45 protein-coding genes and 3 pseudogenes (2 of these 48 running past the window's edge) are annotated in these 57,671 nt (G+C 70.6%); 21 read left to right on the top strand and 27 right to left on the bottom strand.

What is annotated here, in order from left to right:
* Positions 1 to 1,451, bottom strand: the 5' portion of a protein-coding gene (locus OG252_RS12545) for a transposase (RefSeq protein WP_329345131.1). Its footprint begins 181 nt before the window's first position; only the first 1,451 of its 1,632 coding nucleotides appear in the window; its start codon is at positions 1,449 to 1,451; its stop codon lies beyond the left edge, outside the window.
* Positions 1,452 to 1,777: 326 nt separating this feature from the next.
* Between OG252_RS12545 and OG252_RS12540 the strand changes: the two genes are divergently transcribed.
* Positions 1,778 to 1,906 (top strand): hypothetical protein, encoded by a 129-nt coding sequence (locus OG252_RS12540; RefSeq protein ID WP_329335936.1) that lies wholly within the window; start codon positions 1,778 to 1,780, stop codon positions 1,904 to 1,906.
* Between the two features lie 20 nt (positions 1,907 to 1,926).
* Here the strand turns inward: OG252_RS12540 and OG252_RS12535 are convergent, their stop codons facing one another.
* The 10 genes from OG252_RS12535 to OG252_RS12490 form a co-directional block, all read right to left on the bottom strand.
* The gene (locus OG252_RS12535; protein WP_329335934.1) at positions 1,927 to 2,733 is read right to left on the bottom strand and encodes an ABC transporter permease; all 807 of its coding nucleotides are present in this window, start codon (positions 2,731 to 2,733) and stop codon (positions 1,927 to 1,929) included.
* A complete protein-coding gene (locus tag OG252_RS12530; RefSeq protein ID WP_329335933.1) occupies positions 2,733 to 3,536 on the bottom strand; it encodes an ABC-2 family transporter protein in 804 nt (267 codons plus the stop codon). The genes OG252_RS12535 and OG252_RS12530 overlap by 1 nt, the downstream gene beginning before the upstream one ends.
* Complete coding sequence (locus OG252_RS12525) at positions 3,536 to 4,531, bottom strand: ABC transporter ATP-binding protein (RefSeq protein WP_329335931.1); 996 nt, start codon at positions 4,529 to 4,531, stop codon at positions 3,536 to 3,538. Before OG252_RS12525 ends, OG252_RS12530 begins: the two co-directional genes overlap by 1 nt.
* A gap of 143 nt (positions 4,532 to 4,674) precedes the next feature.
* The gene (locus OG252_RS12520) at positions 4,675 to 7,545 is read right to left on the bottom strand and encodes a glycoside hydrolase family 2 TIM barrel-domain containing protein (protein WP_329335929.1); all 2,871 of its coding nucleotides are present in this window, start codon (positions 7,543 to 7,545) and stop codon (positions 4,675 to 4,677) included.
* Positions 7,546 to 7,570: 25 nt separating this feature from the next.
* Positions 7,571 to 8,464: a carbohydrate ABC transporter permease gene (locus OG252_RS12515; RefSeq protein ID WP_329335927.1), complete on the bottom strand. Its 894-nt coding sequence runs from the start codon at positions 8,462 to 8,464 to the stop codon at positions 7,571 to 7,573.
* The gene (locus OG252_RS12510) at positions 8,461 to 9,426 is read right to left on the bottom strand and encodes a carbohydrate ABC transporter permease (protein ID WP_329335925.1); all 966 of its coding nucleotides are present in this window, start codon (positions 9,424 to 9,426) and stop codon (positions 8,461 to 8,463) included. The genes OG252_RS12515 and OG252_RS12510 overlap by 4 nt, the downstream gene beginning before the upstream one ends.
* A 20-nt stretch (positions 9,427 to 9,446) precedes the next feature.
* Positions 9,447 to 10,709 carry an ABC transporter substrate-binding protein gene (locus OG252_RS12505; protein WP_266449657.1) on the bottom strand — a complete coding sequence of 421 codons (1,263 nt, stop codon included), beginning with the start codon at positions 10,707 to 10,709 and terminating at the stop codon, positions 9,447 to 9,449.
* Positions 10,710 to 10,939: 230 nt separating this feature from the next.
* Complete coding sequence (locus OG252_RS12500) at positions 10,940 to 12,787, bottom strand: glycoside hydrolase (protein ID WP_329335923.1); 1,848 nt, start codon at positions 12,785 to 12,787, stop codon at positions 10,940 to 10,942.
* Positions 12,788 to 12,798: 11 nt separating this feature from the next.
* Complete coding sequence (locus OG252_RS12495) at positions 12,799 to 14,046, bottom strand: ROK family transcriptional regulator (RefSeq protein ID WP_266449662.1); 1,248 nt, start codon at positions 14,044 to 14,046, stop codon at positions 12,799 to 12,801.
* 114 nt (positions 14,047 to 14,160) lie between these two features.
* Positions 14,161 to 15,414 carry a D-arabinono-1,4-lactone oxidase gene (locus OG252_RS12490; RefSeq protein WP_266449665.1) on the bottom strand — a complete coding sequence of 418 codons (1,254 nt, stop codon included), beginning with the start codon at positions 15,412 to 15,414 and terminating at the stop codon, positions 14,161 to 14,163.
* Positions 15,415 to 15,558: 144 nt separating this feature from the next.
* Here OG252_RS12490 and OG252_RS12485 point away from each other — a divergent pair, with 144 nt between their 5' ends.
* The 3 genes from OG252_RS12485 to OG252_RS12475 all read left to right on the top strand — a co-directional run bounded on the left by OG252_RS12485 (position 15,559) and on the right by OG252_RS12475 (position 22,078).
* Positions 15,559 to 16,890: a radical SAM protein gene (locus tag OG252_RS12485; RefSeq protein ID WP_266449668.1), complete on the top strand. Its 1,332-nt coding sequence runs from the start codon at positions 15,559 to 15,561 to the stop codon at positions 16,888 to 16,890.
* A 208-nt stretch (positions 16,891 to 17,098) separates the two neighbouring features.
* Positions 17,099 to 18,589 (top strand): cellulose binding domain-containing protein, encoded by a 1,491-nt coding sequence (locus tag OG252_RS12480; RefSeq protein WP_266449671.1) that lies wholly within the window; start codon positions 17,099 to 17,101, stop codon positions 18,587 to 18,589.
* Between the two features lie 84 nt (positions 18,590 to 18,673).
* Entirely contained in the window at positions 18,674 to 22,078 is a 3,405-nt protein-coding gene (locus OG252_RS12475) for a hypothetical protein (protein WP_329335918.1), read from the top strand.
* A gap of 71 nt (positions 22,079 to 22,149) precedes the next feature.
* Here OG252_RS12475 and OG252_RS12470 read toward each other — a convergent pair whose 3' ends face one another.
* A complete protein-coding gene (locus tag OG252_RS12470; protein WP_266449676.1) occupies positions 22,150 to 22,806 on the bottom strand; it encodes a response regulator transcription factor in 657 nt (218 codons plus the stop codon).
* On the bottom strand, positions 22,803 to 25,139 hold the full coding sequence (locus OG252_RS12465) for a sensor histidine kinase (protein WP_266449679.1): 2,337 nt from the start codon (positions 25,137 to 25,139) through the stop codon (positions 22,803 to 22,805). Before OG252_RS12465 ends, OG252_RS12470 begins: the two co-directional genes overlap by 4 nt.
* A gap of 284 nt (positions 25,140 to 25,423) precedes the next feature.
* Between OG252_RS12465 and OG252_RS12460 the strand changes: the two genes are divergently transcribed.
* The 7 genes from OG252_RS12460 to OG252_RS12430 all read left to right on the top strand — a co-directional run bounded on the left by OG252_RS12460 (position 25,424) and on the right by OG252_RS12430 (position 33,509).
* Positions 25,424 to 25,975: a peptidoglycan-binding domain-containing protein gene (locus OG252_RS12460; RefSeq protein WP_266449681.1), complete on the top strand. Its 552-nt coding sequence runs from the start codon at positions 25,424 to 25,426 to the stop codon at positions 25,973 to 25,975.
* Positions 25,976 to 26,108: 133 nt separating this feature from the next.
* Complete coding sequence (locus OG252_RS12455) at positions 26,109 to 28,412, top strand: glycoside hydrolase domain-containing protein (protein ID WP_329335915.1); 2,304 nt, start codon at positions 26,109 to 26,111, stop codon at positions 28,410 to 28,412.
* Between the two features lie 36 nt (positions 28,413 to 28,448).
* Complete coding sequence (locus OG252_RS12450) at positions 28,449 to 29,132, top strand: M15 family metallopeptidase (protein ID WP_329335913.1); 684 nt, start codon at positions 28,449 to 28,451, stop codon at positions 29,130 to 29,132.
* Positions 29,133 to 29,244: 112 nt separating this feature from the next.
* Positions 29,245 to 29,736, top strand: coding sequence for a peptidoglycan-binding domain-containing protein (locus OG252_RS12445; protein ID WP_266449687.1), 492 nt, complete (start codon positions 29,245 to 29,247; stop codon positions 29,734 to 29,736).
* A gap of 621 nt (positions 29,737 to 30,357) precedes the next feature.
* The gene (rsgA, locus tag OG252_RS12440; protein WP_266449689.1) at positions 30,358 to 31,470 is read left to right on the top strand and encodes a ribosome small subunit-dependent GTPase A; all 1,113 of its coding nucleotides are present in this window, start codon (positions 30,358 to 30,360) and stop codon (positions 31,468 to 31,470) included.
* 99 nt (positions 31,471 to 31,569) lie between these two features.
* The gene (locus OG252_RS12435; RefSeq protein ID WP_266453003.1) at positions 31,570 to 32,970 is read left to right on the top strand and encodes a DNA-3-methyladenine glycosylase 2 family protein; all 1,401 of its coding nucleotides are present in this window, start codon (positions 31,570 to 31,572) and stop codon (positions 32,968 to 32,970) included.
* Entirely contained in the window at positions 32,970 to 33,509 is a 540-nt protein-coding gene (locus OG252_RS12430; protein ID WP_266449692.1) for a methylated-DNA--[protein]-cysteine S-methyltransferase, read from the top strand. Before OG252_RS12435 ends, OG252_RS12430 begins: the two co-directional genes overlap by 1 nt.
* Here the strand turns inward: OG252_RS12430 and OG252_RS12425 are convergent.
* Both OG252_RS12425 and OG252_RS12420 read right to left on the bottom strand, forming a co-directional pair.
* Positions 33,506 to 33,880, bottom strand: coding sequence for a PPOX class F420-dependent oxidoreductase (locus OG252_RS12425; protein WP_329335910.1), 375 nt, complete (start codon positions 33,878 to 33,880; stop codon positions 33,506 to 33,508). The genes OG252_RS12430 and OG252_RS12425 overlap by 4 nt on opposite strands.
* Before the next feature lie 156 nt (positions 33,881 to 34,036).
* Positions 34,037 to 34,519 carry a DUF456 domain-containing protein gene (locus OG252_RS12420; protein ID WP_266449697.1) on the bottom strand — a complete coding sequence of 161 codons (483 nt, stop codon included), beginning with the start codon at positions 34,517 to 34,519 and terminating at the stop codon, positions 34,037 to 34,039.
* 799 nt (positions 34,520 to 35,318) lie between these two features.
* Between OG252_RS12420 and OG252_RS12415 the strand changes: the two genes are divergently transcribed.
* Entirely contained in the window at positions 35,319 to 37,007 is a 1,689-nt protein-coding gene (locus OG252_RS12415) for a protein phosphatase 2C domain-containing protein (RefSeq protein ID WP_443068489.1), read from the top strand.
* Positions 37,008 to 37,032: 25 nt separating this feature from the next.
* Here the strand turns inward: OG252_RS12415 and OG252_RS12410 are convergent, their stop codons facing one another.
* Positions 37,033 to 38,382 (bottom strand): helix-turn-helix domain-containing protein, encoded by a 1,350-nt coding sequence (locus OG252_RS12410; RefSeq protein WP_329335905.1) that lies wholly within the window; start codon positions 38,380 to 38,382, stop codon positions 37,033 to 37,035.
* A gap of 219 nt (positions 38,383 to 38,601) precedes the next feature.
* Between OG252_RS12410 and OG252_RS12405 the strand changes: the two genes are divergently transcribed.
* Complete coding sequence (locus OG252_RS12405) at positions 38,602 to 39,270, top strand: hypothetical protein (protein ID WP_329335903.1); 669 nt, start codon at positions 38,602 to 38,604, stop codon at positions 39,268 to 39,270.
* Here the strand turns inward: OG252_RS12405 and OG252_RS12400 are convergent.
* The 3 genes and pseudogenes from OG252_RS12400 to OG252_RS12390 all read right to left on the bottom strand — a co-directional run.
* Complete coding sequence (locus tag OG252_RS12400) at positions 39,245 to 39,466, bottom strand: hypothetical protein (protein WP_329335901.1); 222 nt, start codon at positions 39,464 to 39,466, stop codon at positions 39,245 to 39,247. The genes OG252_RS12405 and OG252_RS12400 overlap by 26 nt on opposite strands.
* Before the next feature lie 14 nt (positions 39,467 to 39,480).
* Positions 39,481 to 39,636: a hypothetical protein gene (locus tag OG252_RS12395; RefSeq protein WP_329335899.1), complete on the bottom strand. Its 156-nt coding sequence runs from the start codon at positions 39,634 to 39,636 to the stop codon at positions 39,481 to 39,483.
* Between the two features lie 17 nt (positions 39,637 to 39,653).
* Positions 39,654 to 40,217 (bottom strand): annotated as a pseudogene (locus OG252_RS12390) (hypothetical protein); the annotation flags it as partial.
* 173 nt (positions 40,218 to 40,390) lie between these two features.
* Between OG252_RS12390 and OG252_RS12385 the strand changes: the two are divergent.
* On the top strand, positions 40,391 to 40,873 hold the full coding sequence (locus OG252_RS12385) for an ATP-binding protein (protein ID WP_266449708.1): 483 nt from the start codon (positions 40,391 to 40,393) through the stop codon (positions 40,871 to 40,873).
* 56 nt (positions 40,874 to 40,929) lie between these two features.
* On the opposite strand, the gene OG252_RS12380 is transcribed toward OG252_RS12385, so the two are convergent.
* Together OG252_RS12380 and OG252_RS12375 are read right to left on the bottom strand one after the other, a co-directional pair.
* Positions 40,930 to 41,970 carry a DUF2637 domain-containing protein gene (locus OG252_RS12380; protein WP_266449711.1) on the bottom strand — a complete coding sequence of 347 codons (1,041 nt, stop codon included), beginning with the start codon at positions 41,968 to 41,970 and terminating at the stop codon, positions 40,930 to 40,932.
* A gap of 303 nt (positions 41,971 to 42,273) precedes the next feature.
* A complete protein-coding gene (locus OG252_RS12375; protein WP_329335895.1) occupies positions 42,274 to 43,131 on the bottom strand; it encodes a (2Fe-2S)-binding protein in 858 nt (285 codons plus the stop codon).
* 155 nt (positions 43,132 to 43,286) lie between these two features.
* Here OG252_RS12375 and OG252_RS12370 point away from each other — a divergent pair, with 155 nt between their 5' ends.
* Complete coding sequence (locus OG252_RS12370; protein WP_443068403.1) at positions 43,287 to 44,123, top strand: GntR family transcriptional regulator; 837 nt, start codon at positions 43,287 to 43,289, stop codon at positions 44,121 to 44,123.
* Between the two features lie 553 nt (positions 44,124 to 44,676).
* Here OG252_RS12370 and OG252_RS12365 read toward each other — a convergent pair.
* Together OG252_RS12365 and OG252_RS12360 are read right to left on the bottom strand one after the other, a co-directional pair.
* Positions 44,677 to 45,456, bottom strand: coding sequence for a hypothetical protein (locus OG252_RS12365; RefSeq protein ID WP_266449715.1), 780 nt, complete (start codon positions 45,454 to 45,456; stop codon positions 44,677 to 44,679).
* 126 nt (positions 45,457 to 45,582) lie between these two features.
* A complete protein-coding gene (locus OG252_RS12360; RefSeq protein WP_329335892.1) occupies positions 45,583 to 47,259 on the bottom strand; it encodes a PucR family transcriptional regulator in 1,677 nt (558 codons plus the stop codon).
* Positions 47,260 to 47,634: 375 nt separating this feature from the next.
* Here OG252_RS12360 and OG252_RS12355 point away from each other — a divergent pair, with 375 nt between their 5' ends.
* From OG252_RS12355 to OG252_RS12335, 5 genes are all read left to right on the top strand, one after another.
* On the top strand, positions 47,635 to 48,534 hold the full coding sequence (locus tag OG252_RS12355; RefSeq protein WP_329335890.1) for an FAD binding domain-containing protein: 900 nt from the start codon (positions 47,635 to 47,637) through the stop codon (positions 48,532 to 48,534).
* Positions 48,534 to 49,118, top strand: coding sequence for a (2Fe-2S)-binding protein (locus OG252_RS12350; protein ID WP_266449720.1), 585 nt, complete (start codon positions 48,534 to 48,536; stop codon positions 49,116 to 49,118). Before OG252_RS12355 ends, OG252_RS12350 begins: the two co-directional genes overlap by 1 nt.
* A gap of 2 nt (positions 49,119 to 49,120) precedes the next feature.
* On the top strand, positions 49,121 to 51,517 hold the full coding sequence (locus OG252_RS12345) for a xanthine dehydrogenase family protein molybdopterin-binding subunit (RefSeq protein ID WP_329335888.1): 2,397 nt from the start codon (positions 49,121 to 49,123) through the stop codon (positions 51,515 to 51,517).
* A 162-nt stretch (positions 51,518 to 51,679) separates the two neighbouring features.
* Positions 51,680 to 53,137, top strand: coding sequence for an NCS2 family permease (locus OG252_RS12340; protein ID WP_329335885.1), 1,458 nt, complete (start codon positions 51,680 to 51,682; stop codon positions 53,135 to 53,137).
* Between the two features lie 52 nt (positions 53,138 to 53,189).
* Positions 53,190 to 54,341 (top strand): XdhC/CoxI family protein, encoded by a 1,152-nt coding sequence (locus OG252_RS12335; RefSeq protein WP_329335883.1) that lies wholly within the window; start codon positions 53,190 to 53,192, stop codon positions 54,339 to 54,341.
* Here OG252_RS12335 and OG252_RS12330 read toward each other — a convergent pair.
* On the bottom strand, positions 54,293 to 55,612 hold the full coding sequence (locus OG252_RS12330) for a lanthionine synthetase LanC family protein (RefSeq protein WP_329335881.1): 1,320 nt from the start codon (positions 55,610 to 55,612) through the stop codon (positions 54,293 to 54,295). The genes OG252_RS12335 and OG252_RS12330 overlap by 49 nt on opposite strands.
* A 77-nt stretch (positions 55,613 to 55,689) precedes the next feature.
* Positions 55,690 to 56,130, bottom strand: coding sequence for an SRPBCC family protein (locus OG252_RS12325; RefSeq protein WP_329345129.1), 441 nt, complete (start codon positions 56,128 to 56,130; stop codon positions 55,690 to 55,692).
* Positions 56,131 to 56,461: 331 nt separating this feature from the next.
* On the opposite strand from OG252_RS12325, the pseudogene OG252_RS12320 reads away from it, so the two are divergent.
* A pseudogene (locus tag OG252_RS12320) lies at positions 56,462 to 56,668 on the top strand (glycosyltransferase family 9 protein); the annotation flags it as partial.
* On the opposite strand, the pseudogene OG252_RS12315 reads toward OG252_RS12320, so the two are convergent.
* A pseudogene (locus OG252_RS12315) lies at positions 56,656 to 57,051 on the bottom strand (polysaccharide pyruvyl transferase family protein); the annotation flags it as partial. The pseudogenes OG252_RS12320 and OG252_RS12315 sit on opposite strands and share 13 nt — an antisense overlap.
* A 123-nt stretch (positions 57,052 to 57,174) precedes the next feature.
* Positions 57,175 to 57,671: the end of a family 43 glycosylhydrolase gene (locus OG252_RS12310; protein WP_266449730.1), read on the bottom strand. Its footprint extends 955 nt past the window's final position; 497 of the gene's 1,452 nt are visible here — the last part of the coding sequence; its start codon lies beyond the right edge, outside the window; the stop codon is at positions 57,175 to 57,177.

The raw sequence follows: 57,671 nt of genomic DNA, 5'->3' as shown, positions 1-57,671 counted from the left end.
ACGGTCCGATGCCCCACCGCATCACTCCGGTGCGGTGGGGGCGGTGCCGTCCGTCGCCGGATCGGGTGTCCCTGGGCGCGCCTTCCGATCGCCACAGCGGCAGCATCGTGGCGAGTGGTCTTACGGGTCGTGCTGGTGAGAGGCCTCTGCCAGTGCTGGGCGCCCCACCGGCTGGTGTAGGCCGGATCCACCGCGATGACCGCGATCCCCGTCCGGTCGGCCATCGAGGCCAGCCGGGCGCGGAGCTTTCCGGTGGGCATGCCGGAGACCAGTTGCCGAAAGCGTTTGCGGCGGCCGTACTTCTCCCGGGTCTTCTCGGCAGCGAAGTCCAGGTCCTCGACAGCGATCGCCTTGACGCCGCAGGTGCTGGCCCAGTGCAGGAGGCGGGTGAGGGCGTGGCGGACCTGGGCGTCACGATGGGGCGCGGTGCCGGACAGGTCGTAGAAGAAACGCCGCGGGGCGCCGGTCGGGTTGCCGTTCACGTCCAGGCGCCAGGCGGCGAGGTGGTCGGCGTTCATGTCGACACCGATCACACCGTGGGCGAGCACCGCCTCGATCGGGAGGGTGGGGGTGGGCGGGATCTGCCAGGACGCGGTCAGATACCAGCGGTCCCGGCCCATGTCGTAGTGGAGGCGGTAGGCGATCGCCCGGTTGGCCGCGACACGATCCGCCCACTCCTCACCCCGGTGCGCGAACGTGACCCGGCACGCCAGGATGTACCGTCCGTGCGGGGCGTTGGCCAGATGCGTCAGCGGTGCGGGCAGCTTGATGCTCACCTCGCCGTCCGGGCTGACCCGGATCGTCTCGTTGCCGTACCGCTTCCCGGACTCCCCGTCCGCCTGGCAGAACCAGCGCTCCGCCTCCCAGCCCCGGCGCCACGCGGACTCCGTGAGCTGTGCCGCCTCCAGGTGGTGCCGGGTGCGGGCCAGGCATTTGCCGCCGCGTACGACGTGCACGAGTCCGGCCTCGCGGTCGGCCCGCGCGGCGGCCAGCCGGTCCTGAAGTACCCGCAGCCGCCTCGACTTCGCATGCCACTCCCGCCGCGACCGGTAACCCCCGGGCGCCTTCTTGGTGCTCTTCTGCCCGACCGGCTGGGCCAGCCGGTGCTCGATGGTGCGGATGCCGGCTTCCAGGTTGTGGATGTGCGCCAGCTGGCAGCGGCGGGCCAGTGCCCACTGGTCGTGCGTGGCCTTGGTGATACTGCCCGCCCACCGCGACGACGAGAGCGGCGTCAGCCCCCGCTTGCGCACCGCCCACGTGTCGGCGGAGTGCTCCAGTCCGTCCCGGCAGCGCGCCTTGAGGTCCTTCGAGGCCAGCGAGCCCAGATGCGCACCCACCAGACGCAGCACCTTCTCATCGTCGGCTGTCAGGTGCTTGAGGCGGGTCCGCACAGCCACACCACTCGGACCGGACGCGACGAACGGCGCCGCCACAGCCCTCAACCCACCCACCTTGCCACCCCCGCCCGCATCCACCCCGAAGACCCCGTCGCCATGGAAAACGAGCGTCACCCGTGAAGGTCACGCATTCGATGAGAGAACGCCAGTTCCCGCGGAAACCGACCCCACCCCCGAGACACGCCACGACACAGACCACCCACACTCACTCCCGCTCACCACAACGCTCTTGAACGCACTCCATCGGCACCGGCGGTAAGGTCTCCATCGACCAGAACTACTTCCAGTACTTTGGGGAGGACGAGGAGGCCGTCCTCCCCGATGGCCGGATCGTCACGGCCGGAACCGAATGGGGCGCCACCTCCCTCACCGACTTCTCGGTGAAGCGCCACAACGCCGACGGCACCGGCGGCGAGGTGCTCACCGACTTCGAGGGCGGCGACGACCAGGCGCACGCGGTGGCGATGCAGGACGACGAACACCAGGCTCACCGCGAGGCGCCGACGTAAGCCGGAGGCAGCGCCGGTGGTCATCCGTTGACGCCCGTGTAGTGCCTCAGGCTCCACCGCCACAGCAGTCGCGCCGCCAGGTACGCCAGCACGCCGAGGAGCGGGGAGGCCGCCGCCAGCCAGTACGGGACGCCGGTGTCGTGGCCGTGCCCGGTGAGGACGGCGGCCGGGAAGTAGGCGACGAACGCGAGCGGAAGACCGTACGTCAGAAGGCCGCCCACCGCCTTGGGCAGCACGTTCAGCGGGTAGCTGCCGAAGGTGCCGAGCAGTTCCTCCAGCCAGCGGCCCCAGTAGTCGGCGGCCGGGAAGCGGAGCGAGGCGGAGGCCACCGCCGTGAACAGGGCGGCCTCCAGGAGCATGCCGCCGAGGATCGCCGCGATCAGGTACGAGACCCGGCCCGCGGTCCAGTCGAGGTCGCTGCGGCTGAGCGCGCCCACCATGAGGCCCGCGGCGACGGTCAGGTCGCCGATCGCGTTGGTGGGGAAGAAGGAGAGCTGGACCTGGCGGTGCACCGGCATCGGACGGGTCAGATAGATGTCGATCCTGCCTTCCTGGATCTGCCGGCCGATGAAGTGCATACGCCCCAGCACCAGCACGAACAGCCCGTGCGCCAGCATCCGCGTCGCTGGGATCAGCAGGACCTCCGAGCTGTCCCAGCCGCCCATCCCGGTGAACCGGGTGAGCAGGACCGTCGCGAACACGATCACCGACACCTGCCAGATCGCACCAATCGCGATCATCAGCAGGAACTCGGTGCGGTACTCCAGCTGCGCACGGAAGTTGAGAAGCGTGACGCGCCACGCGATCCGGACGCCGTTCACCGGCATCAACCTCCTTGGGACATGACACGAAGGGCGGCTCGCCGCCACAGGAAACGGGTGAACAGGGCGAGCAGTACGACCCAGACCGCCTGGATCGCCAGCTGGCCGGCCGCGTCCGACAGCGGGATACGGCCGATGTAGAGGGACAGCGGCACGCTCAGCGTCGCCTGGAAGGGCAGGAAGCCGCTCATCGTCACGAACCAGTCGGGGAAGAACCACAGCGGCGCGTACACCCCGGACAGCAGGTTCTGCGCGAAGATCAGGATCAGCATCGCCGCGTTGTTGCGGACCGTCCAGAAGCACAGCTGGTCCAGGACGAGCATCACGTGGTACAGGACCAACTGACCCAGCAGCAGGCTGAGCGCGAACACCCCCGCGACCGCCGCCGACTTGGGCGGTTCCACCACCCCGGCCGCCAGGCAGACCGCGTATCCGCCGAGCGCCCACGCGAAGCCGTACAGCTGCTCGCCGAGGGCGCGCAGGGCGTGGTAGCGCTGGGGCGGCAGCGGGCGCAGGTACCAGTAGACGATCGTGCCGAAGTGCATGTGCTGCAGCACGGTGTCCCGGCCCGCGTACTGGTCCAACTCCCGCAGCCGGGAGGCGAGTACGGCCAGTACGGCGTACGTTACCGCCTGGTCGCGGTCGAGTCCGGCGGTGGTGCCGGTGTGGGAGTACAGGCCGTGCCACAGGGACGCCACCAGCACGACCTGCACGGTCAGGCGCAGCAGTACGGCGGTCATGCGGGGCGGGGCGTGCAACTCGCCGAGCGGGGTGACGCGGGCGGTGCGCCAGGCGTGCAGGACGGCCATCAGGCCACCCCGGCGTGCACGTAGGCGGCGCGCATGACGTCCTCGAGATCCGCCTCGTCGATGGCGATGCCGGTCACCTCGTACCGTTCGATGACCGCCTTCAACGCCTGGTGCACGGTGGGGGCGTCGGGGCCGTCGGGCCCGAACACCACCTGCGGCCCGTCGTGCCGCAGCACCGCGATCCCGGGCAGCGGTACGGCCTCGGCGTGGGCGTCGGCGAGGGTCGCCCGCACCTGCCAGGTCGAGCCGAACTTGCGGCGGATCTCGTCGAGGCTGCCGTCAAGGACGAGCCGGCCGTGGTTGATCAGGACGACCCGTTCGGCGAGCCGCTCGACCTCCGTCATGTCGTGCGTGGTCAGCAGGACGGTACGGCCGCGCTGTTCGACCTGGTGCCGCAGGAACTCCCGCACCTGCTCCTTGACCACCACGTCCATGCCGATGGTCGGCTCGTCGAGGAAGACGACCCGCGGGTCGTGCAGCAGGGCGGCGGCGAGGTCGCTGCGGACGCGCTGGCCGAGGGAGAGATGGCGCACCCGGGTGTCCCAGAAGGACGACAGGTCGAGCAGCTCGTCGAACTCCTTGAGCCGGGCGGAGTGTTCGGCCTTCGGCACCTCGTAGATGTCCCTGAGGATCGCGAACGACTCGCGCACCGGCAGGTCCCACCACAACTGGGTACGCTGCCCGAACACCGCACCGATGTTGCGGGCGTTGCGCTCGCGCTCCTGGTACGGCACCAGACCCGCGACCCGGGCCTCGCCGGAGGTGGGCGTGAGGATACCGGTGAGGACCTTGATGGTGGTGGACTTGCCCGCGCCGTTCGGGCCGAGCAGGGCGAGGAGTTCACCCGGGGCGACATCGAAGGTGACATCGGCGACGGCGTGCTTGGCGACCCGCTCCGGGTTGACCAGCGAGCGGAGTGCGCCGGTGAAGCCCGGGCGGCGGACGGTGGTGTGGAAGGTGCGGGACAGACCGCGGACCTCGATGTTTCCGCTCACACTGCCAACTCCCTTGCTCTGGACGTGAGTGCGGCCGGTCGGCTGAAGAGGCCGACCGGCCGCGGGCACCTCACGACCGTCGCAGAATGTCGATCAATCGGTCAATGGATTAATCGATCACGGAGTTGGACTAACGGATCGGACTAATCGGTCACGGAGAACACGAACGAGAACTCCGTCGGCTCGGCCCGCAGGAAGTACTGCGGCAGCGGGCCCGGACCGCACGACTGGGTACCGATCCCGTGCAGGCCGTGGTCCAGGTTGACCCATACGGTGTCGTCGGCCGTGAGGTCGGTGAGGTGGGTGGCCGCGTCCAGCTGCTCGGTCGTCCAGCGGCGGGCGGTGAACCAGAACTCCGGGTCGCCCTCGATCCTGAGGCCGCCGAGCTCCACCCAGCGGACGTCGGCGCGGGCGCCGTTCTCCTGCGGACGCACGTACGGCGTCTGCAGATCGTCCACGGTCGACTGCCAACGGCCGACCAACGACGCCGACCGGGTGTCCGGATACGCCTCGCCGGGACCACCGCCGAACCACTTCACCTGGTCCGCCTCGGGGAGTCCGAGCCGGACGCCCAGCCGGGGCAGCGGCAGCGTCCACTCGCCCTCGGGAGTCACGGACACCGTCAGCCGCAGCCGGGTGCCGTCCGAGGTCCAGCGGTACACCGTGTCCAGCCCCACCTCGCGGGCGGCGGGCGCCACCCGGGTCCGTACCGTCAGCGCGTTTTCACCGGCCTCCACGGAGTCCAGGCGGTGCTGCATACGGTGCAGGCCGAGCGTGCGCCACAGCACCCCGTACCGGGTGTCGGACTGCCACTCCGCGCCGTCGTCGTTGTCGGTGGTCGCCCGCCACACGTCCAGGCGCGGACTCACGACCGACACCCCGCCGATCGTCTTCAGCGCACCGGTACGCGCGTCGAAGGACGCCGGGCCGAGGGTGATCAGCTTCTTGCCGAGCGCCGGACGGTCGGTGGGCGCCACGGACGGCAACGGGCGGGACACGCCCGGGAACTGGCCCCAGGCGACGACATGGTCCTTCGGCGCCCACGCGGTGTCGGCCGCGAGCAGCGCCCGTACCGTCCACTGCGTCTCCGCCCCGCGGGCGTCCGCGGGCGGCTCGGGCAGCTTCACGTCGGCGGACTCGCCGGCGGCGAGCGACGGGACGTTCAGGGTGCCCGCCTCGACCGTCTCGCCGTCCACCTGGTACGACCACTCGAAGGCCAGCGCGGACAGGTCCGCGAAGTCGTGCCGGTTGGTCACGCGCAGGGTGCCGTCCGAGCCGTCGCCCTCGATGTGGACCGGCTCGATGACCTTCTTGTACTCCAGGAGGCCGGGGGAGGGCGTGCGGTCGGGGAAGATCAGCCCGTCGCAGACGAAGTTGCCGTCGTGCAGCTCCTCGCCGAAGTCGCCGCCGTAGGCGTAGCCCAGCTCGGGGTGCTTGATGCCGTGGTCGATCCACTCCCAGATGAAGCCGCCCTGCAGCCGCTCGTACTTCTCGAACAGCCGCTGGTAGTCGGCGATCCCGCCGGGGCCGTTGCCCATGGCGTGTCCGTACTCGCACTGGATGAAGGGGAGTTCGCGCCGCTTGTGCGTGCCCCCGTCCAGGCCCTGGCCGATGCTCTCGACCTCGGCGTGGAAGGCGTACATCCGCGAGTACACGTCCGTGTCCCGGCAGTCCCAGTCGCCCTCGTAGTGCACGAGGCGGGAGGAGTCGCGGCCGTGGATCCACTCGGCCATCGCGGTCAGACCGCGGCCGGTGCCGGCCTCGTTGCCCAGGGACCAGAAGACGATCGACGGGTGGTTCTTGTCGCGCTCGACCATACGGGCCGCGCGGTCCAGGAGGGCCGGGGTCCAGCGGTCGTCGTCGACGGGGTTGTCCCGCCAGCCCTGCTCGGTGAAGCCGTGGGTCTCCAGGTCGCACTCGTCGATGACCCACAGGCCGTACTCGTCGCACAGGTCCAGGAAGGCCGGGTGCGGCGGGTAGTGCGAGGTGCGGACCGCGTTGAGGTTGTGCCGCTTCATCAGCAGCACGTCCTCACGCATGGTCTCCAGGTCGAGCGCGCGGCCTTTCTCGGGGTGCCACTCGTGCCGGTTGACGCCCTTGAAGAGGACCGCCTTGCCGTTGACCTTGATGAGGCCGTCCTCGAGGACGACCGTACGGAAGCCGATGCGCAGCGGCACCCGCTCGCCCTCGGTCGCCAGCACGCCGTCGTACAGATACGGCGTCTCCGCCGACCACGGCCGGACCGGGACCGTCACCGGCTCGCCGGTCGCGACATCGATGTCCAGGGCGGGCACGGTCACCCGGCCGTCGACGTCGGAGTCGACGCGCAGGGTGCCCTCGCCACTGGTGTGGTCGTAGGAGGCGTGCACGAAGAAGTCGAGCACGCTGCCCGCCGGGCGGTGCAGCAGCGTCACGTCACGGAAGATGCCGGGCAGCCACCACTGGTCCTGGTCCTCCAGGTACGAGCCCGCCGACCACTGGTGGACGCGAACCGCCAGTACATTGCCCACAGTCTTCAGCAGATGGCCGACCGCGAACTCGTGCGGCAGCCGGGACCCCTTGAACTCGCCGATGTCCGTGCCGTTCAGCCAGACGCGGGCGCAGGACTCGACGCCGTCGAAGCGCAGCACCGCACTGCCGTCCGCGGGCCAGTCGGCGGGCAGGTCGAAGACCCGCAGGTGGTCGCCGGTCGGGTTCTCGGTCGGGACGTGCGGCGGGTCGACCGGGAAGGGGTAGAGGTGGTTCGTGTAGATCGGCGACCCGAACGAGCCGTCGCCCTGCAGGACCCAGTGCCCCGGGACCGTGACCTCGGCCCAGTCCCCGGCGTCGAACCCCTCCTCGGCGAACGAGTCGTCCTCGGCGTCGGCGGTCGCCGACACCCGCAGGCGCCACCTGCCGTTCAGCGACAGGGACGCGGCGTCCGAGGACGAGTACCAGGCGCGGGGCGGGAGGGCCCCGGGGCCCGGTGAGACGTCCTCGACGTAATCGACGGCCGTCGTGGTGCGGAAAGACATCGGTCTCCAGATATCGAGAAGGGTGTCAGCCCTTGATGCCGGTCTGGGCGATCCCCTGCACCAGCCATCGCTGGAGGAAGAGGAACACGAACAGCAGGGGCAGGATGGAAATGGCCGTGGCCGCGAAGATCAGGTGGTAGTTGACGGTCTGGTTGGTCATGTAGGAGGAGAGCGCGACCTGGACGGTCCACGCACTGGGATCCTGACCGATGACCAGGGGCCACAGGAAGGCGTTCCAGCCGTTGATGAAGGTGATCGTGGCGATCGCCGCGAAGAAGTTCAGCGAGTTCGGTACGACGACGCGCCAGTACGCGCCCCAGTAGCCGAGCCCGTCCACGCGTGCCGCCTCCTCCAGCTCCTTCGGGAACCCAAGGAAGTACTGCCGGAACAGGAAGCAGGTGAAACCGCTGAAGAGGCCCGGGATGATGAGGCCCCGGTAACTGTCCACCCAGCCGAGGGACGAGACCAGGACGAAGCTGGGCACGAAAGTCACGGCGGTCGGGACCATCAGGGTGGCCAGGACGGCGTAGAACACCTTGTTGGCGTGCTTGTAGGGGATACGGGCGAGTCCGTAGCCGGCCAGCGAGCACACCAGGAGGATGCCGACGGTGTGTAGGACGGCGACGACCACGGAGTTCCACATGGACCGCGCGAAGTCCACGGTGGTGTCGTCGAACGGCTCGGTGAGGTTGCCCCACTGGATGCTGGTGGGGAACCACTTCCAGTTCTCGCCCGTGATCTCCGGGTCCGTCATCAGCGCGTTGCGGACGATCAGATAGAAGGGGATCAGGAAGAGGAGGGCGGCGATGGCGGTCGCGACGTAGAGGCCGGTGCTGCTCATGACGCCGCCGCGCCTGGTCCGGGCCGGCTTGGCCGTGACCGGCTTCGTCTTGCCGACCTCGGGTGCTGTGGTGGTCACTTGGACTCCTCACCCCTTCCGAAGCCCATGATCTTGCCCTGGAGCAGGGTCACGACGCAGATGAGCATGGTCAGGACGACCGCGCCCGCGCTGCCCGCGCCGTAGTTCTGGTTCTCGCCGAGGGCCATCTTGTACAGCTCGACCAGCGGTGGCTGGCCCCAGGTGGCCTTGGAGAGCAGGTTGAAGAACTCGTCGAAGGCCTGGTAGGCGGCGACCAGCAGGAGCAGGATCACCGCGGTGGACGTGGCCCGCAGCTGGGGCAGGGTGATGTACCAGAAGGTCTGCCAGCCCGGCTTGGCGCCGTCGATGGCGGCCGCCTCGTACAGCTCCCGCGGGATGTTCTGCAGCGCCGCGATGAACAGGATCATGTAGAAGCCCGACTGGAGCCACAGGCGTACGGTCACGATGACCAGCCAGTACCAGGGCGGGTCGGGGTTGGCCAGCCACGCGATGTTCTCGATACCGAACCAGCCGAGGACGGTGTTGGCCAGGCCGAAGCGGACGCCGTTGAAGATGGACATCTTCCAGATCAGCGAGGCCGCGACATAGCTGACCGCGGTGGGGATGAAGAACACCGACCGGAAGAACGCCCGCATGAACGTGAGCCGGTTCACCAGCAGCGCCAGGCCCAGCGAGAGGGCCCAGGTGGCCGGCACGATGAACGCCGCGAACACCGTGAACGTGACCAGCGAGCCCCGGAAGTCGGCGTCGGTCAGGATCAGTTTGTAGTTCTCGAAGCCGACGAACTCGCTCGGCGTGACCGTGAAGCGTGCCTCGAAGAAGCTGAGATAGATGCTCCAGCCGATGGGCACGAAGACGAAGATGATCAGGCCGATGAGGAACGGCCCGGTGAAGAGCCAGAAGTTGAAGGTGCTGGAACCCCTCAGGCCCCGCCGCGGCCGGTCCTTGGAGACCTTGGCCGGGGCGGGCTGGGCGACCCCGCGGGTGGTGGTGGTCGACATGTGCTTGTCCGTCCCGCGGCCTAACCGAAGAGCTTCTTGAGCTCGGTGTCGACCTTCGCCTGACAGGTGTCGAGCTGCTTCTTCGGGTCCCCGTTCTTACGGACCGAGTTGGCCATGACGTCGTTGAACGAGGCGATCATGGCCTGCGTCCAGCCGATGTTGTCGAAGTGGCCGAACTCGTTGAAGAGCTTGACGCCCTCGGCCGGCAGGCCGGTCTTGAGCTTGGTGGCGGTCTCGGCGAGGGAGGTGCGCGGCGGGATGTGGAAGCCGTAGGAGGTGGCCCAGTCCTCCTGGTACTCCTTCTGGTCGATCCACAGCCACTTCACGTATTCCTTGGCCGCTTCGACGTTCTTGCTCTTGGCGTTGACGAACATCGACCAGCCGCCGTTGTAGACCGACTCCTTGCCCGCGGATCCGACCTTCGGGAAGGGGAAGATGCCGATGTCGTCGCCGAGCGCCTGCTGCATGGCCGGCATGGCCCACATGCCGCACCACTGGATCGCGGTCAGGCCCTGGGTGAAGGCCGACGGGTCCCACCACTCGGTGGGGGCGCCGAGCAGCAGGTTGCCGCTGGTGAACAGGGAACGCAGCTGCTTGAGGCCGTCCGCGACGGCGTCGGTGTTGAAGGCGGGCTTGTTGTCCGCGGTGAGGGTGTCGGCGCCGGCCGACCAGATCAGGTTGTGCTGGACCGGGGTGAGGTCGCTGCCGAGGTAGGCGCCCTTGACCTTGCTGGTGGTGAGCTTGTCGGCTACTTCGAGCAGCTCCTCCAGCGTGGTCGGGACCTCGACCTTCGCCTTCTCGAACATCGACGGCCGGTAGAAGAAGAACTGCGGGTCGTCGATCATCCGGATGCCGTATATCTTGCCGTCGACCGTGTGCGACTTGATGTCGGCCTGGTTGAAGTCGTCCTTCACCGGGTCGATCAGGTCCGTCAGGTCCGCCACCTGGCCGCTCTTGATGAGCTGGATCTGCGGGTGGAACTCGAAGACGTCGGGCGCGTTCTTGGTGAGCAGCGCGGCGAACAGCTTCTGCTCGAAGTTGGAACCGGTGATCCACTGCGTGGTCACGTTGGCGTCCTTGTAGGCCTTCGCGTACTTCTTGATGGCCTGCTCGGTGCCGGCCTCGCCGTACGCGTGGAAGTACTGGACGAGTGCGTCGCCCGACCCCCCGCCGCTGCGGCCGGTGTTGCCGCCGCACGCGGCCAGACCACCGGCGGCGGCCAGGCCCATCGCGGCTCGCAGTACGTTGCGGCGGTCCCAGTTGGTGTTGCTCATTGCCGACATGTTGACGTCCTTGTCTCGAGTACGGCTGCGGCTCTGTGCCTGTGGCTCTGCGGCTCAGCGTCAGATGGCTCAAATGAGGGTGCGGTGCGGGACGTTAACCTTCGGCTAAGGCTTCGGCAAGGGGTTGGACGAAGTCTGTTCGAAGCGTTGTGTTGCGTTCGGAATACCGGACATGACGGGGGTGCGGGCCGCCGCACCAGCGGCCCGCACCCCCCTTTCTCAGTCGTGCATCAGACCTTCGACCAGGCCTGGTTGGCCCCGCCGTTGCAGCTGTACACGCCCACCTTGCTGCCGTCCGCGGTCGCCTGACCGCCGACGTCCAGGCACTGGCCGGAACCCTCGTTCACGACCTGGCCGTTGGAGTTCAGCAGCCACTGCTGGGAGGCGTCACCGGTGGCCGTGGGCGCGGCCACCAGTCCCGAACTCCCCGCCGTCAGAAAGCCGTTCGCGCCCTTCAGCCGGCCCTTCGCGTCGTACGACCACTCCTGCTCGGCCCCGCCCGTGCAGGCACCGATCACCGCGCCCGAGGCGTCGGCCGTCAGGCACTTGCCGGACTGCTTGCCCTGCCAGGCACCGGTGATCGCCGAACTCGGGGCGTGGCTCTTCTGGTCGAGGACGTAGGTCGTGACGGAGCGGCCCGGCAGCGACGCGGAGACCGTGCCGCCCTTGACCGCCGGCTTGGCGACGTTCGCCCAGTTCTCCTCGGCCGACGTGCGCACCGCCTTGCTCACCCGCACCGGCGACTTGCTGTTGAAGTGCAGGTCGAGGGCCGTCTCGGTGGCGTTGTGGTTGTTGACCACCGCCACCCACTGGCCGTTCCTGTCGTACGTCGACACCTCGACGCCCTCCGGCAGCCCGGTCACGTTGTGCGCGACCGAACCCGGCTTCACGAACTTGCTGTACTGGCCGAGCGCGTAGTACCGCTTGGTGTAGTACAGGGTCTGGTTGCCGTTGGCGGCGTAGTCCGGGTCGTAGTAGATGAGCCCGTCGTTCCAGCCCTCGTCGTTCTTCGCGTACGGGTCGCTGCCGATCATCTCCGACAGGGCGACCCACCAGTGGAACGCCGAGTCGTGCGCGGTCGCGAAGTCCTTGTAGATGATCCGCGACAGGTTCAGACCGCCGTCGATGCTCGGGTCGTACTCCTGCGCCCAGCCCGTGCCGCCCTTGCCGAAGCAGCAGATCTCCGTCGACCAGGACTCGATGCCGGCCGCCTTGGAGGTCTCGTAGACCTTCGCCCGGTTCGCGTCACTGGGGTTGTCGTACGTGTGGTGGGCCAGCTTGTCGACGTACTGGGCGGTGCCCGGCTGCGAGATCCACTGCGGGACCTCCTCGTTGAACTTGACCGTGCTCGTCGACTCGTCGGCGATGATGCCGGTCTTCTGGCGGCGCGCGTCCTGCTCGGCGCCCAGCGCGCGCACGATGTCGTCACGCTGGTCGACGTTCACCAGCATGCCCTCCTGGCCGCAGCTGTCGAAGCTGTTGGTCGGCTCGTTGAAGGGGCTGATGTAATCGAACCGCTGGCCCAGCTTCGCGAAGTGGTCGGTGACGTCCGCGACGTACTTCGCGAAGTCCTGCTCGTTCTCCGCCTTCAGGTAACCGCCGCAGCTCTTGGCGTTGGTCTTCCACTCGGCGGGCGCGCTGTTCACGAACGCGACCAGGTTCTCGACACCGTACTTGGCCGCGTAGGACAGGAAGGTGCGACCGCCCTTGTCCTTGCTCCAGTCGTACGTTCCGTCGTCGTTGCGGAAGTCCTCGGGGGCACGGGAGGGCGTGGTGACCGCCGTACCGCCGCCGCCGATGTTGTAGCGGTAGTTGCTGAGGTCGAGACCGCTGGAGGAGAACAGCAGCTTCGCGACCTTCGCCTGGACCTTCGGGTCGAAGTTCTTCAGGTCGTTGACCCACCACGCGCCGGAGGCACCGATGTTGTCGATGGTCTGGGAGGCGTGCGGGGAGACCTCGGCCACCGTGGGGGTTGCGGCCGAAGCGGGCGGTGCGGATATGAGGGGCCCGGAGACGGCTAACGCGGCCGCGGCTGTCAGCAGGACCGATCTCCTGGGGTGGGGGTGAGTCACGTGCATCCCTTCCGTCGTCATGAAGGTGGTGCGGTACGGCTCCTTGTGAGGGTGGTGCGTTTCTTGCCGTTCCTCTGCCCGACGGACTGCAGGGCCCCTTCGAGCGCGAAGGTCGCGGCCCCCAGGCACACCGGATCGGTGGGGATCGGGGAGAGGACGATCTCGGTGGCGGCCATCGGCCGCGGCAGCGCGTGCCGGGCCACGGCCTCCCGCACCTCGGCGACCAGCGGTTCGCCGAGGGTGGCCGCGACCCAGCTGCTGAGCACGACCACTTCGGGGTTGAACAGGTTGACCAGGTCGGCGATGCCGGCGCCGAGGTATCGGGCGGTGTCGCGGACCACTTTGAGCGCCACCGGGTCGTTGGTGAGCATCCCGCGGGCCAGCGCGTCGATGGTCGCGGTCTGGTCCTCCGGGTGCAGCAGCGTGCTGCGGGGGCTCAACTCCCGCAGGTTCAGCATGATTCCGGGGGCGCCGACATATGTCTCCACACAGCCGTGGTTGCCGCAGTGGCACAGCCGGCCGTCCAGGACGATCGTGGTGTGGCCCCACTCGCCGGCGCTGTTGCTCACCCCGCGGTGCAGTCCGCCGCCCAGGATCAGCCCGGCGCCCACGCCGGTCCCGAGGTTGACCACCACGGCGTTCCCGCGCCCGCGCGCGGCCCCGAACCACGTCTCGGCCACCGCGCCGGCGCGCAGCGGGTTGTCCAGGTAGAGCGGGTAGGCGATGTGCTCGGTGAGCAGGTCGAGCAGCGGCACGTCGTGCCAGTCCCAGTTGGGCGCGTACTCCGAGATGCCGGTCGCCCGGTCCACCTGACCCGGCACGCTCACCCCGACACCGAGCACCCGGGCGCCCTCGATCCCGGCCTGCGTGACCACCGAGCCGACGGCGGCGGCGACATGGCCGACCACCTGCTCGGGAAGGCTCTCGCCGGGCCGGACGTCCTCCTCGGCGCGGGCCAGGATGTTCAGCGCGAGGTCGAACAGCTCGACATGGACGTACGTCTCCGCGATGTCGACGCCGATCAACGCGCCCCCCGACGCGTTGACGGCCACGAGACCCCGGGGGCGGCCGCCCGCCGAATCCTCGAACCCGACCTCCGTGATCATCCGCAGGTCGAGCAGCTCGCCGACCAGCGTGGCGACCGTCGCGAGGCTCAGCCCGGTGGCGGCCGCCAGCTCCTGCCGGGAGGTGGGCGACTCGGCGATGATCTGGCGCAGCACCTCGTAGCGGTTCGCGGTGCGGATGTCCCGTGATGTGCGCTTCACCGGCCCGGTCCCATCCCTTCGGATCGTGCCGGGACGACATCGGCACCGGCGCGGCGCAAGGCTATGGGCTGCGGGGGACTTTCGACAAGGGGTTAGGAAAGGGGCTTTATAAAGTCAGACGGCGAGGACGTCCTGTACGAAGGCGTTGGCGAATTTACCCGTCGGGTCCAGCTCCCGGGTCAGCGCCCGGAAGTCGTCCAACCGCGGGTAGAACCCGCGCAGCACCGCCGCCGGCACGGTGAACACCTTCCCCCAGTGCGGCCGCGCGTGGAAGGCGGCCAGTGTCTCCTCCAGTCGCCGCACCACCGGCAGCACCGCATCCGTGTCCTCGACCCAGGTGAAGTGCAGCGCCACGGTGTCCCGGCCGTACGCCGGGCTGAGCCACTGCTCGTCGGCGGCGACCGTACGCACTTCGCAGGTCTGCAGTACGCTGGCGACCGTATCCCGGATACTGTCGATTGCATACAACGCGTCGACGGCATGCCGACGCGGCAGCAGGTACTCCGACTGCAACTCGCTACCGCTGCTCGGCGTGAACTCGGCCCGGAAGTGCGGCAGCCGCTCGTGCCAGGGCCCCGCCACCCCGAACTGCTCGGTGCAGTTCACCGCGGGCATCCCCGGCACCGGGTGCATCTTCTCGACGGCCGGCGCCGCCCACGGGAAGTCGGGCAGCGGCTGGTCGGTGCGCCGCTTGAGCCACACCTGCCGGAAGCCGGGCGCACGCCAGTCGGTGAAGAGACTCACGCTGTACGCCGCCGCCATCACCGTCTCGAGCGTCTCGACGTCCAGCCCGGCCAGGGGCAGTTCGGTGAACACGTGCTGCTCGACCTCGAAGGAGGGCTCCAGGTCGAGGGTGAGCGCCGTGACGACACCGAGGGCGCCCAGCGAGGTCACCGCGCCGCCGAACCGCTCGTCCCCCCGCCCGACGACCACCGTCGACCCGTCCGCCGTGACGATCTCCACCTCGCGCACGGCCGAGGCGAGCGGCCCGTTGCCGACGCCCGAGCCATGCGTGCCGGTCGCCACCGAACCGGCCACCGAGATGTGCGGAAGGGACGCCATGTTGGGCAGGGCCAGCCCGTGAGCGTGCACCTGGCGGGCCAGCTCGGCATACCGGACACCACCGCCGACCCGTACCGTGCGGGCCGCCGTGTCGACGTCGACCTCGTCCGGCAGCGCGGCCAGGGACAGCAGGACACCGCCCGGGCCCGGCTCGGCGATCTCGTTGAAGGAGTGCCCGCTGCCCAGTACCCGCACCTTCGCACTGCCGGCGACGAGGTCGCCGAGCGCGGTGAGCGAGTGCGGGCGGTGCAACTCCTTCGCGAGATAGGTGATGTTGCCCGCCCAGTTGGTGACCGTCTCCGTCATTCCTGTCGTCCCTCTCACAGAGTGCGTTTCGCTGACCTTCTCATTTGCGGGTGTATCGCCCGACGCGAGGGACCCGGCACGGTTCCCGCGGAGGCGAGGGCATACCGTGAGGAGTCGTACGTCCGATCCGGAAGGAGACACGGGATGGGCAGCCGTACCGCACTGGTCGAGGATCTGATGGAGCGGTTCCCGCACGTACCGCGGGAAGCCGTCTTCAAAGAGGATCTGCTCCGGGGTGGTGTGGCCTTCGATCCCTCTGCCCTCAGTGACAACGAGGGGGGCGAGGTCAAGCCGAAGTCCTACTTCATCTTCTCCTTCGACCACGGCACCCTGCCCGAGCTGGGCGAGGCCGCGCTCCGGCGCCCGCCGGAGGAGATCATCCTCACGGGCGGGCCGTACGACCTGCGGCGGACCGTGGTCTCGGTGCGCGTGAACCCGGCGTCGCCCTATCGCGTGGCCGCCGACGAGGACGGCGTCCTCGGGCTCTACCTCGACGGGAAGCGGATCTCCGACGTCGGGGTGCCGCCGATGCCGGAGTACTACCGGCACACCCTCGCGAGCGGGAAGTCGGTGATGGAGGTCGCCCCGACCATCCAGTGGGGCTATCTGATCTACCTCACCGTCTTCCGGGTCTGCCAGTACTTCGGCGCCAAGGAGGAGTGCCAGTACTGCGACATCAACCACAACTGGCGCCAGCACAAGGCGGCGGGCCGGCCGTACACCGGGGTCAAGGACGTCGAGGAGGTCCTCGAAGCCCTGGAGATCATCGACCGGTACGACACGGCGAAGGCGTCCACCGCCTACACGCTCACCGGCGGCGCGATCACGTCGAAGGTCGCCGGGCGCGACGAGGCCGACTTCTACGGGCACTACGCCAAGGCCATCGAGGAGCGTTTCCCGGGGCGGTGGATCGGCAAGGTCGTGGCCCAGGCGCTGCCGCGCGACGACGTGCAGCGGTTCAAGGACTACGGCGTGCAGATCTACCACCCCAACTACGAGGTGTGGGACCGCCGTCTGTTCGAGCTGTACTGCCCGGGCAAGGAGCGCTATGTCGGCCGCGACGAGTGGCACAAGCGCATCCTCGACTCGGCGGAGATCTTCGGCGCGCGCAATGTGATCCCCAACTTCGTGGCGGGCGTGGAGATGGCCGAGCCCTTCGGCTTCACCACGGTCGACGAGGCGATCGCCTCCACCACCGAGGGCCTGCGCTTCTTCATGTCGCACGGCATCACGCCCCGCTTCACCACCTGGTGCCCCGAGCCGACGACCCCGCTCGGCAAGGCCAACCCGCAGGGCGCGCCCCTGGAGTACCACATCCGGCTGCTCGAGGCCTACCGCGCCACCATGGACGACTTCGGCCTGTCCTCGCCCCCCGGCTACGGCCCGCCTGGCCCCGGCCGCGCGGTGTTCTCCGTCAGCTCGTTCATGGACAGTCTTCCGGCGGCGGAACCCGCTGAGGAATCGACGACGGTATAGACGGTACAGGTGAGTGATCCGGCGGTCGCGTCCGTACAACAGGGCAGGAGTTGCAGTTGCGGGGGCGCGGCCGTCCTGTCATGACATCTGAACAGGGCGCTTGTCAGTTGTGTGGGAGGCGTGAAAAACTTCTCCCCTGCCCGCGAGGTTCCCCCCAACTCCTTTGCCATTATGGCGAGTTGACCTCGCTCGTCCACGCAGGAGACCCATGCCCGACCTGCCGACTCCCCAGGACGCCGCTGAGGCCGCGCTGTTCTCAGAATGCTGGGACGCCGTGCTTTCCTACGCGGACCTGTGCACGTCCGGCTCCACCGCGGCCACCCGACTGGCCACGGAGGCATTCTCCCTCGGCATGCGCGAAGCTCGCGACGCGGAGTCCGCTCCCGCCCGCGGTGCCGGCCGCCGCCCGGCCCGCCTGCCCCGGATCCCGCTGCTGCTGACCGCCGTACGCAACACGGCCGCCGCCTGGGAGAACCAGGGCCAGGGCCACCAGCTCGATCCCCAACTGCGGCTGTGGCTCAACTCCGAGGAGGCCGCCCGCTACAACGGCCCCCCGCTGCAGCGCCCGCTCGCCCTGCGCGGCCTGCGCGACCTCCAGGAACCGGACGCGGCCCTGCTGTGGCTGGCCGAGGTGGAGGCGCTGCCGCTGACCGTGGTGGCCCGCCGGCTCGGCCTCGACCCGGCCCTCGTCGGCGAGGAACTCACCCAGGTACGCGGCCTGTTCCGGGACCGCAGCCATCGCAACCACCTCGACACGCCGATGGACGCGCAGTGTCGCAGCTACGCCCGGCTGCTCGACGCGGTCACCCGCTCGCCTGCCGCCGACACCCCGAACGACCTTTCCCGGCACCTCGCCCGCTGCGTGGGCTGCGCGGAGGCAGCCGCCTGTCTCCGGCTGCACGGGGGCGGACTGCCCTCGGCCCTCGCCGGCGGAGTGATCGGCTGGGGTGGCCTCGCCTATCTGGAACGCCGTCGCAGGGCCGCCGAGGTCCGCCTCGGTGCCGGGCGCCCGGCACCGGCGGACCGCGAGGACGGGCCGCCGAACCCGGGCGCCCACAAGGCGCGCGTCGTGCGCAACGGCCTCCTCGTCGCGGCCGTCCTGGTCTCCGTGCTGGCGCTGGCCGTCTCGATGATGCCGGGCGCCGGCACCGACAACGGCGCCGCGTCGCCCGGTGACTCGGCCGACCGCCAGCCGGTGGCCGACCCGCGCTCGTCCGTCCCGTCCGCCGACGAGCAGTCCGCCTCCCCGGAGCCGACGGCCACCGCCTCGCCGAGCGGCACCTCCCGGGCGTCCACCGGGCAGAACCCGGGCGCCACCCCCCAGGGCACGACCTCCTCCACCGCCCCCGGCGGCCCCGAACCGGATCCGGGCACGAGCGAACCCGCGGCCTGCCGGGTCAAGTACGACGTGGTCGGGGAGTGGCCCGACGGTTTCCAGGCCACCGTCACCGTCACCACCGAACGCGCCCTCGACTCCTGGCGCGTCGCCTGGGCCTTCCGGGACGGCCAGCAGGTCGGCCAGATGTGGGACGCGAGCTTCGCCCAGAACGGCTCCCGCGTCACCGCCACCGCCGCCGCCTACAACAAGACGGTCACCGCGGACGGCAGCCTGGCCTTCGGCTTCCTCGCGTCCTGGCGGGGGAAGAACTCACCGGCGTACGACTTCACGCTGAACGGGCAGAGCTGCACGAAGGCCTGACGGCCCGGCGCAACGAGTGCGCCGGGCGGGTGAATGTCGCCGGGCCGCCCACCGAAAGCACCGACGCCACGGAACCAGTACAAGGTGATCGGTGGCAGGGGTGTTTCGTGGCGGCTGCGGCAGCACGGGTACGAGCGGGCCCGGAAGTGGCGGGTCCGCAAGAGCGGGTGGTACGCACCGCTGCTTTTGCTGACCTTTCTGGGGGCGCTGCTTCTGCTGTTCCTGATGGTCACGGCCGTTTTCACGCTGGGCGGCATGCATCGGGAGAAGGACCCCGACTTCGACTCACCCATGGTGTGGATCGACACCCAGTGCGATGAGAGCGACATCTCCTGCAGCGTCCTCCAGTCCGTCTTCATGCCCTTTCTCACCCTCGCCCTGGCCACCGTCGCCTACCTCTTCTTCCGGTTCAACCGGGTGCGCAGGGCGTATCTGAAGAGGGCCCTGGAGGCCCCGCACGAGATCGTCGAGACGGCGGGGGGCATCTTCGGCGAGGTGGTGGGCCGCGACCAGCTCTGCGCCGTACTCATGGAGGACCTGCGGGACAGCCGGTTCCGCCGTACGCACGTCGTCGTCGGAGGCGTGGGAACGGGCAAGACCGCCCTGGTCGTGCTGCTGACCCGGCAGCTCGCCCGGTACAACGCCGTCGCCGTGCCGCTGCGCCTGCGGGGGGCCGAGGGCGACCTGGACTTCCGGCAGCTGGCGTTCGAGCGGTTCTCCCGCGAGGTACAGGGCCACCTCCGCTCCGGTGCCGAGGGGGAGAAGGTGTGGCGGCGGTTGTGCCAGCAGGGACGGATCGTCGTCCTCGCGGACGGGCTGGAAGAGGCGCTGACCGGTGAGGAACTGGCGGAGGAACGCGACACCATCATCCGGCTGGCCATCCGCCGGGCGAACGACCAGGGGCTGCCGCTGATCGTCACCTCACGGCCCCACGACTCGCTGCGGGGGATGGAGGCATCGCTCACGGAGCTGGAGCCGTTGAGTGAGGAGGCCGCTCTGCGGTACATCTCCTCCGGCAGCAGCCTGGAGGACCGGCAGCGGCTGGACTGGATCGTGGAGAAGGCGGGCATCGCCGACGCGCCCACCTATCTGCAGATCGCCAGAGAGCTCCACGAGGAGGGGCTGCTGGAACGTGCCGTGACGCGGCGCTCCGAGGAGCAAGCGGTGGAGACGCGCGGTGGGGACCGTGCCGCCCTCCGCTTCCATCTGCTCGACACCTGGTTCAACGCGCTGACCAGCGGTCGCTTCCGTCCCGAACTGCCGCTCAGCCAGGAGGAACGGCGGGCGAGCATCCACTATCTGGCGGCACTGGCCTGCACCGGGCTGGCAGCGGACTCCTCGGAGGTACGGTTCGCCGACGTGGTCGACGAGCAGGACCTCTCGCGGCCCCGCTACCCGGAGATCGTCCAGGAACTGATGAGAAGGGTCGAGGACAGCCGGCTCGACATTCGCCTCGCCGCGCACTGGGGGGCGCGCATGGGGCTGGTGGAGATCGCCGGGGATCGCGTCCGCTTTCAGCACAGCATCATCCAGGCCCACCTCGGATCCCGGTTCATGAACGCCGTGATCCATCCCGACGTTCCCGCCGAGCCGAGGCAGGGGTCCTACTTCCCCGCGGCGCTGGAGAAACCGGGACGCGAGCTGCTGATCGCCATGGTGCTCCACTCCCGTACGGCCGAAGGCTCCTGCGTGCACGAGGAGACGGAGGCCGGCGCAGAGCCCTGGTGCCCGGTGGCGGCCGCGCGCGACCTGCTCCTGAACGCCGCCTGCCGGGCGCAGATGGCCAGGGGCGACCTGCCGGAATCCCCCGACGAGCAGGCGGTCGGCGCCGGGGACGCGGCCGCGCGGACCCAGGCCTTCTTCGGACGTACCCTCCACACGAATGCGCTCGAGCTGTACGCGGCGGCACTGGAGATCGACAGCATGGACGCCCGACCGCAGCAGCACAGCATCGCGATGCGGCTGTGCACCTCCTGGCCCGACCTGCGCGCCCGGGATCCACGCACCCTACGGGTCGCCAAGTCCCTGCTGGTGTCCCGCTTCGGCGAGGCGATGCGGGGTGTCGCCGACCGGCGGACCCTGCGGCCCGCCTATCTCGAACTGTTCGACATCGCATGCCAGGAGCCGTCGTACCCCCTCCGCGTGGCCATCGCGCAGGAGATCGGGGCCGGTGGCGACGCCGCCTTCGCGGTACTCCAGCCCCGGTTGCGCGGACCGCAGGTCGTCCAGGGCCGGCGGATGGAGCGCGGGAACGAGCAGGAGGTGATCCTGGAGACGTACGACGGGCAACAGCCGGAACTCCTCGCCGAACAGGTAACCAGGAGGCACCGCCGGGCGGAGGGCGAAGCCGCCCGGGCCCGGCGCGAGCTGCGGGAGCGGGAGCGGCAACGCCACGAGGAGTTCAAGCGGGAGGCGGAGGAACGGGAGGCCGAGGAGAAGGAGTGGCGGGACAACACCATGTGCGCGTGGCTGATCCCCCTCCTCGTGGGCTCGGTCACCACGCATCGTCATCAGGACACCCCCTACGAGTTCCTCGAGAGCTGGGTACGACGGGTGGGCGAGCCGGAACAGCAGGACGCACCCGCCCTCGACCTCGCCCTCGAAGTGGCTCTGGCCCAGGGGTTCAAGTACGCGGCCAACCGCAGGCACCGCCATCCGCACGCCCGCGCCGAGGCGCGCGAGTACCTGAGCGAGCAGGCCTGGGACATGCTCAAGCGCACCCGGTTCTGGTTCACCCGTCTCACGCTGCTGCACGCCCTGACGCTCTGGGACCTCCCCGACGGCGGCACCGTCACACGACCCGAGCGCGGACACGGCTCCGATCCCGCGGAACAGGTACGCCAATGGCTCGCCCTCCCCGACGGGGAGCGACAGCATCCCTTCGTGGAGGCCGCCGCCGAACTGTGCGTCTGGGCGCTGGAGTCCCGCCGGCCCGAGCGGTTCCTGTGGATCGACGAGTCCGGCGTCGCCGCCCACGTCGGATCGCAGACCGCCGCACAGGGTGACGACCGCAAGCACCACCTGTGGATCCCGTCCTCGACGGGCTGGAGCACCCTGCACCGGCGCGCCCAGCAACTCCTCGCCGACGTGCTCCTGCTGCTCAACCTCGCCGAGCGGGGCGACTGGCCCAAGGACCGGCTCCGTCGCCTTCAGCACACGGCCCGGCCCGATCTGCCACCCTGCCTGACCCGGGACCGCAGCCCACTCGACCCGAGCCGCACGATCGTCCGTAAGGCGGCCTCACAGGCGGGCTCCAACTGCAGGGACGACTGCGCCTTCGAGCTGTGTCCCTACCCGCCCAAGGGCCTCGACGGACACCGGGTGGAGCTGAGCCAGGCCTTCTGCCGCGCCCAGTCCACCCTGCTGTCGCGGTCGGGCTCCACCCTCCGACCCGGTGCGCCATGGCAGCGGCGCATGGACGTCGGCGAACTCAGGGAGTTCTGGGAGCAGATGGGGCAACGGGCACAGGACAACCCACGCCCTCGGTAGCTTCGGGACCAGGAGGCGCTCGCTCCCGACGCCTGGGAACGACGCATGGGCGGACGAGCACTCGCCCGCGCTCAGAGGTCGCCCACGTCGACCAGCCCGTCCTGGATGGCGCGGGCCACCAGGCTTGCCTTGGTCCGCGCGGGGCGGCCGACGTTCGCGTACTTGATCCGCACCCGGTCCAGATACGAGTTGACCGTCCGTACGGAGATGCCGAGGCGCTGCGCGACCAACTCCTTCGACTCCGACTGGAACCACTCAATGAGCACGTTCTCCTCGCGTGCGGAGAGTTGGGGGCGGTCGGCGCGGGTGTTCGTCCCCAGCGCGCCGGCCAGTGCGGGCGGCATGTAGGGCCGCTCGTCCGCTGCCGCCAGCGTCGCCTCGACCAGGTGGTCCCGGCCCTCGCTCTTGGTCAGATAGGTCGCGGCTCCCAGGTCCAGGCAGCTGAGCGCTGTCTTCTCGTCGTCCCGCATCGAGTAGACGACCACCTGCCGCCCGGCGTCGACGAGTCTTCGGAGGCTGCCGAAGGCGGGGCCGCCTTCGCCCAGTTGCAGATCCAGGACGACGACATCGGCCGTGCTGCCTGGCGCGGTCCAGGCTTCCCGTACGGAGTCGCCGGCCGCGACGACGGTGATGGGCCGCGGCGATGCGGCGAACCACGCCTCCACGCCCGAGAGGATGGCGGGGTGATCGTCAACGACGACCACGCTGACCGGTGCGTTGTCACTCATGTCAGGTCAACTCCGGAGGCCGCCGGTCTTATCCAGCCGGCATCCACCCACACACTTCCGCCGCGCGTCGTTCGCGTCACGGTCACCTTCACGTCCGTGGCACGGCCGTGTGCCTGAGCGGTCTCGTCCGTGTCGCGGTCGTCGGCGCAGTCCTCGCTGACCACGCTCACGCGTACCGTGCGGGGTGTCCACACGACAGTCACCCGCGCTGTCGAGCGGGTACGGCCCAGAATCACCGCCACCGGGTCGACCAGCTCCCTGCGTACCTCCACGGGCACCTCACCCGGCCGGCCTCGTACGGCCAGACTCACCGTCACCCCCTGGTGTTCGGCCACCTCGACGCATGCCCGCAACTCGTTGAGCAGCGGGTCCAGGACGGCGTCGCCCTCCGCGAACAGGCGGCGCATACGGGCGGCTTCCACGCCGCACCGCAGCCTGACCTCCTCATCGTGGGGGCTCAGCACACCGTGGCCGAGGCCCACGAGCAGCGGCACTGTCGTCGCCGTCAGGGCGCGGTAGCGCTCCTTGTGATCACGCTGCATGTCCTCGTGGATGCGTTCCCGGGTGCGCAGTTCCTCCTCCCGTGCGGTCGCGGTCCCCGCTGCCGGCGCCGTACCGTGGAGCAGGTGCGTCATCAGTACACAGACGGAGAGCTGGAAACCGCAGTTGGATATCGCGGAGATCCCCATGGTGGCCGACTCGGCGGCGGTTGGCGCCCCCGACAAGAACACAGCGGTCGCGTTGAGCCCCACATGCGCCCCGAGGAACGCTGCGAACACCCTGACCCGCAGGTCTGCCAGCAGGAACAGCGCATGCCAGCCGACCACTGCGAACGCCCAGTCCGCCGCACCTGTCAAGCGCTCCGGCGGAAGCGTGAACGCACATACCGCCGAAACGGCCAGCACCGAGCCCAGACTCCACCCGCGCGCCCTCGGCGGGATCTGCCTGCCACGCAGCAGATAGGCGCCCCCGGTCGCCGCGACGGCGGCGAGGCAGACGAAGGCGGCTGTCTGTGCCCACGCAGGGTCGTACACGTCCTGGTAGGCCGTGAGCTGGCGCAGCGACATGGTGAACTGCCACACCAGGCTGATCAGCAGCACGGCCAGTTGGGTCCCGTAAAGGAGCCTCCCGCGGATGAGGCGGACGACAGCCGTGTGCTGTGCTTGGGTGCCGGGCGGGCGCGGTACGCCCGTCACGTGCGCTCCGTCCCCTGCCTGTGACGCCTGGGCCCGGCCGTGCCAGCGCCACTGCACGTGGGTCCCGGTGCCCGGATGTGAGGTGACCGTGGCGGAGCCTCCGACCGCGTGCATCCTGCCGATGATGGAACCGGAGATGCCCCGGCGCCGTGCGGGGACGGACTGCGGGTCGAAGCCCCGTCCCGCGTCGGACAGTTCGACGACGGCGCCGTCCCCCTCCGGCCATGCCCTGAGCTCCGCTTCCCGCACCCCGGCATGGCGTGCCACATTGGTGACGGCCTCCCGGACCCCGTTGAATATCGCAAGCCCAGGGCTGGACGGCATCGCGAGCGGACCGTCGATGTGCGTCTTGAGCCGCACCCTGGCCTGTCCCTCACCCTCGGGCACGCAGCCGAGGAGTGCCCCGAGGTCGACGCTCCCCGTCTCGAATCCGGGCATGGCGGACAATGCCTCCAGATCCTGTCTGGCACGTGGAGGCAGCCACGACCAGTCCCGGCCGTCGCCCTGGGAGACCATCAGCAGCGTCGCGCTCGCCGTGTCGTGCAGGGTCGCCAGGTACTCGCGCTCAGTCGCCCTCCGCGCGGCGGCGACATCGGCCTCCCGGCGCGCCGCCGCCCTGGCCGCGGCCGACCGGTCAGCCGCCCTGGCCAGTGCCCGAACGATGAGGTAAGCGGCCCTCGACAGGCCCACTTGGATCAGCAGGCGCACCAGTGGTATCAAGTCGGGGCTGTGCCCGGGCGAGGAGAGGACGTCGCCCAGCACGAAGACGACAGCCCCCAACGCGGCCAGGGCGGCCGCGGCCACTGGGCGCGTCGCCCACTCGTACTGGAAAGTGATGACGCTGATGCCGACAATCGCCTCCACCATCACATTCGCGCCATCGCCGCCGATCACCGGCTGAGACAGCCCCGTCAGCACCACCACGGCCGCGTCCAACGCCCACAGCAGGGCGAGCGGGAACAGGCACGGGCGGCGCAGCGCGTAGAGGCGCACACCACAGGCGAGGAGAGCGGGCACCAGCAGAGACATCGCCAGGGGAATGTCCGCCACGTCCGCCGAGACGACGCCCAGCGCACCACACAGACAGACCACGGTGGACCGCAGCCACACCCCGAACCGCTCGAGGGCCAGGATCACCAGGCGCTCACTGGACCTGGGCCCGTCTGACGACTCGATGGCTCCGTCCCCGTTCCCCTTGCGTCCCCCGTGCCACCTGGAGACACCCCCGTGCCACATAGGAACAAGGGTAGTTGGCCCTCGATCAAGGTAGAGCAAGTCCGTCGCCTGCTCGGTCCCTTGTTCCTTTGTGGGGCAAACGACCGGCACACTCAGCGACCGGGCGCGGCTACTGTCCCCGTCGTACAGAGGCGTTCGAGGCGAGCAATCCTGCCGCCCCTCACTCTGAGAAATCGGGGAAACGTATGTCCATCGGGAAGGGCTTGGTCGCGCTTGCCGCATGTGCCGCCCTGGGCGTGACGGCGCTGAGCACGAGCCCCGCGTCGGCAAGTGTCTCGCAGGGGGTCATCTTCGGCAGCGGCACGATCACCGATGACTGGGGGGATGAGGGCCCTCTCTGGGAGGGTGGCAGATACCAGATATCCAACGCGGTCGGTCTGTGGCAGTACGTCCTGTGGGCAGAGGGCGCCATAGAACAGAACGGCACCACCTACGACTACGCGGACATCGACTGCGATTTCGGCCCCAACACCACCTATGCGACGAAGAGACTGCAGGGGAGGTGGGGCGTGGAGGCGGACGGCGCCGTAGGCAGCCAGACCTTCAGCATCGCGGACAACCACCTCCGGGGAAGCACGGGCGAGGTCACCTATTTCGGTAGAGCGCGCGCCGTCACGTTCGTACGTAGCTCTGGTGGCGCCTACCGCTTTGAGAACCCCGAGGCGGGTGTGGGCTCGAATTGGTGGGAAACGGCACTTTACGACCCCTTCGCGACCTGCTTCGTTCCTGGCGGCTGAACCCGGCACGGAGAGATCAGAGGCCGTGGTCACCACTGGTGACCGCGGCCTCCGCCGGCGCCGAAGCACTCATCGCGCAGAGCCCCGCACAACGTCTTGCACATTGTGAAAACACTCAATCCCGAGGAAGCGCATGGCCGACGAGAAGGTACTCGAGGCCCAACGGTGGGTCAACAGGACATATTCCAGCGTCACCGGGTACAGCCCGTGCGCGGAGAACGGTCTCACCGGCTGGGGAACCATGCGTGCCCTGACCATGGGGCTCCAGCACGAACTGGGCATCAGCCCGGTGGTTGCGGCATTCGGCCCCACCACCCTGTCCCGGCTGGAGGCCCTCGGCCCCCTCCACGTGTCATGGGCAGAGAACGCCAACATCGCGCGCATCCTCAAGCATGCGCTGTTCTGCAAGGGTTACTGGGGCGGCTACTACGACACCGGCGAGATCGAACCCGCCACCGGCGACGCGATTGGCGAGATGAAGTTCCAGATGGGACTTCCGATCGACACCACGGTGCAGGCACGCATCTTCAAGTGCATTCTCAACATGGATTCCTACGTTCGGACGGCCGGCGGTTCGGATGCCGTGCGACAGGTCCAGCAGTGGCTGAACGGCCGCTACTGGCAGAAGAGTGCATACTCCATAGGGCCCTGTGACGGGAACTACTCCCGAGACGTGCAAAAGGCGCTCATGGTTGCCCTGCAATACGAAATGGGCATTGCGGCGCCCAATGGCAACTTCGGGGAGGGGACACAGACCGCCCTGCGACGCCACACGGTGGAGCAGGGAGCCAGCGGAGTCATTGTCCAACTGTTTTCCGCTGCGTGTGTGTTCAACTCGCCTCTCCCCGGCGGTGCGACCGCTGAGTTCACCGACGTTTTCGGCCCCGAACTCGCGTCATGGGTGCGGGAATTCCAGGAATTCTCGCTGCTGGAGCAGAGCGGGGGCGACTATCGGACGTGGTGCCAGCTACTCGTGTCCATGGGCGACCCCGGACGCCCTGTGAGCGGCTCGGACACACGGTTCGAGATCACGCCGGCACGCGCTCGGTGGCTGGTCGACGAGAAGTACGAGGTGGTGGGCCGCTACCTGTATGACCCTCCGACCTCCACTCTGGACAAGGAGATCAAGCCGGGTGAGCTGGACACTCTCTTCGCCGCCGGTCTGAAGGTCTTCCCGATCTTCCAGGCGAACGCCCGGACGCTGGGCGACTTCACGACCATGGAGGGCTATTCCCATGGGGCCCTGGCGCACGACCTGGCGCGCGAGTATGGATTCAACTGGGGCACGGTGATCTACTTCGCCGTGGACTACGACGCCACCCAGGCGGAAATCGACTCCGCCATCGTTCCCTACTTCCAAGGTGTGGCCGCCGCTCTCGACCAGCGAGGAGGGCGATACCGGCACGGCGTGTACGGGTCTCGCAACGTGTGCGCCAATGTGTCGGAGAGGACGGGCGCGAAGTACTCCTTCGTGTCGGGTATGTCGTGGGGTTTCTCCGGAAACCTCGGATACCCGCTACCGGCAAATTGGTCGTTCAATCAAATCCAGGAGATTTCGGTCACCAACGGGGCCGACTCCTTCGATCTCGACAGGGACGCCGTCTCCGGCCGAGACAGAGCGTCGAGCTCCGTGAATCAGCCCGCCAAGCAATACGACGGCTTTATGGCCGGTATCGAGGACCTGTACGGCCTTGCCGTGCAGTACGGCAAGGGTGACCCCAACCAACTGGTCATGGAGTTCGTACGTCACGATGCCTACGGAGGTCTTGACTGGGCATATCTCATCGGATCCTACGACAAGGACTTCGTCGCCTACGCCGAGGCGCGGGGTATGGCGGTTCCGAAGCAGTTCGTGGATCCGTTCACCGGAGCGCACCTGGGTGCGGAGCATTTGCTGGCGACAGCGAACGGGGTCTTCAACCACCCGCCGTCAGACAATCGGCGGTCCGTGAACAGCGGTGATATCGCGGGCTGGGGCGGCGACCTCATCACCCTCTACGCCGACTGGAGAGACGCCTTGGACGTCTATCCGAACGGGCGGGAATTCGTCAACGAGAACATGGCGAGCCTCGACGCGCAGACCACGTTCGGATACTCCGACTTCATCGAGGATGCGGATGGATATCTCATCGCGCAGGCGTGCCTGGCGGGGCAGGATATTGTGACTGCCTTCAGGGAACGCTACGAGAACGGCAGCGGGGCCCGCAGATTCACATCCTTCTGGGAATCGCGCTTCATCGGGAATGCGGACGACGCCGGTTACGCGACCCACAACGTTCTGACTGCCGAGCGATCTCCGATCACCGAGGCCCGGCTGGGACTGATTACACGCCGGGGGATCGCAACCTTGCCCGCTATGCTTCCCTATTCCGAGTTGGAGCAGTTCGAGCTCGGTTTTCTGGACGTCCTGAGGGGCCGAGTGAATGGAGAGTCCTGAGATGCGAAGTTGCCTGACGAGGAGAGGCAGACAGGCGTGATTGACCGTGAGGTATCTCGCCGTCGGTTCGTAGGCGGCGGCGCCGGGATCCTGGGTGTGGTGACGCTGGGATCGGTTCTGTCCGCTGCACCGGCCGTTGCTGTGCCGAAATCCGGACGGGAGTGGCGGGAGGACAGCACGGCGAATGGTTGGAGGGTGCTGACCGAAGCTGATGCGGAAGAATATCGCGTCGAGGGCAGCGGCTTGGCGATTCGTCTCGCAGCCGGGGACGCGGCAGTACTCCTGCTGCACGTCGCACGGCGATTCCACTACGAGATCGACGCGCTTCGCACCGGTGACCTCCACGGTCACAGCACCTCGCGGCTCGTCAACCACCCCTTCGAGTCGAACCACCTCTCCGGCACCGCGATCAACATCCGACCGCATGCTTACCCCTTGGGAGTCAGCGGTGGCCTGTATCCAGCCGAACTGGTGGTAATCCGGGATATTCTGGCCGAACTGGGCGGCACGGTCGCATGGGGCGGCGACTTCACCACGCCGAAAGAGTCGCATTTCGAGATTGCCCTCGCCCCGACTCACCCCAAGGTAAAGGGTGTGGCCCGCACGATCAGAGGCTGGAACGGGAATCCGGGGAAGGGTGCGGGCGCCACGGACGCCTTTGCGCCCGCCCGTCGCTCCCGGGCCGGAGCCTTCGAGCAACGCCGACCAGTACTTCACTAACACGTCGTGACTTGACGGGTTGTCGGGTGCGGGGTGCGGGGTGCGGGGAGCGGTCGAGGCCGGTGCGGCGTCGTCGCCATGCTCACCAACCATCCCACGAGAAGGAAGTGCCATGAGGACAAGGATTCTCCGAAAGACGTTCGTTCCCGCCGCCGTCGCCGTGGCTCTCGCGGTCGGCACCCTCGCCGGCGCAGCACCCGGCTACGCGGTCCCACAGCCCGCCACCACCGCGCGGGTGACCCAACCGGCCATGGCCGAGGGCGAAGTCGGGGCGCAGGCCGTCGTCAACCTCGGTCTGACCGTCCGTAAGGCCAAGGGCGTACAGACCTGGCTCAAGCGGTTCCACGGTCTCTACAGCGGCCCTATCGACGGCGCATTGGGATCCAACAGCTGGATTGGGATACAGCAGGTTCTGGCCCTCTACAACGGCTACGAGGGCGACATCGACGGGATCCCCGGCACTCAGACCAAGAAGGCTCTGCAGCGCTTTCTGAACTACGAGGGCTACAACGCCGGCACGGTCGACGGCATCTGGGGTCCTCAGAGCACGAACGCCTGGGCCGCCTTCGCCGACGCCATGGTCGACTACTACAACATCCCCTGACGAAGGGGGCCCGGCGGACATCTCTTCGCCCGGGCGTCGAGTTCGTCGACCCAGGCGCCGTCGCCGCGGCGGGCGGGACCTTGAGGGTGGCCTGGCAAATGGCGTCGGCGATGGTCATGCCGACAGCTGCTTGGCATAGCGCCGGGATCAGGCCAGTGCCCTTGCCGGCGTCGACGACGCCGGCAAGGGCACTGTGTCGACGCAGTCGGACCCAGAAGAGGGAAAGGTGTCCGCGGTGTGGCCCGGCAGGACAGCGACGGGCGACGGGCCGGTGCGTGACCACGTCCATGGCCAGACGCCCCCGAACGTACCGCCGCTGCGGTTCGCACGCGTCGCCACCGGCTGACCGCCGGCCGCCAGGCCACGTTGGTGGGCGAGGGGATCACTTATTCCGTGGCGCCCGAGGGCGTACGCCTCTATGGTGAATGCGAATCGCGCGGTGGCCGGTGGCTGCCGTTGTCGGCCGAGTGAGACAGGAGGTGTGACCGATGGCTGTCGTTGAGATGGGCGCTGCCCGCATCCGGAAGTTCATCCACTCCACCTCCGTGGTCTCCGGCTGACCTCTTTCTTCTCCCACGCCTGTGTGCGTGTGCCGGGGCCACCCTTGTGAAGGGTCACCCCTTGTCTTTCTCATCGCTCCAGAGTCCGTCGTCGTCGACCTCACATCCGCTCGCTCCCTACGGCTGGGACGACGCATGGGCGGACGAGTTCGCCCCCCACGAGCCTGAAGGGCTGCTGCCCGGGCGGGTGATCCGGGTCGACCGCGGACAGTGCGACGTGGTCACCGCCGACGGGATCGTCCGCGCGGACACCGCGTTCGTCACCCCGAACGACCCGATGCGGGTCGTGTGCACCGGCGACTGGGTCGCCGTCGAACCCGCGGGCAACCCGCGCTACGTACGGACGTATCTGCCACGCCGTACCGCTTTCGTACGCTCCACCTCCTCCAACCGGTCCGAGGGGCAGATCCTCGCGGCCAACGTCGACCACGCGATCGTCGCCGTGTCGCTGGCCGTCGAACTGGATCTCGGGCGCATCGAACGGTTCCTCGCGCTGGCGTGGGAGTCCGGGGCGCAGCCCGTCGTCGTGCTGACCAAGGCGGACCTCGTACCGGACGCGGCGACGCTCGGGCATCTCGTCGAGGACGTCGAGACGACCGCGCCGGGTGTGCCGGTGCTGCCGGTCAGCTCCCTGGACGGGGCCGGACTGGAGGTCCTGGTGGCCGTCGTCTCCGGTGGTACGTCCGTGCTGCTCGGCCAGTCCGGTGCGGGCAAGTCGACGCTCGCGAACGCGCTGCTCGGCGAGGACGTCATGGACGTACAGGCCACCCGGGACGCGGACGGCAAGGGACGTCACACCACGACCACCCGCAACCTGCTCGCCCTGCCCGGCGGCGGGGCCCTCATCGACACGCCGGGGCTCCGGGGCGTCGGCCTGTGGGACGCCGAGAGCGGGGTCGGACAGGTCTTCTCCGAGATCGAGGACCTGGCGGCGCGCTGCCGGTTCCACGACTGCGCGCACGAGAGCGAACCGGGGTGCGCGGTGCTGGCGGCCATCGAGGACGGTGTGCTGCCCGAGCGGCGGCTGGACAGCTACCGCAAGCTCATCCGGGAGAACCAGCGGATCGTCGCCAAGACCGACGCGCGGCTGCGCGCGGAGATCAAGCGGGACTGGAAGCGGAAGGGAGCGCAGGGGAAGGCGGCGATGGAGGCGAAGAGGGGGCGCTGGGCGTAAGGAGACGGGCGTGGGGCGGCCCAAGGGGCACTGAGGGACAGCTCGGCGTCCGATTTCCGCCAGCCGCGGGCCTGGCCCTGGCCCACACTGGATGACGTGATGGACGAGGACACCAGGTACGAGGCGGTCCGCAGCCGGGACGGGCGGTTCGACGGCGAGTTCTTCTTCGCCGTCGAGACGACCGGCATCTACTGCCGGCCCAGCTGCCCGGCCGTGACGCCGAAGCGGCACAACGTCCGCTTCTTCGCGACGGCCGCCGCCGCGCAGGGCTCCGGGTTCCGGGCCTGCCGGCGGTGCCGGCCGGACGCCGTGCCCGGCTCCGCCGAGTGGAACGTACGGGCGGACGTGGTGGGCCGGGCGATGCGGCTGATCGGCGACGGTGTCGTCGACCGGGAGGGCGTCGCCGGGCTCGCCGCGCGGCTCGGCTACAGCGCCCGGCAGGTCCAGCGGCAGCTCACCGCCGAGCTCGGCGCCGGGCCCGTCGCCCTCGCCCGGGCCCAGCGGGCGCACACCGCACGCGTCCTGCTCCAGACCACCGGCCTGCCGGTCACCCAGATCGCGTTCGCGTCAGGCTTCGCCAGCGTGCGGCAGTTCAACGAGACCATGCGGGAGGTGTACGCCTCGACGCCCAGCGAGCTGCGGGCCGCCGCTCCGCACGGCGGCCGGGCGGCCCGCCGTACGGCCACCCCGGACGCCGGGATCCCGCTGCGGCTCGCGCACCGGGGGCCGTACCAGTCCACGGCCGTCTTCGACCTGCTGGCGGCCGAGGCGGTGGCGGGTGTGGAGGAGGTCGGCGGGCCGCGCGGGCGACGCACCTACCGCCGTACCCTGCGCCTGCCGCACGGCACCGGGATCGTCGCCGTCGACGAGCGGCCCGGCGCCGCGAGGTCCGCGTCCGGCGCCCATCCGGGCGGCTGGCTGGACGCCCGCCTCCATCTCACCGACCCCCGCGACCTGACCACCGCCGTACAGCGGCTGCGCCGGCTCTTCGACCTCGACGCAGACCCGTACGCCATCGACGAACGGCTAGGCGCCGACCCACGGCTCGCCCCGCTGGTCGCCGCCCGGCCGGGGCTGCGGTCGCCGGGCGCCGCCGACCCGGAGGAACTCGCGGTGCGGGCGCTGGTGGGGCGGGCCGAGGCGGAGCGGCTGGTCCAGCGGTACGGCAAGACGCTGGACGCCCCCTGCGGCAGCCTCACCCACCTGTTCCCCGAACCGGCCGTCCTCGCCGGGGCCGAACCCGACGGCACCCTGGGCGCCCTCACCACCGCCCTGGCCGACGGCGCCGTACGCCTGGACCCGGGCGCCGACCGCGACGACGCCGAGGCGGCCCTGCTCGCCGTGCCCGGCCTGGACGCCCGTACCGTCGCCGCCGTCCGCACCCGGGCCCTGGGCGACCCGGACGTCGCCCCACCCGACTCGGACATCCCCGACACCTGGCGCCCCTGGCGCTCATACGCCTTGCAACACCTGCGTGCAGCAGGGGAGTTGGAGTACTGATGACCGCCGACAGGATGACCGCCGACACGATGACAGCCGACACGCATTACGCCACGCTGGACAGCCCGGTCGGGCAGCTCCTCCTCACCGCCGACCCGAGCGGCGTGCTGACCTCGCTCTCCGTCCCCGGCCAGAAGAACGGGCGTACCGTCCAGGAGGGGTGGCACCACGACCCCGACCTCTTCCGCGCCGCCGGGGAGCAGCTCACCGCCTACTTCGCCGGTGAACTCAAGGAGTTCAGCCTGGAGCTGCGCGGCGAGGGCACCACCTTCCGCGAGCAGGTCTGGGCCGCCCTCGACACCGTCCCGTACGGCGCGACCACGACGTACGGCGAGATCGCCGCCCGTATCGGCGCCTCCAGGGCCGCCGTACGGGCCGTCGGCGGCGCAATCGGCGCCAACCCGCTGCTGATCCTGCGGCCCTGCCACCGGGTGATCGGGGCGGACGGGTCACTCACGGGGTACGCGGGCGGGCTGGAGCGCAAGACGAGGCTGCTCGCTCTCGAAGGGCGTCCCGCGGTGGGACAGGGCTGGGGCTAGGCGTCGTCCTCCAGTCCCCAGCTGTGGATCCGCCGCGGATGGATGCGGATGACCTCCTCGCTGAAGTGCGGGCCCAAGTCGTGCGGGCCGGTGAGGAGTTCGGCCTCGCCGCGGATGTCGATGCCGCGCACTCTCCACGGCTTCAAGCTGATGATGTCGTCGACGACCAGGGCGACCTTCGGGTTCTTCAGCAGGTTGCGCCACTTCTTGGTGCGGCCCATCGCGTAGCCGCCGACCAGGATGGTCCCGTCGGGCCGCGGATGGAAGCCGACCGGGTTCGCCTGGGGCTGGCCGTGCGGGTCGACGGTGGCCAGCCGTCCCAGGCGCTGGGACCTGAGGTACGCGCGCTCGGCCTCGCTGAATTCGGTCATGGCAGTCAGCCAAGCACTCCGGGCCCGCCCGGCGCATCGGATCCTGGCCCTAGTTCCGGGGACCTACGACGGTCGCGGCGCCGCAGCCATGAGGTCTGTCGGCGCCGCCATGAGGTCTTGGGTGCCGCCATGAGGTGTTCGGTGCGGATGCCGGTCTCATCCCCACAGCACCGCCCCCAGCCACGCCCCCATGATCAGCAGGCAGGTGAACAGCTCCGTCAGCACGCTGGAGCCGCCCGAGCGCATCGCCGTCCGCAGGGCCGCCATCGCCTCGCCGTGGCGGCCGAGCCGGAGCCGTTCGTACAGGTAGATGCCGCCCATGAAGCCGGGGATCGCGCCGAGGACCGGGATCAGGAAGAAGCCGGCGAACGCCCCCACGCCGGCGTACACACCCATGCGAGCGGTCGCGCCGCTCGCCCGCAGCCGTCGGGGCGGCAGTGCCCAGCGCACCACCTGGGAGAGGAACAGAGCGACGGTGGCGCACACCAGGACGGCCCAGGAGAGCGGCTGGGGGTCCTTCAGCGCCCACCACATGACCGCGGCCCACACCAGCCAGGAACCCGGCACACCGGGCACCAGCACTCCGCCCACACCCAGCAGAATGACCAGGCCGACCAGCAGGAGGTCCACCACGCCCATCTGTCCAGAGTGCCGGAGGACGAGCGAAGACGCAGGTCAGCGAAGCCGGCTAGGGCCGCTCACCAGGCCCGTTCCCGCGCCCGGTGCCGGGCGGTCCTGAGGCCGAGGCCGGGCTGTTGGGGACGCACTCGGCACGCCGTTCGAGGGGTGGTGCGGCGCCGGATTTTCCGGATGCCCCGTTTTCATACCGCTCCCGCGGTGGACAATTAGGGGCATGAGCCAGCAGGGGGGAAAGCCCAGCGGTCACGAGGACGACTGGTGGGGGCAGCTGTACGACGACACCACCGAGGACACGGGCCCCACGGCCACGCCCGACTCACTGGACGACCGGTTCGCCTCGGCGGCGGGGACGGTGGAGGGACGGGCCGCCGCTCGGGGCGGCACCGAGGGCGGGATCCCGGCGCCGCGTCCCGGTACGGCGGGCGTCGCGGAGGACGCGGTTCCGGCGCCGCAGTCAGGTGCCGGCGATGTCCCTGAGGATGGGCTTTCCGCGCTGCGGTCGGGTGTCGGGGATGCCTCGGGGGGTGGTGGTTCCGCGCCGGCGTCCGGTGTCGGTGACGCCTCGGACGGCGAGGCTCCCACGCAGCGAGCCGGTGGCGCCGGGCCGGTGGACGTGCCGAGGCCTGACGTGCCGAGGCCTTCGGAGTTCGCGGGGCAGCGCGCTCCCTGGGAGCCGCCGCCCGATCTACCCACGGGGCCCGCGACCTTCCCGCCCGGACCGAAGCCGCCGGGATTCGCCGAGCAGCCGCCACCGTGGGGACGCGCGGCGCCAGGGCCAGGGTCCCCTGGCCGCGCCTCCATGGAGACCCCCACGACGACCTTCCCCGACTCACGGACGCCCCCGGACCCACCTCCCCGGCCCTCGTCCGCACCCCCTCCGCCGCCTCCGCCCTTCGGGCCCCCTCCGCCCACACCTCCCCCCGCACGCGGGGACACCGAGGCCGCTGTGCGGGGCGTCGACGACGAGCCGGTGCGGGGAGGGCTACGGGGCACCGCCGGCCCAGTTCCGCAACGCGCCGCCGCCCCTTGGGAGCCGCCACACCCCGCCCCCTCCGGCGCGCCCGGCGTCGACGTCGGACCCGGGCAGGGCGGATGGCCTGCCGCATCCGCCGGAGACGGGGCAGCCGCCCCGCTCGCCGAGGGGGCTGGCGGCCCGGTCGGACCTGACGGTGGGCCTGCGTCGGTCGCGGGTCCTGAGGAGGCGGCAGGCGCCCCGGGCTCGGCAGACCGCGTGCCGCGGCGGCCTGCATGGGAGCCGGCTGGCGTTGGATCTGACGGTCCGCCCGGGGCGGGCGTGGGCCCCGCTGGCGCGGCCGACGCCCCGGGCTCGGCGGGCCTCGTGCCGCAGGACGTCCCCTGGGGGCCGCCCTCCACCGGCACATCCGCTCCGCCTCAGGGCGCCCCCCTCGCCTCGTCCGCCGCCGCAGCGGACGCCCGGAACACCGGCCCTGACGCAGATCCGCCGGCCGATTCGCCCAGCTCTCGTACTCCCACCCGGGTCGACCTTCCCGCGCTGCCGCTCGACCCCGTCGGCCATGTGGGCTCCGGGCCGCCCACCTACGAGGCCGAGCCCACCGCGTTGCCGCCGGCGGATCCCGACGACCTCGACGATCTGGTCGCGGACACCGTGCTGGACGGGGCCCGGTACGGGGCCTCCACGTTGCGCGCGGCCTCCGTGCGGGGGGACTCCGCGCGGTTCCGGGGTGAGCCGCGGCGGGATGCGCTGCTCACCGCCCGCTTCGGGACCGGGGACCACGCGCTCGTCCTCGTCGCGATGGCGACCGGTGCGCGCGCCACGCCCGGTGCGCACCGGGCGGCAGCCGAGGCGTGTCACTGGATCGGGCGGGCCGTGGGGCGCAGTCACGCCCGGCTCGCCGAGGACATAAGGGCGGGCCGGCGCGGCGACCTGAAGTCGGGTCTGCACCGCCTCACCGACCGCAGCCTCGGGAAACTCCGCGCCAGCGCCGCCGAGCAGGGCATCGAACCGGAGGAGTACGCCGCCGCCCTGCGCTGTCTGCTCCTGCCCGCCGACCCCGAGTGCCGTACGCGCGTCTTCTTCGGCGTCGGCGCGGGCGGACTGTTCCGGCTGCGCGACGGCGAGTGGCAGGACATCGAACCGCGGGTCCTCGACGTCCCCGGCGAGCCGGTCGTCGGTTTCGGCTCACTGCCCGCCGAGACCCCCGAGGGCGACCGCCTCACCATGGACCTCGGCATCCCGACGCCCCCGAGCCCGTACGAACCCGCCCCCGAGCCGCCCCGCGAACCCTTCCGCTTCCGCGCCTCCGTGGCCCGTCCGGGTGACACGCTCCTGATGTGCACCGGCGGCCTCGCCGAGCCGTTGCGCGGCGAACCCGAGCTGTGCGGGTATCTCACCGGCCGATGGTCCGGCCCCACCCCGCCCGGCCTCGCCGAGTTCCTCGCCGACGCCCAGGTCAGGGTCAAGGGGTACGCGGACGACCGTACGGCGGCCGCCGTGTGGGAGGCGTGACGGCGTCGGCAGGTACGCCCCTGGCTCAGTCGGTCCTCTCCACCCACTGGCGCGAGACGTCGTACCAGTAGCGCGGCAGCCCCTTGATGCTGCTGGTCCGGAACGGGCGGCCGTCGTCGTCGATGCGGACCGTGCCGGTACGGCCCTGGGAGGACCAGTCCAGCTCGAGGTACCAGCGGCAGTCACAGCCCTCGGTCTTCGCGGTGACCAGCAGGACCTCGGGGTCCTCGGCCGACACGCGGTACGGCAGGCGCATGGCGGGGATCGGGGTGCCCGTGTCGTTGCCCGCGACGGGGCGGGCGATGGGGCGGTCGATGTCCAGGTCGACGTCGAAGTAGCGGGGGGTGACGGCGCCGCCGCAGCCCTGGTCCATGGAGTAGGCGGTGCCGGGGGCGGGGTCGGTGCGGCCGACGACCCGTACGCGCAGGGCCTCCAGGACCACGGCCGTGGAGGTCCGACCCTGCACCGAGATCCGTACGTTCGTGTCACGCCCGTGCACCGCGTTCTGGGTGCCGGCCCAGGTGCCGGCGTCCTGCGGGGCGGGCGGCGGGGGAACCTCGGCGGGCGGCTTGGCGATGACGTAGTCGTGGCCGCAGCCCAGCGCCCAGACCTGGGAGTCGGCGGTCCAGGTGAGGGGGACGGAGGGCGTGCCTGAGCCGTCCTGCTTGTGGCTTCCCGAGGGGCTGCGGCTCTGATCGGGGTCTTTGGAGGGCTGTGACCCGGTGCCTTCGGTGCCTTCGGTGCCCTTGGCCGAGGGGGAGCCGGAGGTGGTGGCGGAGGGGCTCGGCGAGGTGGCCGAGTTGTGGTGGCGGCCCGGGGTGCCCGGCGCGGTCGTATCGGACGGGCCGCGCGAGGACTGCGCGGAGTCGTCCGCCCCCGGCGAACCGGACGGCAGCGCCGAGATGCTGCCCAGCGTGACGACCAGCACCGCCGCGACGGCCGCGGACACCAAGGTGCGTCGACGGCGGTACCAGGGGTGGCGGAGCGGGGGAGCGGGAGCTTCACTCGCCGGAGGCGCGGGCTCGTTGTCAGTAGATCCGGGCTCGCCGTCCGCGGAGCCGACCTCGGTGTCCGCGGCGGCCTCCGTCGGCCCGGTCTCCGTAGCCGCCGCCCGCGGCCGTTGCCGTGCCGCCACCGCCGGCAGCCACAGCCGGTGCAGCTCCAGCCGCTCCTCCGCCGTCGCCCCGCACAGGGCAGCGAACCGTTCGACGGGGGCGAAGTCCTGGGGGACCGCCTCGCCGGCGCAGTAGCGGTGCAGCGTGGAGGTGTTCATGTTCAGGCGGCGGGCGAGCGAACCGTAACTGCGGTCCGTCCGTTCCTTCAGCCGCGTCAGCAGCGCCGCGAACTCGCCGACCTCGTCCCTTGGTGCCGACACCGTTCCCCCGTCCGTCCCGGATCCGTATCCCAGGCACTCCATATACCTGCACGTCAGAAGGGCTGGGACGGTTCCACCATGGCGAATCGGCCGTCCCCTGTTGCGCCCGTCTGCTGTGACCGCTGATGCTCTTGGTGTCGCACCGACGACCGCCGGACCGACCATCCGGCGTCCTGGCGGCGCATTCCACACCCACGCACTCGTTCACGGGGGACACCCATGCCCAAGCGCATCCGAGCAGGCGCGCTCACCGTACTGGCTATCACGGGCCTCACGCTCGGCACAGCACTCGCCGTACAGGCCGATGCCCGACCGGCACCGGCCGCGGCGACGAAGACCGCCACGACCAAGGCCGTTGCGATGAAGGCCGCCGCCGCGCCCAGATTCCTCGCGGCCGCACAACTCCCCCCGCATCCCGCGTCCTCCTGGACCGCGGGCAAGGTCACCGACGGCGTCCCGGACGAGCTGCGGCCCTGTCTGGAGGAGGCGCTCCTCGCCTACGACTCCCGGTACCGCGCCTTCCACACGGACCTCGACACCAACGCCCGGCAGCTCACGGTGGTCGTCGGCTCCGCCGCGAAGGCCAAGGCGCTCGCCACGCGTCTGAACAAGGAGATCCGCTCCTGCGCGACGCGCATCGAGAAGGCCGACCCTGAGACCGAGGCCGCGTACAAGGGCTATGGCACCCTGCCCGTCGAGGAGGGCGCCCGCGTGCACGGCTTGCACACCGTCACGTCGTGGGGTGCCTCGGACATCCGGCTCCTCTCCGTCGGGCGGGACGGCAGGGCCGTCACCGTCGTGGAGTGGGCACAGTTGGGCGGCTTCGGTGACGCGCCGGTGAAGGCATTCAAGAAGACGACCGTCACGGCGGTGAACAAGCTCTACTGACCGCACGACCGCCGCGGACCGGGGCCGCCCTCCCGCACGGGGGTCGGGCGGGTGGCCCCCGGCGTCGGCGGGACGTCACAGCGCCTCGCGCCGGCCGTAGCCGCAGCGTGAGGATCTGGAACGGCCGCAGCTCGAAAACCAGGGGGGATTCGTGCAGCGGCCGTTCCAGAAGGTCGGTCCCCTCGGCCCGGGACACGGCGAATCCGGGCGTCAGCTCGGCCCGCGCAGCAGCGTCAGCCGTACGGTCGTGCCCAGGCCGCCGGGGTGCGGGGTGAGGAACCAGCGGATTCCGGCCAGTTTCGCGAGCTGGGGGAACGCTGCCATGCAACCGAAGGAGTCCGGCAGCCAGATCTCCTCCGTGTCCACGCCCAGTCGATGTGTGCGGGCCGGGCCGCCTGGATCTCGTGCATCAGCTCCAACAGCACCTCGACGTCGAGGACCAACTGCCACACCTGTTCGTCGAGTACGGCGAGGTCGGCAGAGCGGAATCGGTAGATGGGCCCATCGCCGGCGGTCAGGACGGCACCCAGTTGCGTAGGCTCGAAGCCGTGCAGGACGGCCGGATTGGCGGCCGTCCTGCGGGAGCAGACGCACCCCCTCGCCTCCGCTCGCCGGGGACGCGACCGGGAGGTGGCGGTTGCGCGGGTGAATCCCTTTCAGGGGTACGCCCGCCGAGTCGTACAGCAGCCCTTCCGCCTGGATGCCCACTCCTCCGGCACCCGGCCCTCCAACCGGAACCAGCTCGTCGACCAGGGCTTTCCCCACACCGTGCCGGACGCGAACGGCTCGTGGGCGGCCTGCAAGGCCTGGTCCACCGGCACCGGTTCGCCCGGCACGTGCCACACGGACAGGACCAGCGGCACGCGCGCCGCGTTCCGGGCGGGCTTCCACCGGCGTTCGGTCGTCGTGCACGACGGCTCCTCGGCGGCTCGGAGGGCTCGGTCCAGGAGGCGTTCACCCGGCCGGGAGCACCGCCTCCGTGGTGGCGCAAGGCCCCGAATATGGCCGAACACCTGGTCGTTGACGATTCGACATGACTGTCAGGTGCCCCACGGGGCATGGATCCTCGTGAACGTGTTCGAGCAGGAGGGGAACCGACATCGGCACGCGGGCGGGGGTCATGAAGAGGCAGGCACGAGGAGGCGGTCCCATCGCGACAGGGGCCTTCTCGGCGGACACAGTGGAGGACAAGGCCGACAGCGCCATGGAAGAGGCGCGGGCGCCGCAGCTCAAACGCAGGCTGCGGCGGGCGGACCTGGGGGCGGTGCCCGAGTCGCGCAAAGCACTGCGCGAGCTGTTACGGCACTGGGGCAGACCCGGACGGGCAGAGGTCGCGGAACTGCTGACCAGTGAACTCGTCACCAACGCGATCATCCACACCGACCACGACGCGCTGCTGACGGCCACCGTCGGACCGCGTGGACTGAGGGTGGAGGTGCGGGACTTCGTGTCCCGCAGACCGAGACTGCGCGTACCGAACGCCGACGACGGTACGCACGGCCGGGGCCTGGTCCTCGTGCAGTCCCTCGCGGACGCGTGGGGCGTGCGGGTGCACGGGGTGGGGAAGGCGGTGTGGTTCGAGCTGGACGCGGGCGTCGCCTGAAACGGGACGGGGTGCGGCTCGTGTGAGCCGCACCCCGTCCCGTATGCGCGTTGCTTCTAGCCGAACTGCTGCTCAAGGTCCTTGAGCTTGCGCTCCAGGGAGTCCAGACGCGGCAGGGCCATGGTGTCGTCCTCCGCGGTGAGGTCGACGGTGATGGGGTCAGAACCGCTGCGGACGGGCTCGAGGGAGGGCCGCTGGCGTACGGGCAGTTGCTCCGGCGCTATGGCAGGCTCCGCGGAAGCCCGGTCCGACGGCCCGCGCTCCAGGGTCGCCTGCGCCTCCAACTGCCGGCCACGGCCGACGAATCCGCGGTGGCCCCGGCTGATCGCCTTGAGCTGCGCGCGCTCGACCCGCTCCTTGTCGCGGCGCCGCATGCGGGCCGCTTCCTTCTCGCGCTTGTCCTCGCGGACCTCGTCGACCGCCTCGTCCAGGCTGCGCACGCCCTCCAGGAGCATCAGCGACCACGCCTTGTACGTCTCGCGCGGGGCGCGCATCCAGCGGACGGCGCGGATCTGCGGCAGCGGTCGGGGCACCAGGCCCTGCTCGCGCAGGGCTGCCCGGCGGGTCTGCTTCAGCGCGCGGTCGAACAGCACGGCCGCCGACATCGACATGCCGGCGAAGAACTGCGGGGCGCCCGCGTGGTCGATGCCCCTGGGCGCGTGCACCCAGTTGAACCAGGCCGCCGCGCCGGCGAACGTCCATACGAGTATCCGGGAGCCGAGCGCCGCGTCACCGTGGCTGGCCTCGCGCACCGCGAGCACGGAGCAGAACATCGCCGCACCGTCGAGGCCGAACGGGACCAGGTACTCCCAGCCGCCGGACAGGTTGAGGTTCTGCTGGCCGAAGCCGACCAGGCCGTGGAAGGAGAGCGCGGCCGCCACCGCCGCACAGCAGAACAGCAGCACGTAGGAGGCGGTGCCGTATATGGCCTCCTTGCGCCTCCGGCGCTCCTCGCTGCGCTCCCACGAGTCGTCCGCGCTCGCGTCCTTCCCCGAGGTGCGCTTGCCACGCGCGAGCACCGCAACCGCCGCCAGCATGCCCAGGAGCAGTACGGCGCCCGGAAGCAACCAGTTCAGCGATATGTCGGTCAGTCTCATCTGGGGTCCCTTGCATTGGGATAGGGCGTAACGCCCGCCATAGTGGCCCAATCCCAACGGCCCTCAGGCGTTTTCGGGGCAAGAGGCCGCCAAGGAAGTGCAAGGGGATGCCCAGGGCGGCGTTCTGCTCGAACTGCCGCGTGAGGGGCGGGAGTTGAGTTCGAATAAGACTACCCGTACGGGTGGTTCCACGGAAAGTTCCTGCGCGGTGTGAGGAAGTTGTGAATTGCCTGTAACCGGGCGGGCGTCTCAGTCGCGAGTGATCCTACGGGACGGATGTTTCCGTCCTGAGCTGAGGGTGCCTCAACTGGCCGCGGCCGCCGTCAGCTTGGCGATCCGCTCCGCGTCGCAGGTGCGCGGGCAGGTGACGCAGGTGTCCTCGGGCTCCAGTGTGTAGAACATGCAGCAGCTCGCCCGGTCCCGGGTGGGCAGCGGCTCGCCGTTCGGTCCGGTCAGCTGGCGGAAGGCCGCCGAGCCGACGTACGGCTTGGTCGATCCCGGCAGCAGGAGCTCCAACTCGCGTTCGGCCCGGCGCTGCTCGCTCTCGCCGAGCAGTTCGGCGACGTACCAGAGGCCCTCGACGATCTCGTCCGTCACCATGCCCCACAGGGCGCGGTCGCGGCGGCGCATGCGCGGTCCGAACCCGGCCAGCACCGGTTTCATGTGCTCGGCGACGGCCGCCCGCAGCTCGGCCCGCAGCGCCTCCTCGTCGGGGACGACGCGGGCGCCGGGCAGGGTTGCGGCCGGGTCGTCCGGCAGGCAGGCGAAGGGGCCGGGGCGTACGGCGAAGGACATGGGGCCCTGGGTGCGGTCGTACGAGACATGCGTCACGGGGAAGCGCGGGACCCGGCGGTGCAGGAACCACGGCGCGGTGATCAGGAGGCAGGCGGGCCAGGCGTACCGGTGCAGACCGAAGCTGGCGATCACGTCCGGGCGGCCGGGGCGGCCGTGGTCCCGCCGTACCTGTGCGTCGTCCCAGGCCAGGAATCCTTCGAGGCCGGGGCCGCCCTCTGCGAGCTCGGTGGCGGCGACCCAGCCGCCGCCCTTCGGGGCCTGGTCGTCGAGGGTCAGTTCCGTGACCGTCAGCCCCGGGAGGACCTCGGTGACGCGTGCGTAGGCGTCCGCGACGGCCGAGCGGGGGGTGGGTGACGGGACGGGCATATGGGACCACCGATTCGCGATCGCTTGTAGGTAAGGCTTACCTTACCCGGGGTGTCCGGCATTTGAACTGTCGGGTTATGCCCTAATCTGCTTGACGGACGAGTAACAACCCGCCGTAATGACCCGAAGTGCCGACACGTCCGGAGGAGGACCCCGTGATGCAGGGTGCGCAGGGCTCCGCCGAGATGGGGGCGGGGGCTGGGGCTGCTGGGGCTGGGGCCGGGAAGCCTCCGGTTGGTGCGGTCAGGGTGCCGCCGCAGGCCCGGGCCGTAGACGTGGACCGGGAGCGGGGCACAGCCCCCGGCGCCGTCCGTGGTGAGCACACCCACAGTGAGACGCCCATCCCGCGGCCTCGCCCCGCCGTCCAGCGGTCCTCCGTGCGCGGGCAGATCCTCGACGCCCTGCGCACCTCGCTGGTCGCGGGCGAGCTCAGGCCGGGCGAGGTCTACTCCGCACCGGCGCTCGGCGACCGCTTCGGGGTCTCCGCGACGCCCGTCCGGGAGGCGATGCAGCAGCTCGCGCTGGAGGGCGCCGTCGAGGTCGTTCCCAACCGGGGGTTCCGGGTGGTCGAGCGCGGCAGGCGTGAGCTGGGGGAGCTGGCCGAGGTCCGGTCCCTCATCGAGGTCCCGGTGATGCTGCGCCTCGCCCGCACCGTGCCGGTCGACCGCTGGACCGAGCTGCGACCCCTCGCCGAGGCGACCGTCCGCGCCGCGGCCTCCGGCTGCCTGGCGACCTACGCGGAGTCCGACCGCGCCTTCCACCGCGCGATGCTTGCACTCTCCGGCAACGAACAGTTGGTCCAGATCGCCGAGGACCTCCACCGCCGTGCCCAGTGGCCCCTGGTCGGCGGGCCCGGCTCGCGGGGGCGGGCGGCTGAGCTGGTGGCGGACGCGGCCGAACACATGGCGTTGTTGGACGCGTTGATGGCGGGGGATGTGGGCGTGGTGCGGTCGCTGGTGGGGGAGCACTTCGCGGGTGCGGGTTCTCGCTGAGAGTGGTGGGCGGGGGATGCCTGCGGCGGCCTGTGCGGGTTGGGTGGTGGGTCGGGGACGTGTCGGGGGGTGTCCGTCCTCGGAACGGCGCGGAATCGGTCGGCTACGGAGGTACCGGCGTTGACGCGCCAACCGCTGCGGGCGGACACCCCCCGACACGTCCCCTTGCCGCCGTACGCGACTGCGGGCGCGTCCACCTTCCGACCGACCACCGTCACCTCTCGGCCGACCGAGTCGGCCACCCGCTAGGGGCGAAGTCCAGCCTCCAGAACCACGCTCACCTCTCGGCCAACCGAGTCGGGTGGTGCGTGGAGACCCTCCCCGGCCCTCACCCACCCGCCGGCGGCGCGGTCCCGGCGGCGACGTTCATCTCTCGGGCGACCGAGTCGGGTGGTGCGTGGAGACCATCCCCAGCCCCCGCCCGCCCCTGGGGGCGCAGCCCCAGGGGTGAGGCCCACCCATCGACCCACCGAGTCGGGTGGTGGGTGGGCATAGGTTGGGGGTCTGGGGGCGGAGCCCCCAGGCGGTGTCGGTGTCCACGCCGGGTGGTCGGCTATGCCGTCGCCGCGGGAGGCACCGGGGCCAGTTGGCGGGCCAGCCATGTCGGTACGCCGCCGAGCAGTCGGAACAGGCGGCGGGCTTCCTCGCGGAGGCGTGAGGCCTCGGGTTCCACTTCCGCGTCTGCCAGGGAGGCCAGCGCCGGGGCGGTGCCGACGAGGTAGCCCAGCTCCTCGCGGATCCGGAGGGATTCGCTGAAGCCGTGTCGGGCCTCTGCCAACTCGCCGTCCCGGAGGGCGAGTCCGGCGAGGTGACGCCAGGTGAAGGACAGCAGGAGGGGATCGGAGTGGGCGGTGGCGCCGGCGTGGGCGCGTCGGTACGCCGCGCGCGCGGCCTGCGGGGAGTCCGCGAGGTTCTCCGCCAGCAGCCCTCGCCGGAAGTCGAGCAGCGCCCGCCCCGGAGTCCCCGGAGGGATCAGCGCCGCCGCCCGCCCGAGCGCCGCCCGTGCCTCGTCGGCGCGGTCCCGTACGCCGTGCAGCGTGGCCGCGTAGGCAAGTTGCCCGCGTTCACAAGCGGCCGCGCCCCGCTCGTCGTCGCCGTGGGCCAGCGCCTCGGCCGTGCGCAGCGCGTCCTCGGCCTGTTCCCAGCCCTGCTCGGTGTACAGGCACCGCTCCACCAGGAGGGAGGCGCGTTGGAGCGCGGCCGGCGCGGTCACCGGTTGGAGCAGGGCGGCGGCGTCCGCCCAGCAGGCGCGGGAGCGTAGCCGCCATACCGCGGTCTGGAGTGGATCGTCACCGGCGGTCGTTCCGTTACCAGACATGGCGGTATGCGCCACGTTGCCCTCCCCGAGCACGCCATCGAGCTATGAGTGGTGGCCGCATCTCAGCACGAATCCACCGGCCGGGCCAAGGGGGTGGGTGAAGGAATTCACAAAGTCGGGGGAGTCGCGGGGGGTTCGGTGTCAGCTCATCCTCAGTGCCAGGAAGAAATCCAGCTTGTCCTCGAGGCGGGAAAGGTCACGACTCGTCAACTGCTCGATCCGCCCCACCCGGTAGCGCAGCGTGTTGACGTGCAGGTGGAGACGGGTCGCGCAGCGGGTCCAGGAGCCGTCGCAGTCGAGGAAGGCCTCCAGGGTGGGGATCAGTTCGGCGCGGTGCCGGCGGTCGTAGTCGCGCAGGGGGTCCAGGAGGCGGGCCGTGAAGGCCCGGCGGACGTCGTCCGGGACGAAGGGGAGCAGGAGCACGTGGGAGGCCAGCTCCTGGTGGCCCGCAGCGCAGACCCGGCCGGGGCGGGCTGCTGCGACTCGGCGGGCGTGGCGGGCTTCCTCCAGCGCGCCGCGCAGGCCCTCCGCCGAGTGGACCGAGGCGCTGACGCCGAGGGTGACGCGGCCGTCGTCGTCGAGGCCGGCCGACAGGGGGGCCCGTACGGACTCCAGGAGCAGGTCGGCGATGATGCCCGCCTCCGAGCCGTCGTGCTCGGAGGAGACCGCGGGGAGGGGGACGAGGGCGATCGCCTCGTCGTCCGTGTGGGCCACGGCGATGCGGTCGGAGGGTTCGGGGCCGGTGGCGAGGGGGTCGACCAGGATCTCCTCCAGGAGGGACTGGGTGACCGGGCCGCCCTCCAGGTCGCCGCCCTGCCATTCGACGCGGGCCACGACCACCTGCCAGTGCGGGGCCGCGCCGAGGCCGGGCAGGAGGACGGGGGCGGCCACGCGCAGGCGGGCGGCGATCTCGGCGGGCGCGGCGCCTGTCTGCACCAGCTCCAGGACCTCCTGGGCGAGACGCCGGCGGACCGTGCGCGCCGCGTCCCGCCGGTCGCGCTCGACCGAGATCAGCTGGGTGACGCCCTGGAGCAGGTCGAGCCGTTCCTCCGGCCAGTCCCCGGCGTCCGCCTCGACGGCCAGCAGCCAGTCCGACAGCACCGTCTCGCGCACGTCCCGGGAGCCCTGCGCGGAGCGGCCGCCGCTGCTGCGGACCGGGAAGAGCGAGTAGGTGGTGGAGCCGAGCAGGACGCGGTGCGGGCCGCGCCGGCCCGTGCGGACCGCCGCGAGGTGTTCGGCCGCGAGCTTCGCGCACACGTCGGCCTGCAGGGCGGGGCCCGCGGTCTTCGAGCCCGCGATGAGCCGGCCGGCGGGGGACAGCACCCAGGCCCGCAGGTCCAGGTCGGAGCCGAGCAGGTCCAGGACCACGTCCGGGCCGCCGCCCGCCGGGCCCGAGGTCATCATCCGCCGGTGCCGCTCCACCACGGCCGCGAGGTCACCGGCCCGCTCGCCGGACACCTGCCGTACGACGTGCTCGGTGATCGTCGCGAACGCCACCGACTCGTGCACCGCGAAGAGGGGGAGGCGGTGGCGGGCACAGGCGACGACCAGGTCGTCCGGGACGGCCCCGAGCTCGGCCTCGCCGGCCGCCAGCGCGGCCACCCCGGCCTGCACCAGGATCCGTACGAAGGGCTCGGCGTCGGCGGCGTCCCGGCGCCAGGCCAGACCGGTCAGGACCAGTTCCCCGCCCGAGAGATAGCGGCTGGGGTCCCTGAGGTCGGTGGTCATCACACCGCGCACGGTGCGGTCCAGCTCGTCCTCGCCGCCGAGCAGCCGCAGGCCCAGCGCGTCGGTGTCCAGCAGTGCGCGCAGCCGCATTCTCGTCGCCGCCGTTCTCTGTCTCGAAATCTACGATGAATCTTGAGGGCTCGTGAAGGAGGAGTCCGTCCGGCGGTCGACGAGCGGTGCCCGCCGTCTCCGGAGTCGCGTTCCGGCCGTGTTCCAGGTCACATGGGGTGTGCCTCACGTTTCCCCAGGAAAACGAGGAGGTTACTGATGACCTCCGTTCATACGAATCTACAAGATGACCGCCCTGGCCAGCCAACTCCTTCATGGTTTCCGTGACTGACCCGGGTGCCGCACGGCGCTGTGTACTGGCGTCAATCCGCGTTAACAGCACATGAACGAGCCGGGCCCGCCGCACACGGATTGGCTCAATCTGTACGACCCACGAGACGAAGAAGAGAGCCGGTCATGGACTTCCTTCGCCCCGCCAGCTGGGAGGAGGCGCTCGCCGCGAAGGCGGAGCACCCCACCGCTGTGCCGATTGCGGGTGGCACCGACGTGATGGTCGAGATCAACTTCGACCACCGCCGGCCCGAGTACCTGCTCGACCTCAACCGCATCGGCGACCTCGAGGAGTGGGAGGTCGGCGAGGAGAGTGTGCGGCTCGGGGCCTCGGTCCCCTACACGAAGATCATGGAGCACCTGCGCGGCGAGCTTCCGGGCCTGGCCCTCGCCTCGCACACGGTCGCCTCCCCGCAGATCCGCAACCGCGGCGGCGTCGGCGGCAACCTCGGCACCGCCTCGCCCGCCGGTGACGCCCACCCGGCCCTCCTCGCGGCCGGCGCCGAGGTCGAGGCCGAGTCCGTACGAGGGTCCCGGCTGATCCCGATCGACGAGTTCTACACCGGTGTGAAGCGCAACGCGCTGGCGCCGGACGAGCTCATTCGCGCCGTCCACATCAAGAAGGCCGACGGGCCGCAGCAGTACTCGAAGGTCGGCACGCGCAACGCCATGGTCATTGCCGTGTGTGCGTTTGGGTTCGCCTTGCACCCACGGACGCGGACCGTGCGGACGGGCATCGGGTCGGCCGCGCCCACTCCGGTGCGTGCCAGGGCCGCGGAGGAGTTCCTGAACGCCGCGCTGGAGGAGGGCGGCTTCTGGGACAACGGGAAGATCATCACTCCGTCGGTCGCCAAGCAGTTCGCGGACCTGTGTGCAGGCGCCTGCAATCCGATCGACGACGTCCGGGGTACGGCGAGCTACCGCCGCCACGCGGTCGGTGTCATGGCCCGCCGCACCCTGACCTGGACATGGGAGTCGTACCGCGGCACTGACGGCCAGACACATCAGAAGGGGAGTGTCGCGTAATGCGCGTTCATTTCACGGTCAACGGCCGTCCGCAGGAAGCCGACGACGTCTGGGAGGGCGAGAGCCTGCTGTACGTGCTGCGGGAGCGGCTCGGTCTGCCGGGTTCGAAGAACGCCTGCGAGCAGGGGGAGTGCGGGTCCTGCACCGTCCGGCTCGACGGCCTGCCGGTGTGTTCGTGTCTGGTCGCCGCCGGTCAGGTGGAGGGCCGGGAGGTCGTCACCGTCGAGGGGCTGGCGGACTTCGCCAAGCAGCGCGCCGAGCACGGGGGGTGTGCCTCCGGTGCCTGCGGTACGTCCCTTCAGGAAGCCCAGCAGTGGGCCGCCGAGGGGCAGGACTCGCAGACCGGTGAGGGCACCGAACTCTCCCCGGTGCAGCAGGCGTTCATCGACGCCGGCGCCGTCCAGTGCGGCTTCTGCACCCCGGGGCTGCTGGTCGCCGCCGACGAGATGCTGGAGCGCAACCCGAACCCGACCGACGCGGACATCCGCGAGGCGCTGTCGGGCAACCTGTGCCGCTGCACCGGCTACGAGAAGATCATGGACGCGGTCCGCCTGGCGGCCGCCCGACAGGGAGAGGCGGTCTGAGCATGACCGGCAACGGCGCCCCCATCGGGACTCCCACCAAGGTCACCCAGGGCTCGAAGACCAAGGGCGGCATCGGCGAGTCCACGCTCCGCCCGGACGGCACCCTCAAGGTCACCGGTGAGTTCGCGTACTCCTCCGACATGTGGCACGAGGACATGCTCTGGGGACAGATCCTCCGGTCGACCGTCGCGCACGCCGAGATCGTCTCGATCGACACGGGCGAAGCGCTCGCCCTGCCCGGCGTGTACGCCGTCATGACGTACGACGACCTGCCGACCGACGTGAAGAACTACGGCCTGGAGATCCAGGACACCCCCGTCCTCGCCCACGGCAGGGTCCGCCACCACGGCGAGCCGGTCGCCATCGTCGCCGCCGACCACCCGGAGACCGCGCGCCGCGCGGCCGCCAAGATCAAGGTCGAGTACCGGGACCTGCCCGTCATCACCGACGAGGCCTCCGCGACCGCGCCGGACGCGATCCTGATCCACGAGGGCCGCGACGACCACCACGTCGGACACGTCCCGCACCCGAACATCGTGCACCGCCAGCCGATCATCCGCGGTGACGTCGAAGAGGCCGCCAAGAAGGCCGACTTCGTCGTCAGGGGCGAGTACACCTTCGGCATGCAGGACCAGGCCTTCCTCGGCCCCGAGTCCGGCCTCGCGGTGCCGGACGAGGACGGCGGCGTCCACCTCTACATCGCCACCCAGTGGCTGCACTCCGACCTGCGCCAGATCGCGCCCGTGCTCGGCCTGCCCGAGAGCAAGGTGCGGATGACGCTGTCCGGCGTCGGCGGCGCGTTCGGTGGCCGCGAGGACCTGTCGATGCAGATCCACGCCTGTCTGCTGGCGCTGCGCACCGGCAAACCCGTCAAGATCGTCTACAACCGCTTCGAGTCCTTCTTCGGGCACGTCCACCGCCACCCCGCGAAGCTGTACTACGAGCACGGGGCGACCAAGGACGGCAAGCTCACCCACCTGAAAGCACGGATCGTCCTGGACGGCGGCGCGTACGCCTCCGCCTCCCCGGCCGTCGTCGGCAACGCCGCCTCGCTCGGCGCGGGCCCCTACGTCATCGACGACGTCGACATCGAGGCCATCGCCCTCTACACCAACAACCCGCCCTGCGGCGCCATGCGCGGCTTCGGAGCGGTCCAGGCGTGCTTCGCCTACGAGGCGCAGATGGACAAGCTCGCCGACAAGGTGGGCATGGACCGGGTGGCGTTCCGTCAGCTCAACGCGATGGAGCAGGGGACCGTCATGCCGACCGGGCAGGCCGTCGACTCGCCCGCTCCGGTCGCCGAACTCCTGCGCCGCGTCAAGGCGATGCCGATGCCGCCGGAGCAGCAGTGGCTCGCGGCCGGCGAGGCCGCCGACGTACGGCAGCTGCCGGGTGGCCTCTCCAACACCACGCACGGCGAGGGCGTCGTCCGCGGTGTCGGCTACGCGGTCGGCATCAAGAACGTCGGCTTCTCCGAGGGCTTCGACGACTACTCGACCGCTCGCGTGCGGATGGAGGTCCTCGCCGGGGAGCCGGTGGCCACCGTGCACACCGCGATGGCCGAGGTCGGCCAGGGCGGCGTGACCGTGCATGCGCAGATCGCCCGCACCGAGCTGGGCGTCGCCCAGGTGACGATCAAGCCGGCCGACACCCAGGTGGGCAGCGCCGGTTCGACGTCCGCGTCGCGTCAGACGTACGTCACCGGGGGCGCCGTCAGGAACTCCTGCGAGCTGGTGCGCGAGAAGGTCCTGGAGATCGGCCGCCGCAAGTTCGGTTCGTACCACCCGGCCTGGGCGACGGCGGAGCTGCTGCTGGAGGGCGGCAAGGTCGTCACCGACGGCGGCGAGGTCCTCGCCGGCCTGGTCGACGTGCTCGAAGGCGAGTTCGTCGAGGTCGAGGCCGAGTGGCGGCACCGTCCGACGGAGGCCTTCGACCTGCGTACCGGCCAGGGCTTCGGCCACGTCCAGTACACCTTCGCCGCGCACCGCGCGGTCGTCGAGGTCGACACCGAGCTCGGCCTGGTCAAGGTCATCGAACTGGCCTGTGCCCAGGACGTCGGCAAGGCGCTCAACCCGCTGTCCGTCATCGGCCAGATCCAGGGCGGTACGACCCAGGGGCTCGGCGTGGCGGTCATGGAGGAGATCATCGTCGACCCGAAGACCGCGAAGGTCAGGAACCCCTCCTTCACGGACTACCTGATCCCCACCATCCTCGACACGCCGACCATCCCCGTCGACGTGCTCGAACTCGCCGACGACCACGCCCCGTACGGGCTGCGCGGTGTCGGCGAGGCACCCACCCTGTCGTCGACTCCGGCCGTCCTCGCGGCCATCCGGAACGCGACGGGGCTGGAGCTCAACCGCACGCCGGTACGTCCGGAGCACCTCACCGGAACGTAACCGTCAGGGGGTTGAACCAGTGAGTTCTCCTGGGGGACCGCGTCCCCCAGGACCTCCATCCGTTCGTCTCGGGCCGTCCCCCGGGTCGTGCACCTCCCCAAAACCCGCCCGTCGCCGAGGGCGAAGCGCGGGTGTCCCTATGAACCTTGGGAGCAGGCCCACATGACCCAGCAGTCACTGGAGCCGAGGACCGTCGCGGAGGATGCGGGCGCAGGCAGCCGCGTCCCCGCCGGACGGTCCTGGCTCGACCGGTACTTCCACATATCCCGGCGAGGATCCTCGCTCGCGCGCGAGCTGCGCGGCGGCACCACCACCTTCATGGCGATGGCGTACATCCTCCTGCTCAACCCCCTGATCCTGTCCGGCAAGGACGCGGCGGGGAACACGCTCGGCCAGCAGGCGCTGATCACCGCGACCGCGTTCGCGGCGGCCCTCAGCACGCTCCTGATGGGATTCTTCGGCAAGGTGCCCCTCGCCCTCGCCGCCGGCCTCTCCGTCTCCGGAGTCCTCGCCTCCCAGGTCGCACCCCAGATGACCTGGCCGCAGGCGATGGGCATGTGCGTGATCTACGGCGTGGTCATCATGCTGCTCGTCGTCACCGGCCTGCGCGAGATGATCATGAACGCGATTCCGCTCGCGCTCAAGCACGCCATCACGATGGGCATCGGCCTGTTCGTCGCCCTCATCGGCTTCTACAAGGCCGGTTTCGTGCACCAGGGCGAGGCGACCCCGGTCTCCCTCGGCCCGACGGGCGAACTGGCCGGCTGGCCGGTGCTCCTCTTCGCCGTCACCCTCCTCGCGATCTTCATGCTGCAGGCACGCGGCGTCCCCGGCGCGATCCTGCTCGGCATCGTCGGCGGCACCGTCCTCGCCGTGCTCCTCAACGCATTTGACGTCATCGACCCCAAGCAGTGGGCGAGCGGCGCCCCCGAACTGCACGGCGGCGCGGTCTCCATGCCGGACTTCTCGATCTTCGGCCACGTCGAGTTCGGCGGCTGGGGCGAGGTCGGCGCGATGACCGTCGGCATGATCGTGTTCACCCTCGTGCTGGCCGGGTTCTTCGACGCGATGGCCACCATCATCGGCGTCGGCACCGAGGCCGAACTCGCCGACGAGCAGGGCCGGATGCCGGGCCTGTCCAAGGCGCTGTTCATCGACGGTGCCGGCGGCGCGATCGGCGGCGTGGCGGGCGCGTCGGGACAGACGGTGTTCGTCGAGTCGGCGACCGGCGTCGGCGAGGGCGCCCGGACGGGTCTGTCCTCCGTCGTCACCGGGCTCTTCTTCGCGGCCTGTCTGTTCTTCACCCCGCTGACGGCCATCGTGCCCGGCGAGGTCGCCGCCGCGGCCCTGGTCGTCATCGGTGCCATGATGATGATGAACGCCCGGCACGTCGACTGGGCCGACCGCGCGACCGCGATCCCGGTCTTCCTGACCGTGGTGATCATGCCGTTCACGTACTCCATCACCGCCGGCGTCGCGGCCGGCGTCATCTCGTACGTGGCCATCAAGACCGCCCAGGGCAAGACGCGGGAGATCGGGGCCTTCATGTGGGTCCTGACGGTGATCTTCCTGGTGTACTTCGCCCTCAACCCGATCGAGAGCTGGATGGGCGTGCACTAGCCGCCCCTGGCGAACGCCCTTCACGCGACCGCAGTTGAAAGGAGACCGAGACATGCTGGACATCGCCGAGGAGCTGAACCGGTGGGTCGAGCAGGGACGCGACTTCGCCGTGGCCACCGTCGTGGCCGTCGGCGGCAGCGCGCCCCGCCGGCCCGGCGCCGCCCTCGCGGTGGACGCCGACGGCACGGCGATCGGCTCGGTCTCCGGCGGCTGCGTGGAGGGCGCGGTCTACGAACTGTGCCAACAGGCGCTGCGGGACGGGGAGTCGGTCCTGGAGCGCTTCGGCTACAGCGACGACGACGCCTTCGCCGTCGGCCTGACCTGTGGCGGCGTCATCGACATCCTCGTCACGCCGGTACGGGCGGGCGACCGGGTCCGCCCGGTGGTCACGGCCGCGCTCGACGTCGCCGCACGCGGGCGGGCCGCCGCGCTGGCCCGGATCGTCTCCGGCCCCGCGGACCTCGTGGGCCGGGCGATGCTGGTCCGCCCCGAGGGGTCGTACGACGGCGGCTTCGGCGCCCATCCCGAGCTGGACCGCACGGTCGCCGCGGAGGCCGGGGCGCTCCTCGACGGCGGCCGTACCGGCACCCTGGAGATCGGCGAGCAGGGCTCCCGCTGCGGAGCCCCGCTCACGGTGCTCGTGGAGTCCTCCGTCCCGCCGCCCCGCATGATCGTCTTCGGTGCGATCGACTTCGCGTCGGCGCTGGTGCGGATCGGCAAGTTCCTGAACTACCACGTGACGGTGTGCGACGCGCGACCGGTGTTCGCCACCCGCGCGCGCTTCCCCGAGGCCGACGAGATCGTCGTCGAGTGGCCGCACACCTACCTGGAGCGCACGGACGTCGACGCCCGTACGGTCCTGTGCGTCCTGACCCACGACGCCAAGTTCGACGTGCCCCTGCTGAAGCTCGCGCTGCGGCTGCCGGTGGCGTACGTCGGCGCGATGGGCTCCCGGCGCACCCACCTGGACCGCAACGAGCGGTTGCGCGAAGTCGGAGTCACCGAGCTGGAGTTGGCGCGGCTCAGGTCGCCGATCGGGCTCGACCTCGGGGCCCGTACGCCGGAGGAGACGGCCCTGTCGATCGCCGCCGAGATCGTCGCCGCCCGGCGCGGCGGCAGCGGGGTCTCACTGACCGGCGCCCACACGCCCATCCATCACGACGTGACGTCGGTGCCGGCGGGGCGGATCGGGTCGGTGGCCTGAAGGGCGCCTCGGCGCACCGCCGGCTGGTCGGGCCAGGCGAACGCGTAGTCCGGGTCGCCGCCCCGGCCCAGCCGGACGTACCGCATCAGCTCCCGGGCGATGCCCGCGTTGCCCATCGCCCACCCGGTGCGGGGTTCCAGGTCGCTCGGGGTGGCCTTGTGCTCGACGTTGGACCAGCGGGCGCCGTCGGCGTCCCGGATCGCGCGGTCGGTGAGGTCCGCGACGAGAACCCGGGCGAAGTCGTGACCGTCGTCCTGCTCGGCCATCCGGTCGCAGGCCAGCGCGAGAACGCCCGCGGTGCCGCAGCAGCGGCCGTTGTTGTCCCAGAAACCCGGGCGCAGCCGGCCGGGCAGGCCGGAGTGGGTGACGGTGTGCCAGCAGCGGTCGGCCAGGGCCGACCAGGCAGCCGCTTCCCCGGTGAACACGTCCCTCAGCTGCCGGAAGACCTGGGCGTCACCGGCGGGCCCATGACACCAGCCGTAGCTGTAACGCTCGATCCGGTCGGGCAGGTGTGCCGGGTCGGAGTGCCCGACCAGGAACCCCTCGGGACCGTCCTCGTCCCGCGCCACGACACCCGCGACACCGGCCCGGGCCAGCTCGACGACGTCCGTCCGTCCCGTCGCGGTGCCGACGGCGGCCAGCGCGTACACGATCCCGAGCGTGCCGTGCGAGAGGTGGTGCATACGCCCCTCCCTGCCGGTACGGAACTCCCAGTGCACGCCCGACGGGACCTTCTCGGCGGTCCGCAGATAGGGCTCGAGGGCGCCTACGGCCAACTCCTCGTCGCCGAGGAGCAGTGCGCCGAGGCCGATGCCGGCGTTGCCGCCCATCAGCTCGAACAACTCGCCCCAGCGGGTCCCGTCGAAACGCGACCGCACGAGTTCCAGGGCCCGGTTCGCGGCGGCGCCGGAGGCCGGGTCGCCCAGCTCGTCGTGAACGGCCCGCAGGGCGAGCGCCATTCCGGTGAGCCCGAAGTACAGGGAACTGTCCTCGCAGTCCTCGACGGCGGCGACGAGGCCACGGGCCGCGCGCAGGGCGGTGTCGGCGTACGAGTCGTCCTTGAAGTGCCGCCAGGCCTCCAGGAGCACCGGTACGACCCCGGCGGTACCGTCGTAGAGCATGGACTCGGGCTCGTCGTCGGAGGGCTTGGCGGGCCAGACCAGCCCACCGCCCTCGGTGTCCCGCGCGGCGGCGAGCATCCAGCGCAGAGCCTCGACCGCCAGCGCCTCGACCTCGTCAATTCCCGCGTCGCGCGTGTCTGTTGCCGTCATGGCGCCCACTCTGGCACGGGCCGGTTCAGGCCGACAGCACGAAGCGGCGCCCTCCCGGCCGGCCCGTGCGGGCGCCGTCACGGCCGCCTCAGGAGCCCGTTCACCGCCCGGCCGAAGACGTACCGTGCGGTGGCCGTCAGGAGGGGGTCGAAGAGGCGGGGGAGGAGGCGTACGCGCAGTTCCTCGCGCCACAGGACGCGGGTGCGGCCGCCGGGGCCGGGGTGTACCTCGAGTTCGGCCCACCCGGTGATGAAACGGCCGCGCTTGTCCAGGCGGCACAGGCCTGGGAGGTCGTCAGTGGGAGGCCGCCAGACGGTGACTTCCATGGGGTCGTCGAAGGAGAGCGGGCCGAGGCCCGAGCGGGCCACGACAAGCGTGCCCTCGTGCGTCGGCTCCGGTGTGGTCACGGTGATCCGGGTGAGCGGGACCGCGTCGCCGTGGCGGGCCCAGTGGGTGAGGCGGCGCCATGCCTCGTCGCGAGGGAGCGGGGCGGTGCGTTCGAGCAGGAAGTTGACCACGGGACGATCGTAGGGAATGCACCCCGCTGAGCAGGGCGTTCGTATACGGCCCGGCCGCGTCACACGCGTGTCGGACAGACCGGTGTCCGTGGGGGCGCACCTGTCTCCCGCCGGGCGGCGACGCTCTGGCATCCGGGCCATGGGTGGGCCTTCCGCCGGCCCGAGGCGGAGGCCGTGATCCTGATGGCCGTGGTCGAGTGGCCGGTCCACGCGGTGTGACACCGCCGCGGGGAACCCGCCCGGGCAGCTGGGAGGTCGGCCCGCATGAGGGCGGGGGCGCGGGACCGGACCGGTGCCGCCTGAACCGGTGGCTTCGAGTGGTGACGGAGAGGTGAAGGCTCTGGTGGCGCGTTTGGACGGTTTCGGTGATGTGCTGCTGGCGGTTCGTGCGGTGGCGGCGCGGGCGGAGTCGGTGACTTTGTTGTGTGGGCCGCGGGGAGCTCCTGCGGCGCGGTTGCTGCCGGGGGTGGACGACATCCTGGTGTGGGATGCGCCGTGGGTGGGGCTGGAGCCTGCGCCGGTGGGGCGTGGGGAGGTCCCGTACTCGTGCCGCCCGTGCGTGAGGATCACCCCGGCCACCGGCGGGACCGAGGTGCCGGAGGCGTGGGCCGACAGGTCGTGCACCGGCTCCGTGCCGGGGGCGTCCCGTGCCAGCACACGGTGGAAGCCGGTGGCGGCCGGGGTGCCGGGGTCGACGACGGACGTCCCGACGGCGATCCGCACACAGTGCGCGAACCGCCGGTGCAAGTCCTCGACCTGCGGCCCGTGCAGGGGCCCGCACACGAACACCAGGTAGGAGTACTCTTCGGGCCGGACCCCGGCCAGGTGCAGGGCGCCGGGCCGGAAACCCGGGCTCCACACGACGTCGTACCGGATCCCCGCCTGCCCCAGCACGTCCTCGACGCGCCGCAGCGCGAGCACGTCTCCGGCGGTCGCCTCCCCGTCCCGGAAGCTGAATCACCCGGTCAGCAGGAACCTCATGTGCCACCGGGTGCCCCGGGGCGGGCCGGGGACACCGGCCCGCCCCCACTCACCGGGTGTGACTCACTGACCGTAGAACGTGGCGTCCGCCCGGTCCGTGGCCGTGCTGGGTGTCTGTACGTACAGCAGGTAGGTGTAGTGGCGGAGGTAGCGCCCGGCGGAGGCGTACGACTCGTAGGAGACGCCCGCCGAGTCCGACAGGCCCGCGCGCCTGTGGAAGGTGGCCGCGGAGGCGAATCCGGCCGTGCCGTCGTTCTTCTCCAGCCGGACCTCGAAGCTCGCGTTGCTCCGCAGGTAGTAGCCGGGGAAGTTGGCCGACTCCAGTGACACGGTGCCGCTGCCGGTCAGGCCGGTGACCACGCGGAACTGCGAGTCCGCGAGCGGGCTGACGTTGGCGTCGATCCGGGCCCGGTAGTCGAAGTGGCGGACGAAGCGGTCCGCGAAGTTGTACGACGAGAAGCGCTGCGGGGTCACCCCGTCGGCCACCGGGATGCCGAAGTCGGGGGTGCCGTCGGCCTTCCAGTACACCTTCTGGACCCGGGTGCGGCGGTTGGGGTCGT

Source organism: Streptomyces sp. NBC_01352 (assembly GCF_036237295.1).
In the GTDB taxonomy this organism is placed as follows: Bacteria; Actinomycetota; Actinomycetes; order Streptomycetales; family Streptomycetaceae; genus Streptomyces; species Streptomyces plumbiresistens.
Note: the sequence above shows the minus strand (reverse complement) of the source record. Positions and strands in the feature narration are given on the sequence as shown.

What these genes read in the sequence shown, in the direction of transcription:
- OG252_RS12330 (WP_329335881.1), bottom strand. Translation starts at nt 55,612, where the DNA reads ATGACGGCAACAGACACGCGCGACGCGGGAATTGACGAGGTCGAGGCG.
- OG252_RS12360 (WP_329335892.1), bottom strand. Translation starts at nt 47,259, where the DNA reads ATGCGGCTGCGCGCACTGCTGGACACCGACGCGCTGGGCCTGCGGCTG.
- OG252_RS12355 (WP_329335890.1), top strand. Translation starts at nt 47,635, where the DNA reads ATGGACTTCCTTCGCCCCGCCAGCTGGGAGGAGGCGCTCGCCGCGAAG.
- OG252_RS12480 (WP_266449671.1), top strand. Translation starts at nt 17,099, where the DNA reads ATGCCCGACCTGCCGACTCCCCAGGACGCCGCTGAGGCCGCGCTGTTC.
- OG252_RS12530 (WP_329335933.1), bottom strand. Translation starts at nt 3,536, where the DNA reads ATGGCCGTCCTGCACGCCTGGCGCACCGCCCGCGTCACCCCGCTCGGC.
- OG252_RS12470 (WP_266449676.1), bottom strand. Translation starts at nt 22,806, where the DNA reads ATGAGTGACAACGCACCGGTCAGCGTGGTCGTCGTTGACGATCACCCC.
- OG252_RS12520 (WP_329335929.1), bottom strand. Translation starts at nt 7,545, where the DNA reads ATGTCTTTCCGCACCACGACGGCCGTCGATTACGTCGAGGACGTCTCA.
- OG252_RS12405 (WP_329335903.1), top strand. Translation starts at nt 38,602, where the DNA reads ATGCCCAAGCGCATCCGAGCAGGCGCGCTCACCGTACTGGCTATCACG.
- OG252_RS12535 (WP_329335934.1), bottom strand. Translation starts at nt 2,733, where the DNA reads ATGCCGGTGAACGGCGTCCGGATCGCGTGGCGCGTCACGCTTCTCAAC.
- OG252_RS12415 (WP_443068489.1), top strand. Translation starts at nt 35,319, where the DNA reads ATGGAGACCCCCACGACGACCTTCCCCGACTCACGGACGCCCCCGGAC.
- OG252_RS12460 (WP_266449681.1), top strand. Translation starts at nt 25,424, where the DNA reads ATGTCCATCGGGAAGGGCTTGGTCGCGCTTGCCGCATGTGCCGCCCTG.
- OG252_RS12350 (WP_266449720.1), top strand. Translation starts at nt 48,534, where the DNA reads ATGCGCGTTCATTTCACGGTCAACGGCCGTCCGCAGGAAGCCGACGAC.
- OG252_RS12380 (WP_266449711.1), bottom strand. Translation starts at nt 41,970, where the DNA reads ATGAGACTGACCGACATATCGCTGAACTGGTTGCTTCCGGGCGCCGTA.
- OG252_RS12375 (WP_329335895.1), bottom strand. Translation starts at nt 43,131, where the DNA reads ATGCCCGTCCCGTCACCCACCCCCCGCTCGGCCGTCGCGGACGCCTAC.
- OG252_RS12420 (WP_266449697.1), bottom strand. Translation starts at nt 34,519, where the DNA reads ATGGGCGTGGTGGACCTCCTGCTGGTCGGCCTGGTCATTCTGCTGGGT.
- OG252_RS12505 (WP_266449657.1), bottom strand. Translation starts at nt 10,709, where the DNA reads ATGTCGGCAATGAGCAACACCAACTGGGACCGCCGCAACGTACTGCGA.
- OG252_RS12435 (WP_266453003.1), top strand. Translation starts at nt 31,570, where the DNA reads ATGGACGAGGACACCAGGTACGAGGCGGTCCGCAGCCGGGACGGGCGG.
- OG252_RS12445 (WP_266449687.1), top strand. Translation starts at nt 29,245, where the DNA reads ATGAGGACAAGGATTCTCCGAAAGACGTTCGTTCCCGCCGCCGTCGCC.
- OG252_RS12455 (WP_329335915.1), top strand. Translation starts at nt 26,109, where the DNA reads ATGGCCGACGAGAAGGTACTCGAGGCCCAACGGTGGGTCAACAGGACA.
- OG252_RS12340 (WP_329335885.1), top strand. Translation starts at nt 51,680, where the DNA reads ATGACCCAGCAGTCACTGGAGCCGAGGACCGTCGCGGAGGATGCGGGC.
- OG252_RS12425 (WP_329335910.1), bottom strand. Translation starts at nt 33,880, where the DNA reads ATGACCGAATTCAGCGAGGCCGAGCGCGCGTACCTCAGGTCCCAGCGC.
- OG252_RS12510 (WP_329335925.1), bottom strand. Translation starts at nt 9,426, where the DNA reads ATGTCGACCACCACCACCCGCGGGGTCGCCCAGCCCGCCCCGGCCAAG.
- OG252_RS12485 (WP_266449668.1), top strand. Translation starts at nt 15,559, where the DNA reads ATGGGCAGCCGTACCGCACTGGTCGAGGATCTGATGGAGCGGTTCCCG.
- OG252_RS12345 (WP_329335888.1), top strand. Translation starts at nt 49,121, where the DNA reads ATGACCGGCAACGGCGCCCCCATCGGGACTCCCACCAAGGTCACCCAG.
- OG252_RS12385 (WP_266449708.1), top strand. Translation starts at nt 40,391, where the DNA reads ATGAAGAGGCAGGCACGAGGAGGCGGTCCCATCGCGACAGGGGCCTTC.
- OG252_RS12430 (WP_266449692.1), top strand. Translation starts at nt 32,970, where the DNA reads ATGACCGCCGACAGGATGACCGCCGACACGATGACAGCCGACACGCAT.
- OG252_RS12335 (WP_329335883.1), top strand. Translation starts at nt 53,190, where the DNA reads ATGCTGGACATCGCCGAGGAGCTGAACCGGTGGGTCGAGCAGGGACGC.
- OG252_RS12500 (WP_329335923.1), bottom strand. Translation starts at nt 12,787, where the DNA reads ATGCACGTGACTCACCCCCACCCCAGGAGATCGGTCCTGCTGACAGCC.
- OG252_RS12490 (WP_266449665.1), bottom strand. Translation starts at nt 15,414, where the DNA reads ATGACGGAGACGGTCACCAACTGGGCGGGCAACATCACCTATCTCGCG.